At 71.1% G+C, this 57,671-nt stretch carries 49 protein-coding genes and 2 tRNA genes (2 of these 51 running past the window's edge); 30 read left to right on the top strand and 21 right to left on the bottom strand.

What is annotated here, in order from left to right; all coding sequences use genetic code 11:
* From FHX44_RS12580 to FHX44_RS12540, 9 genes are all read left to right on the top strand, one after another.
* Window positions 1-1,557: the 3' portion of an ATP-binding cassette domain-containing protein gene (locus FHX44_RS12580; RefSeq protein ID WP_147255969.1), read on the top strand. Its footprint begins 846 nt before the window's first position; 1,557 of the gene's 2,403 nt are visible here — the last part of the coding sequence; its start codon lies beyond the left edge, outside the window; its stop codon occupies window positions 1,555-1,557.
* Between the two features lie 364 nt (window positions 1,558-1,921).
* Complete coding sequence (locus tag FHX44_RS12575) at window positions 1,922-2,977, top strand: tryptophanase (protein WP_147255968.1); 1,056 nt, start codon at window positions 1,922-1,924, stop codon at window positions 2,975-2,977.
* Window positions 2,978-3,372: 395 nt separating this feature from the next.
* Window positions 3,373-4,362, top strand: a complete 990-nt coding sequence (locus FHX44_RS12570) for an ABC transporter substrate-binding protein (RefSeq protein WP_147255967.1) — start codon at window positions 3,373-3,375, stop codon at window positions 4,360-4,362.
* 14 nt (window positions 4,363-4,376) lie between these two features.
* Window positions 4,377-5,198 carry a histidine racemase CntK family protein gene (locus tag FHX44_RS12565; RefSeq protein WP_147255966.1) on the top strand — a complete coding sequence of 274 codons (822 nt, stop codon included), beginning with the start codon at window positions 4,377-4,379 and terminating at the stop codon, window positions 5,196-5,198.
* Entirely contained in the window at window positions 5,191-6,009 is an 819-nt protein-coding gene (locus FHX44_RS12560; RefSeq protein WP_147255965.1) for a class I SAM-dependent methyltransferase, read from the top strand. Before FHX44_RS12565 ends, FHX44_RS12560 begins: the two co-directional genes overlap by 8 nt.
* A 31-nt stretch (window positions 6,010-6,040) precedes the next feature.
* Window positions 6,041-7,339 (top strand): opine metallophore biosynthesis dehydrogenase, encoded by a 1,299-nt coding sequence (locus FHX44_RS12555; RefSeq protein WP_147255964.1) that lies wholly within the window; start codon window positions 6,041-6,043, stop codon window positions 7,337-7,339.
* Window positions 7,336-8,616 (top strand): MFS transporter, encoded by a 1,281-nt coding sequence (locus FHX44_RS12550; protein WP_147255963.1) that lies wholly within the window; start codon window positions 7,336-7,338, stop codon window positions 8,614-8,616. The genes FHX44_RS12555 and FHX44_RS12550 overlap by 4 nt, the downstream gene beginning before the upstream one ends.
* A 29-nt stretch (window positions 8,617-8,645) precedes the next feature.
* Window positions 8,646-9,758 carry a FecCD family ABC transporter permease gene (locus tag FHX44_RS12545; RefSeq protein WP_147255962.1) on the top strand — a complete coding sequence of 371 codons (1,113 nt, stop codon included), beginning with the start codon at window positions 8,646-8,648 and terminating at the stop codon, window positions 9,756-9,758.
* A 27-nt stretch (window positions 9,759-9,785) separates the two neighbouring features.
* On the top strand, window positions 9,786-10,565 hold the full coding sequence (locus tag FHX44_RS12540; protein WP_147255961.1) for an ABC transporter ATP-binding protein: 780 nt from the start codon (window positions 9,786-9,788) through the stop codon (window positions 10,563-10,565).
* 70 nt (window positions 10,566-10,635) lie between these two features.
* On the opposite strand, the gene FHX44_RS12535 is transcribed toward FHX44_RS12540, so the two are convergent.
* Together FHX44_RS12535 and FHX44_RS12530 are read right to left on the bottom strand one after the other, a co-directional pair.
* Window positions 10,636-12,549 (bottom strand): S9 family peptidase, encoded by a 1,914-nt coding sequence (locus FHX44_RS12535; RefSeq protein ID WP_147255960.1) that lies wholly within the window; start codon window positions 12,547-12,549, stop codon window positions 10,636-10,638.
* Between the two features lie 289 nt (window positions 12,550-12,838).
* Window positions 12,839-13,594, bottom strand: coding sequence for an SDR family NAD(P)-dependent oxidoreductase (locus FHX44_RS12530; RefSeq protein ID WP_147255959.1), 756 nt, complete (start codon window positions 13,592-13,594; stop codon window positions 12,839-12,841).
* A 94-nt stretch (window positions 13,595-13,688) separates the two neighbouring features.
* On the opposite strand from FHX44_RS12530, the gene FHX44_RS12525 reads away from it, so the two are divergent.
* The 5 genes from FHX44_RS12525 to FHX44_RS12505 all read left to right on the top strand — a co-directional run bounded on the left by FHX44_RS12525 (window position 13,689) and on the right by FHX44_RS12505 (window position 24,288).
* Window positions 13,689-14,297 (top strand): TetR/AcrR family transcriptional regulator, encoded by a 609-nt coding sequence (locus tag FHX44_RS12525; protein ID WP_147255958.1) that lies wholly within the window; start codon window positions 13,689-13,691, stop codon window positions 14,295-14,297.
* A 2,172-nt stretch (window positions 14,298-16,469) separates the two neighbouring features.
* Window positions 16,470-17,588, top strand: a complete 1,119-nt coding sequence (locus tag FHX44_RS12520) for a pentapeptide repeat-containing protein (protein WP_147255957.1) — start codon at window positions 16,470-16,472, stop codon at window positions 17,586-17,588.
* Window positions 17,589-18,517: 929 nt separating this feature from the next.
* Window positions 18,518-21,532, top strand: a complete 3,015-nt coding sequence (locus tag FHX44_RS12515; RefSeq protein WP_147255956.1) for a hypothetical protein — start codon at window positions 18,518-18,520, stop codon at window positions 21,530-21,532.
* Between the two features lie 9 nt (window positions 21,533-21,541).
* A complete protein-coding gene (locus FHX44_RS12510; protein ID WP_147255955.1) occupies window positions 21,542-23,830 on the top strand; it encodes a gluzincin family metallopeptidase in 2,289 nt (762 codons plus the stop codon).
* Window positions 23,827-24,288, top strand: coding sequence for a SixA phosphatase family protein (locus FHX44_RS12505; RefSeq protein ID WP_147255954.1), 462 nt, complete (start codon window positions 23,827-23,829; stop codon window positions 24,286-24,288). Before FHX44_RS12510 ends, FHX44_RS12505 begins: the two co-directional genes overlap by 4 nt.
* Window positions 24,289-24,728: 440 nt before the next feature.
* Here the strand turns inward: FHX44_RS12505 and FHX44_RS12500 are convergent, their stop codons facing one another.
* Together FHX44_RS12500 and FHX44_RS12495 are read right to left on the bottom strand one after the other, a co-directional pair.
* Window positions 24,729-26,003, bottom strand: coding sequence for a GntR family transcriptional regulator (locus FHX44_RS12500; RefSeq protein ID WP_212612437.1), 1,275 nt, complete (start codon window positions 26,001-26,003; stop codon window positions 24,729-24,731).
* A gap of 313 nt (window positions 26,004-26,316) precedes the next feature.
* Window positions 26,317-26,389: transfer RNA gene (locus FHX44_RS12495), tRNA-Arg, on the bottom strand.
* A 94-nt stretch (window positions 26,390-26,483) separates the two neighbouring features.
* Between FHX44_RS12495 and FHX44_RS12490 the strand changes: the two genes are divergently transcribed.
* Entirely contained in the window at window positions 26,484-27,206 is a 723-nt protein-coding gene (locus FHX44_RS12490; protein ID WP_212612436.1) for an SIR2 family NAD-dependent protein deacylase, read from the top strand.
* 59 nt (window positions 27,207-27,265) lie between these two features.
* On the opposite strand, the gene FHX44_RS42120 is transcribed toward FHX44_RS12490, so the two are convergent.
* Window positions 27,266-27,406: a hypothetical protein gene (locus FHX44_RS42120; protein ID WP_170308886.1), complete on the bottom strand. Its 141-nt coding sequence runs from the start codon at window positions 27,404-27,406 to the stop codon at window positions 27,266-27,268.
* A gap of 26 nt (window positions 27,407-27,432) precedes the next feature.
* On the bottom strand, window positions 27,433-28,590 hold the full coding sequence (srmL, locus tag FHX44_RS12485) for a PheS-related mystery ligase SrmL (protein ID WP_246170336.1): 1,158 nt from the start codon (window positions 28,588-28,590) through the stop codon (window positions 27,433-27,435).
* Window positions 28,591-28,838: 248 nt separating this feature from the next.
* Between srmL and FHX44_RS12480 the strand changes: the two genes are divergently transcribed.
* The 4 genes from FHX44_RS12480 (at window position 28,839) to FHX44_RS12465 (ending at window position 33,464) form a co-directional block, all read left to right on the top strand.
* Window positions 28,839-29,537 (top strand): response regulator transcription factor, encoded by a 699-nt coding sequence (locus tag FHX44_RS12480; protein WP_147255953.1) that lies wholly within the window; start codon window positions 28,839-28,841, stop codon window positions 29,535-29,537.
* Window positions 29,534-30,961, top strand: coding sequence for a sensor histidine kinase (locus FHX44_RS12475; protein ID WP_147255952.1), 1,428 nt, complete (start codon window positions 29,534-29,536; stop codon window positions 30,959-30,961). Before FHX44_RS12480 ends, FHX44_RS12475 begins: the two co-directional genes overlap by 4 nt.
* Before the next feature lie 77 nt (window positions 30,962-31,038).
* Window positions 31,039-32,505 carry a S1C family serine protease gene (locus FHX44_RS12470; protein WP_147255951.1) on the top strand — a complete coding sequence of 489 codons (1,467 nt, stop codon included), beginning with the start codon at window positions 31,039-31,041 and terminating at the stop codon, window positions 32,503-32,505.
* A 470-nt stretch (window positions 32,506-32,975) separates the two neighbouring features.
* Complete coding sequence (locus FHX44_RS12465; protein ID WP_425469184.1) at window positions 32,976-33,464, top strand: MogA/MoaB family molybdenum cofactor biosynthesis protein; 489 nt, start codon at window positions 32,976-32,978, stop codon at window positions 33,462-33,464.
* Between the two features lie 3 nt (window positions 33,465-33,467).
* On the opposite strand, the gene FHX44_RS12460 is transcribed toward FHX44_RS12465, so the two are convergent.
* Window positions 33,468-33,761, bottom strand: a complete 294-nt coding sequence (locus tag FHX44_RS12460; protein WP_147255949.1) for a hypothetical protein — start codon at window positions 33,759-33,761, stop codon at window positions 33,468-33,470.
* On the opposite strand from FHX44_RS12460, the gene FHX44_RS12455 reads away from it, so the two are divergent.
* Window positions 33,760-33,954, top strand: a complete 195-nt coding sequence (locus tag FHX44_RS12455; protein ID WP_147255948.1) for a hypothetical protein — start codon at window positions 33,760-33,762, stop codon at window positions 33,952-33,954. The two genes, FHX44_RS12460 and FHX44_RS12455, sit on opposite strands and share 2 nt — an antisense overlap.
* On the opposite strand, the gene mscL is transcribed toward FHX44_RS12455, so the two are convergent.
* From mscL to FHX44_RS12435, 4 genes are all read right to left on the bottom strand, one after another.
* Window positions 33,945-34,358, bottom strand: a complete 414-nt coding sequence (mscL, locus tag FHX44_RS12450) for a large conductance mechanosensitive channel protein MscL (protein WP_147255947.1) — start codon at window positions 34,356-34,358, stop codon at window positions 33,945-33,947. The genes FHX44_RS12455 and mscL overlap by 10 nt on opposite strands.
* Before the next feature lies 1 nt (window position 34,359).
* Window positions 34,360-35,001: an SAF domain-containing protein gene (locus FHX44_RS12445; protein WP_246170335.1), complete on the bottom strand. Its 642-nt coding sequence runs from the start codon at window positions 34,999-35,001 to the stop codon at window positions 34,360-34,362.
* 81 nt (window positions 35,002-35,082) lie between these two features.
* Window positions 35,083-35,430: an FmdB family zinc ribbon protein gene (locus tag FHX44_RS12440; RefSeq protein WP_147255946.1), complete on the bottom strand. Its 348-nt coding sequence runs from the start codon at window positions 35,428-35,430 to the stop codon at window positions 35,083-35,085.
* A gap of 65 nt (window positions 35,431-35,495) precedes the next feature.
* On the bottom strand, window positions 35,496-36,101 hold the full coding sequence (locus tag FHX44_RS12435) for a 5-formyltetrahydrofolate cyclo-ligase (protein WP_147255945.1): 606 nt from the start codon (window positions 36,099-36,101) through the stop codon (window positions 35,496-35,498).
* A 128-nt stretch (window positions 36,102-36,229) separates the two neighbouring features.
* Between FHX44_RS12435 and FHX44_RS12430 the strand changes: the two genes are divergently transcribed.
* The 5 genes from FHX44_RS12430 (at window position 36,230) to FHX44_RS12410 (ending at window position 40,266) form a co-directional block, all read left to right on the top strand.
* On the top strand, window positions 36,230-37,129 hold the full coding sequence (locus FHX44_RS12430) for a UTP--glucose-1-phosphate uridylyltransferase (RefSeq protein ID WP_147255944.1): 900 nt from the start codon (window positions 36,230-36,232) through the stop codon (window positions 37,127-37,129).
* A gap of 5 nt (window positions 37,130-37,134) precedes the next feature.
* Entirely contained in the window at window positions 37,135-38,361 is a 1,227-nt protein-coding gene (gene glp / locus FHX44_RS12425; protein ID WP_147255943.1) for a molybdotransferase-like divisome protein Glp, read from the top strand.
* 9 nt (window positions 38,362-38,370) lie between these two features.
* The gene (locus FHX44_RS12420; protein WP_147255942.1) at window positions 38,371-39,051 is read left to right on the top strand and encodes a GNAT family N-acetyltransferase; all 681 of its coding nucleotides are present in this window, start codon (window positions 38,371-38,373) and stop codon (window positions 39,049-39,051) included.
* A gap of 139 nt (window positions 39,052-39,190) precedes the next feature.
* Window positions 39,191-40,150, top strand: coding sequence for a gephyrin-like molybdotransferase receptor GlpR (locus FHX44_RS12415; RefSeq protein ID WP_147255941.1), 960 nt, complete (start codon window positions 39,191-39,193; stop codon window positions 40,148-40,150).
* Window positions 40,151-40,193: 43 nt separating this feature from the next.
* Window positions 40,194-40,266, top strand: a tRNA-Ala gene (locus FHX44_RS12410).
* A 599-nt stretch (window positions 40,267-40,865) separates the two neighbouring features.
* Here the strand turns inward: FHX44_RS12410 and FHX44_RS12405 are convergent.
* Window positions 40,866-42,599: an FAD-dependent monooxygenase gene (locus FHX44_RS12405; RefSeq protein WP_170308885.1), complete on the bottom strand. Its 1,734-nt coding sequence runs from the start codon at window positions 42,597-42,599 to the stop codon at window positions 40,866-40,868.
* Entirely contained in the window at window positions 42,566-43,228 is a 663-nt protein-coding gene (locus FHX44_RS12400; protein WP_147255939.1) for a DUF2306 domain-containing protein, read from the bottom strand. Before FHX44_RS12400 ends, FHX44_RS12405 begins: the two co-directional genes overlap by 34 nt.
* 123 nt (window positions 43,229-43,351) lie before the next feature.
* On the opposite strand from FHX44_RS12400, the gene FHX44_RS12395 reads away from it, so the two are divergent.
* A complete protein-coding gene (locus tag FHX44_RS12395; protein ID WP_147255938.1) occupies window positions 43,352-44,257 on the top strand; it encodes a LysR family transcriptional regulator in 906 nt (301 codons plus the stop codon).
* Window positions 44,258-44,457: 200 nt separating this feature from the next.
* On the opposite strand, the gene FHX44_RS12390 is transcribed toward FHX44_RS12395, so the two are convergent.
* Window positions 44,458-45,384 carry an AraC-like ligand-binding domain-containing protein gene (locus FHX44_RS12390; protein ID WP_147255937.1) on the bottom strand — a complete coding sequence of 309 codons (927 nt, stop codon included), beginning with the start codon at window positions 45,382-45,384 and terminating at the stop codon, window positions 44,458-44,460.
* Window positions 45,385-45,545: 161 nt separating this feature from the next.
* On the opposite strand from FHX44_RS12390, the gene FHX44_RS12385 reads away from it, so the two are divergent.
* Window positions 45,546-47,663, top strand: coding sequence for a molybdopterin-containing oxidoreductase family protein (locus FHX44_RS12385; protein WP_147255936.1), 2,118 nt, complete (start codon window positions 45,546-45,548; stop codon window positions 47,661-47,663).
* A 115-nt stretch (window positions 47,664-47,778) separates the two neighbouring features.
* On the opposite strand, the gene FHX44_RS12380 is transcribed toward FHX44_RS12385, so the two are convergent.
* The 7 genes from FHX44_RS12380 to FHX44_RS43215 form a co-directional block, all read right to left on the bottom strand.
* A complete protein-coding gene (locus FHX44_RS12380; RefSeq protein WP_147255935.1) occupies window positions 47,779-48,666 on the bottom strand; it encodes an NAD-dependent epimerase/dehydratase family protein in 888 nt (295 codons plus the stop codon).
* Window positions 48,666-50,183: a class I adenylate-forming enzyme family protein gene (locus FHX44_RS12375; protein ID WP_147255934.1), complete on the bottom strand. Its 1,518-nt coding sequence runs from the start codon at window positions 50,181-50,183 to the stop codon at window positions 48,666-48,668. Before FHX44_RS12375 ends, FHX44_RS12380 begins: the two co-directional genes overlap by 1 nt.
* Complete coding sequence (locus tag FHX44_RS12370) at window positions 50,173-51,330, bottom strand: cytochrome P450 (protein ID WP_147255933.1); 1,158 nt, start codon at window positions 51,328-51,330, stop codon at window positions 50,173-50,175. The genes FHX44_RS12375 and FHX44_RS12370 overlap by 11 nt, the downstream gene beginning before the upstream one ends.
* Window positions 51,327-52,073, bottom strand: a complete 747-nt coding sequence (locus FHX44_RS12365; protein WP_147255932.1) for a glycosyltransferase family 2 protein — start codon at window positions 52,071-52,073, stop codon at window positions 51,327-51,329. The genes FHX44_RS12370 and FHX44_RS12365 overlap by 4 nt, the downstream gene beginning before the upstream one ends.
* The gene (locus tag FHX44_RS12360; RefSeq protein WP_147255931.1) at window positions 52,070-53,065 is read right to left on the bottom strand and encodes a 3-oxoacyl-ACP synthase III family protein; all 996 of its coding nucleotides are present in this window, start codon (window positions 53,063-53,065) and stop codon (window positions 52,070-52,072) included. Before FHX44_RS12360 ends, FHX44_RS12365 begins: the two co-directional genes overlap by 4 nt.
* The gene (locus FHX44_RS12355; RefSeq protein ID WP_212612435.1) at window positions 53,066-54,247 is read right to left on the bottom strand and encodes a cytochrome P450; all 1,182 of its coding nucleotides are present in this window, start codon (window positions 54,245-54,247) and stop codon (window positions 53,066-53,068) included. It abuts the gene before it with no gap.
* A 68-nt stretch (window positions 54,248-54,315) separates the two neighbouring features.
* Window positions 54,316-54,843, bottom strand: coding sequence for a MarR family winged helix-turn-helix transcriptional regulator (locus FHX44_RS43215; RefSeq protein WP_246170334.1), 528 nt, complete (start codon window positions 54,841-54,843; stop codon window positions 54,316-54,318).
* Between the two features lie 298 nt (window positions 54,844-55,141).
* Here FHX44_RS43215 and FHX44_RS12345 point away from each other — a divergent pair, with 298 nt between their 5' ends.
* The 3 genes in view from FHX44_RS12345 to FHX44_RS12335 are tightly spaced (at most 2 nt apart) and all read left to right on the top strand, a layout consistent with a single transcriptional unit that may run on beyond the window.
* Window positions 55,142-56,113, top strand: a complete 972-nt coding sequence (locus FHX44_RS12345) for a 2-dehydropantoate 2-reductase N-terminal domain-containing protein (protein WP_147255930.1) — start codon at window positions 55,142-55,144, stop codon at window positions 56,111-56,113.
* A gap of 2 nt (window positions 56,114-56,115) precedes the next feature.
* Window positions 56,116-57,387, top strand: coding sequence for a glycosyltransferase (locus tag FHX44_RS12340; RefSeq protein WP_147255929.1), 1,272 nt, complete (start codon window positions 56,116-56,118; stop codon window positions 57,385-57,387).
* A protein-coding gene (locus FHX44_RS12335; protein WP_147255927.1) for a right-handed parallel beta-helix repeat-containing protein crosses the window boundary here: on the top strand, window positions 57,384-57,671 show its 5' end (the start). It continues 1,671 nt past the right edge of the window; the window shows 288 of its 1,959 coding nt (coding positions 1-288); it begins with the start codon at window positions 57,384-57,386; its stop codon lies beyond the right edge, outside the window. Before FHX44_RS12340 ends, FHX44_RS12335 begins: the two co-directional genes overlap by 4 nt.

Genomic DNA, 57,671 nt, shown 5'->3' with positions numbered 1-57,671 from the left:
CTGCAGCCCCACATCCGCGCGTTCGTCGAGCGGATCGCCACGTTCACCACCTGTCCCGACTGCGACGGCACCCGGCTCAACGATGCGGCCCGCTCGTCGAAGATCAAGGGGATCAGCATCGCCGACGCCTGCGCGATGGAGATCCGCGACCTCGCCGGATGGGTGCGCGGGCTGGACGAGCCGTCGGCGGCGCCGCTGCTCGGGGCGCTGGGGGAGACGCTCGACTCGTTCGTCGACATCGGGCTGGGCTACCTCTCGCTCGAACGCCCGTCCGGCACGCTGTCGGGTGGCGAGGCGCAGCGCGTCAAGATGATCCGCCACCTCGGATCCGCGCTCACCGACGTCACCTACGTGTTCGACGAGCCCACGATCGGCCTGCACCCCCACGACATCGGGAGACTCCGCGAGCTCCTGCTGCAGCTGCGGGACAAGGGCAACACGGTGCTCGTCGTCGAGCACAAGCCGGAGGCGATCGCGATCGCCGACCACGTCGTCGACCTCGGGCCCGCCGCCGGCGCTGCGGGTGGTGAGGTGGTCTTCGAGGGCACCCTCGACGGGCTGCGGGCCAGCGGCACGATCACCGGCCGGCACCTGGACGACCGCGCCGCCCTGAAGCCGTCGGTGCGGAAGCCGTCCGGCGCGCTGGAGGTGCGCGGCGCCGGCACCCACAACCTGCAGAACGTGGATGTGGACATCCCGCTCGGCGTGCTCGTCGTCGTCACCGGTGTGGCCGGATCGGGCAAGAGCTCGCTGATCCACGGCTCGGTGTCCGGCCGCGACGGTGTGGTGACGGTCGACCAGGGCGCGATCCGCGGCTCGCGCCGGAGCAACCCGGCGACGTACACCGGCCTGCTCGACCCGATCCGCAAGGCGTTCGCGAAGGCCAACGGCGTGAAGCCGGCCCTGTTCAGCGCCAACTCCGAGGGCGCCTGCCCCGCCTGCAACGGCGCGGGTGTGATCTACACCGAGCTGGGGTTCATGGAAACCGTCTCCACGATCTGCGAGGAGTGCGAGGGGAAGCGGTTCCAGGCGTCGGTGCTCGAGTACAAGCTCGGCGGCGGTGAGAACGGCAAGGACATCAGCGAGGTGCTCGCGATGCCGGTGACCGAGGCCGAGGCGTTCTTCGGTGCGGGCGAGGCGCGCACCCCCGCCGCGCACGCCGTCCTCGAGCGGCTTGCCGACGTCGGCCTCGGCTACCTCAACCTCGGCCAGCCGCTCACCACCCTGTCCGGCGGCGAGCGGCAGCGGCTCAAGCTGGCCACCCACATGGCGGAGAAGGGCGGCGTCTACGTCCTCGACGAGCCGACAACCGGCCTGCACCTCGCCGACGTCGAGCACCTGCTGGGCCTGCTCGACCGGCTCGTCGACTCCGGCAAGTCGGTGATCGTCATCGAGCACCACCAGGCGGTCATGGCGCACGCGGACTGGATCATCGACCTCGGTCCCGGTGCCGGGCACGACGGTGGCCGGGTCGTGTTCGAAGGCACCCCCGCCGACCTCGTCACCGCCCGCTCCACCCTCACCGGCGAGCACCTCGCGGCGTACGTGGGCGGCTGAGGCCAACGCTCGAGCTCCGTCACGGCGGTGGCGGGCCGCCCCGCGTTCCGCGCACGATCATGTCGATGCCGTGGGGCGCCGCCGCCGGTCGGGCGCGTCGATGATCGGACTCCGGCAGCACGGTGGAACCGGCCTGGAAGCAGCACGTGAGACCGTCCATGCCGACGCCAGCGCTCGTGCTGGTGGTCGGAGGCGCCGCCCGTCGCCGGCCACCGCCGACGAGCCGCTCCAAATCCTCCAGGGAGCCACTCGCAGGCGATGGCCGAGGCGGTGCTCACCATCAGGACCGCGAGGGCAGCTTGCCGGTTGACTGGCCGAGCAGGCCACGCACGCGGGTCGGCCGCCGGGCCGGACGACCGCTTCGATGTCGCCGACGAGCGACGGCCCGGCTCGACCGTCGACCTGCGCGCGCACCTTCGACGTCGTGATCAAGGAGAACGGCGAACGTTGGGTGCGGCGGCGCGGCATCCTCGGCGATCCCTCCGGAGAGTCTCGGGGCTCGTTACGACGAGGGTGGGGACGGCGACGTGCCGGGCCTGCGGGCCCGATCGCCTGCGACCCGCACCGCGGCCTCCATGGGCCGCGGCGACGCCCGACCGTTCGGAGGCGCTGTCCGTGGGCGGACCTGCTCGCCGGACCCGATGGCCACCGGGTGAAGGCCGTTGTCATGACGGTGACCAACAACGGTGGGGGCGGCCAGCCGGTCTCGCTGGAGAACCTGCGCCGGGTCCGGGCGGTGTGCGACGAGCACGACCTCCCGTTCCTGCTGGATGCGTCCCGGTTCGCGGAGAACTCCTGGCTGATCCGGCAGCGGGAGCCGGAGCACCGGCACCGGGAACCGATCGACATCGCACGGGCCATGTTCGACCTGGCCGACATCTTCTGGGCCAGCCTCAAGAAGGACGGGCTGGCCAACATCGGCGGCGTCATCGGCGTGCGGGAGAACGCCGACCTCGCCCGGCGGTTCCGCCAGGAGGTGATCCTGAACGAGGGGTTCTCCACCTACGGCGGCCTCGCCGGGCGCGACCTGGAGGCGCTGGCCCAGGGGCTGACCGAGGTCACCGACTCCCGGTACCTGGCGGATCGCGCAGACACGGCGCGCTGGTTCGCCGAGACCTTGCACAAGGCCGGAGTGCCGGTGGTCCAGCCGGCCGGCTGCCATGCGGTGTACGTCCGGGCCGGCGAGATCCTCCCGCACGTTCCCGCGGACCGGTTCCCGGGCCACGCGTGGTCGTGTGCCCTCTACCTGGAGGGCGGCATCCGGGCCGTGGAGTTCGGCAGCCTCCTGCTCGGTTCGGGTGGTGGGTCAGTGCCACACGAGCTGTGCGGCTGGCACTGCCGCGCCGGGTCTACATCCGATCCCACCTGGAGTTGCTGGTGGAGACCGCGGTCGAGGTGGGCCGGATGGCCGACGAACTGACGGGCTACCGGATCGTGGGGGACTCGCCGGCACTGCGCCACTTCACCGCTGTGCTGGAGCCGGTTCCACGGGTCGAGGACGGACTCGCGGATCGGTCCGGATGACCTGATCGGACAGGCCTAGACCTCGGCCCGTCGTCGCGCAGGTCGTGGGCGGCCGCAGGGCGCTCCACAACTTGTTGACAATGGTTTTCGTTCCACCTACGTTCGTGGAAGGTTTCAACTCGATGCTGGCGACGTAGCGAGAGCTTCCCATGAGCGTCGGCACGCGGCAGCCAGGCCGATGCGTGGAGCGCCCGCGTCGGTGCCGGGCGGAACGAGACCTTCCCTGATCGGTACGGGCCTCGGGGTCGGCCCGGGCCGTCTACGCGTGGACGAGAGTGGAGAGCTGGTCTGATGGGGCGTTTCCGGTCCGGTGTCGCTGTTGTGGTGGGAGTGGTGCTGGTCGCCGGGTGCGGGGCCGGCCCGGAGCGCGGCACCGGTTCGATCGTGGTGGACAGCTGCGGGCGGGAGGTCGTCTTCGACACGTCGCCGGAGCGGGTGCTGGCGATCGGATCTGAGGCGCCGGGACTGTTGGTCGCAGCGGGAGCGGGTGCTGCGGTGACGCACTACGCCGGGACTCTGGAGGCGCCCTTCGGTGCCGAGGTGCGCCCCGTGGTGGAGCGGGCGGAGCGGGTTCTGGAGGACTCGCACGACCTGTCGTTCGAGACGATCGTCGGCACGGGAGCGGACGTCGCGATCGGTACGGACATCTCGTCGGCGACCGACATCAACGCGCTCGCCGACCGGCTCGCCCAGGCCGGGGTGCAGCTGTTGACGGTGAGCGGTTACTGCGCGGTGAACGCCGCCTCGGTGGAGGGGCTGTCCGAGTTCGAGTTGATCTACCGCGACATCGAGGCCTACGGACGGCTCTTCGGGACCGAGCAGGTCGCGGCGAAGGCGATCGAGGGTCTGCGGGAGCGGGTCGCAGCGGTCGAGGAGCGGACGGCGGGCCGGTCCGGACGGAGCGCGATCCCGCTGTACGTGACCGCGGATGGTCCGCTCGGGGCCTATGGGGGTCAGGCGCTGGTGTCGGAGCAGATGCGGGTGCTGGGGCTGGCCAACGTGTTCGACGACGTGCAGAAGCGCTACTTCGAGCCGAACTCGGAGGAGATCGTGAGCTCGGCTCCGGATCTGGTGTTCGCGATGTACGTCCCGACCGGGTCTTCTGCGCTCGAGTCGGAGAGCGACGTGGTGGCGGAGTTGCGTGGTCGGCCGGAGCTGGCCGGCCTCGGCGCCATGGCCGATGACCGGGCGTTGCTGCCGCTGAACTACTTCTACACCTCGGCGAGCCCGCTCGCCGTGGACGGGCTCGAGTTGCTGGCCGACCAGATCGCCGGTGCGTGACCGGGGGAAGGTCGGTGAGCACCAGGGAGATCGACTTCGTCAAGGTGAGCCCGACGCAGAACATGACCCTGCTGGTCAGGTCGGAGCATCCGGTCGAGGAGTACCGGGGCATCGCGACGGCGATCATGTCGGCCGGGCACGTGCACGCCGAGCAGGTCGGGTTCGTCCGGAAGCCGACGTCGCCCGGCGCGGACGCCGGCCTGCGCATGGCCGCCGGCGAGTTCTGCGGCAACGCCTGCATGGCGCTCGCCGCCGTGAGCGCGTCCGAGGAGGGCATGGGCGCCACCGGCCCGACGGATGTCCTACTGGAGTCGTCGGGGGCGGAGGACGTCGTCAGGTGCCGGGTCGAGCGCCGGCATCCGGACTACTTCTGCGAGCTCGCGGTGCCGCTACCGCGACGGGTGCAGCCGTGGACGGCCGATGCCGGGTCGGCGCTCGTCCTGTACGAGGACGCGCTGCACGTCGTCATCGAGGCCGATCGGGTCGACCAGGAGACCAGGGACCGGGCGCAGGCGACGGCGCTGCGGCTGGGGGAGTCCTGGAGCGTTCCGCTGATCGGGGTCATGGTGTACGAGTCGCGCCGCAAGAGGCTGACCCCGCTCGTGCACATCCCGTCCCTCGACTGCATGGTGTGGGAGCGGAGCTGCGGTTCCGGTACGGGGTCGCTCGGGGCGTACCTGGCGCTGAAGCAGCGGGGCCCCATCGCGACGGACGTGACCCAGCCCGGCGGGACGATGCGCGTGACGGCGAACTGCGAGCACGGCAGGTTGGCCGAGCTCACGGTCGCCGGATCGGTCCGGATCGTGGCCGAGGGGAAGGCGTACGTCCATGCGTGACGCGTCCCGGGCTCCGCAGGGCGAGGGGCGGGAACTGCTCCTGGCGTTGACCGACTACCGACGGCGGTTCAGCGCGCTCGCGCAGGGCTACGACGGATCGACCCGCCGTGCCGCGGAGCTCGAGCAGCTCATGGGCGAGTACTCGGCCTTCGTGACCGACGAGCACAACCAGGGTCCGTTCACCGCTCTCGAACGAGAGGGGTCTGCCGACTTCGCCGACCTGGTGGCCGGTCTGCGTACGGAGTCCGCACGCTGCGCCGCCGTCATGGAGAAGTACCGCGCGCTCGACCTGCTGGACGGTCGCGCCCGGTCGGCCGGCTACTTCGACAACGTCGAGTCCTGCATCGAGCAGGAGTTCGGTGCCTTCGAGCTCACCTCGGCGTCCAAGGTGCTGCTCGTCGGCTCCGGGTCGTTCCCGATGACGCCGCTCCACCTCGCTGAGCGCATCGGGGCCGGCGTGGTCGGTGTCGACATCGACGTGGAGGCCGTCGAGCTCGGACGGCGGGTCGTGCAGCGCCTGGGGGGCGGCCTCGACATCACGCTGGAGCACGTCCCCGTGGAGGCACTCCCGTTCACGGGCGAGGCGACCCACGTCATCTTCAGCTCGACCGTCGAGGCGAAGTACGACCTGCTGGATCTGCTGCACGCCCTGACCCGCGACGAGGTCGTCGTGGCGATGAGGTTCGGCGATCGCTTGAAGTCGCTCTTCAACTTCCCGATGCAGCAGGTCGATCAGCGGAAGTGGCGGCTGGTCGAGACGATCCGCCGCCCGGAGCAGGTGTTCGACATCGCCCTCTACGTGAAGGCGTGAACGGTTTGCAGGCTCATCGACAAGGTGGCAGATGAACGATTTCGGGCGAGTCCTGATCGCCGGAACCGGACCGACGTCCGTGCAGTCGGCCGTCCTGATGAAGAACCGTCTGGGGCGCGCGGTCGGCATCGCGGGGAGGGAGTCCCACCGTTCGGAGACGTTCTTCTCGGCGCTGGCGCAGAGCGGCGGCATCCTCCGGGTGGACGTCCAGAACAGCACGCACCGCGAGCTGGCCGGGGAATGCGGGGTCGACGAGGTCTTCCGGTGCTACGAGAGCGTCACCGGGGAATGGCGCACCCTCGTCCTGACGGTCACCGCCGACGCGTACGTCGCGGTGCTGGACCGGCTGGATCGCCGCGTCCTGCAGCACCTCGGATGCGTCGTCCTGGTCTCGCCCACCTTCGGCTCCAACAGCCTCGTGCGGAACTACCTGCGGAGGCGGGGGGCGAACGCCGAGGTGGTCAGCTTCTCCAGCTACCTGGGCGACACGCGCTGGTGGGACGGATCTCCGTCCCACCACGTGTTGACCGCCGGGGTCAAGAGGAGGTTGTACCTGGGTTCGAGTCACGGCCGATCGGGCGGTGTCGACGGGCTGTGCGGGCTGCACGAGCGGCTCGGCATCGCGGTGGACGTCATGGACCGCCCGGTTGAGGCGGAGAGCAGGAACATCTCGTTGTACGTCCACCCGCCGCTGTTCATGAACGAACTGTCGTTGAACGCGGTGTTCCTCGAGTCCGAGCCCACCAAGTACGTCTACAAGCTGTTCCCCGAAGGTCCGATCACGCCGTTGTTGATCCGCGACATGGTCGCGCTGTGGAAGGAGCTGACCGCCCTCGTCGTGAAGATGGGGGGCACGGGGGTCAACCTGCTCCGGTTCATGGTCGAGGACAGCTATCCCGTGCGCCCGGAGAGCGTGCGCCCGGAGGACATCGACCGATTCGAACAGCTACCCGTGATCCACCAGGAGTACCTGGTGTACGTGCGGTACGCCTCGCTGCTGGTCGACCCGTTCTCCGAGCCGGATGAGAACGGGCGGTACTTCGACTTCTCGGCGATCCCCATCCGCCCGGTCTTCGTCGACAGCGCGGGGCGGTGGGACGTCCCGAGGATGCCGAAGGAGGACTACTACCGCACGAAGATCATCCAAGGCGTGGCGCGCCACCTGGGATCGCCGTGCCCGACGATCGACAAGCTCCTGACCAGCTACGAGGAGAAGGTCACGGCCGCGACCCGGGCGCGCGCAGGCGAGCGGTTCTCCGACGCCTTCCTGGTGCAGGACTTCGAGGACGACCTGAGCATGATCCGCACGGAGATTGCGGGAGCGCAATGAACGACCATCGGGAACCGGGCGAGGGCACGCAGCGCGACCACGCCGTCCGCACCACCGAGAACACGACCCCGACGACGAGGACCGGGGCGCCGGCCGAGCCGCTGCCCAGCGACCGGCGGATCGCGGGCGCGATCTGGCCGGCGCTGCTCGCCTCCGTGGTGGGCCTCCTGCCGTTCACGGTGTTCAGCACCTTCCTGGTGTCGATCGCCGACGCCACCGGCGAGGGCGACGCGGCCGTCGGCGCGCTGCGCGGTCTGGGTGGCGTCGGCGCCGTGCTGGTGGGCATCGCGGTGGCGCCGCTGATCGGGCGGATCGCGCCGGGCCGGGTGGCCGCCGGGGCGCTGGTGTTGCTCGCGGCGGCGTCCGTCGTCGGAACGCTGGCCTGGATCCCCGCCCTGGCCGCGTTCTGCCTCCTGATCGGCGTGTCGAACTCGGCGCTCTACCCGGCTCTGTCCACGGCGGCCGCGGATCGGTTCGGGACCGGCCCGGCCGCCGGCCGGGCCGCGACGCTGGTGATGACGACCCAGACGCTGGCCGCGACGCTGGCCGCGCCGCTGATCGCGTTCCCCGCGCTGTGGTGGGGCTGGCAGGGAGACCTGATCGCGATCGCGGTGGTGGCGTTGCTGCTGACGCCGGTTCTGCTCCGCTACGGCCGCGAGGCCCACGTCACCGGCGAGAAGCGCCCCGGGTACTTCGCAGCCTTCCGCATGCTGGCCGCGGTGCCGGGTGCGCGCCCGCTGCTCCTGGTGGCGTTCGGGCGAACCGGCGCCTTCATGGGTCACCTGGCGTTCCTGGCCCCGTTCTACACCGACGAGTTCGGCCTGGCGCCCGGAGCGTTCGCATTCGTGTGGACCCTCAGCGGGGGGTCGTTCTTCATCGGCCACCTGGTCGCAGGCCGGCTGGTGAACACCACGGAATCCGACGAGCGGGCGCACCGCGCGATGCGCATCAGCCTGCTGACGGCGCTGGTCGCACTGTTCGCCGTGTACATGGCGCCGGTGCTGTGGGTGACGCTGCTCGCCACCGCGGCACTGTCGGCGAGCCACGCGGTGATCGCGGCGGCGGTGGTGACCCTGCTGGTGCGCCGTTGCGGCGCGGTGCGGGGGACGGCCCTGAGCCTCAACTCCTCCGGCATGAGCCTGGCCCTGTTCCTCGGCGCGGCGGTCGGGGGCGCGGCGCTGGCAGCAGGGGGCTACCTGGGCGCCGCCACCGTCTTCGGGCTGTTCACCCTGCTCGCCCTGGGTGCCGCGCTGACGCTCCGCTCCCACACCCGGTGATCACGACGCGACCCGACCGAGAGGACGACATGACGCACCCCGTCGGTGTGAAGTCGGATGCGGCCCCGCCCGCGGAGGATCCCCCCGAGATCGACGACCTCGACCACAACCGGCGGCGGCGGCACACCCGGATGTGGGTCGGGGCGCTGACCCTCGTGCTGCTGCTCTCGTTGCCGGCCGCGGTGGGTATCGGGCCGGTCGGCATCGGGCTGGACACGGTGGCCCGGATCGTGAGCCGCCCGCTGATCGGCATTCCGCATGAGGTCACCTGGACCCCGGCCCAGGACGCCATCGTCTGGCTGCTGCGCGTGCCACGCGTGCTGCTGGGTGCCGTCGTGGGAGCCGGCCTGGCGATCGCCGGGGTCGTGCTGCAGGCCATGACCCGCAACATGCTGGCCGAGCCCTACCTGCTGGGGGTGACCTCCGGGGCCTCGACGCTGGCGGCCGCGTCGATCCTCTTCGGGCTCGGCGCCGGGATCGGCACGAGCTCACTGGCCGCCAGCGCGTTCGTCGGTGCACTGCTGGCGGGGGCAGGGGTGTTCCTGCTCGCCCGCGTCGGCGGCCAGATGACCTCGACCAGGCTGGTCCTCGCCGGTGTCTCGATCGGCTACGTGCTCCACGCGATGACCTCGTTCCTGATCTTCGCCTCGGACGATCCGGACGCAGGCCGCGCCGTGCTGTTCTGGATCCTCGGCTCGCTGACGCTGGCCAGCGGCGGGTCCGCCCTGGTCACCACGGCGGTCGTGGCGGCCTCGCTGGTCCTGCTGATGGCCTGGGCGCGTCACCTGGACGCCCTGTCGATCGGTGACAACACCGCGCAGTCGCTCGGGATCTCCCCGACCCGGCTGCGCGCCCGCTCCATGATCGTGGTCGCGCTCTGCGTCGGAGCCCTCGTGGCGGCGTCCGGCGGGATCGGGTTCGTGGGCTTGATCATCCCGCACGTCGCCCGGCTGTGCGTCGGCACCGCCCACCGCCGCCTGCTTCCCGTCGCCGCTCTGCTGGGCGCGACCTTCCTCGTCTGGGCCGACGTGCTCGCGCGGATCGCACTGGTCCCGCAGGAGCTCCCGCTGGGCATCGTCACCGCGCTGGCCGGGGCGCCGCTGCTGTTCCTGCTGGTCCGCCGGCTCGACCCGACCCGCTGACCCCTACCACCCGATGGGCACCCGAAGATGATCGCCGCAACCGATGTCTCCTTCGCCTACGACGGCACACTGGTGATCGACGGCGTCGGGCTGCGCGCCGGGCCGGGCGAGGTGGTCGGGCTGATCGGGCCGAACGGTAGCGGGAAGACCACGTTCCTGCGGACCCTGTACGCGGCCCTGCGACCGCGTGCCGGTCTGGTCACCGTCGACGACGACCCGGTCGCGACGCTGAGCGGACCGGATCTCGCCCGACGGCTGGCGGTGGTCGCCCAGGAGACACCGTCGGATCTGCCGATCACCGTCGCGGACATGGTGCTGCTCGGCCGTTCCCCGCATCGCCGGGCCTTCGCCCCGTTCACCCGCGAGGACCACCGCGCAGTGGCCGCCGCCCTGAGCCGCGTGGGCGCTCGCCACCTGGCGGACCGCCGGTACGCCACGCTGTCCGGCGGGGAGAGGCAGCGGGTCCTGGTCGCGCGGACGCTGGCCCAGCAGGCCGAGCACCTGCTCCTCGACGAACCGACCAACCACCTCGACATCCGCTACCAGCACGAGATCCTGCGCCTGGTCAGCCGGCTGCCGGTCGCCACAGTGGTCGTCCTGCACGACCTCAACCTCGCCGCCCGCTACTGCGACGCACTCGTCCTGCTCGACCGCGGCCGGGTCGTCGGCACCGGATCGCCGGAGCAGGTCCTCACCGTCGAGGCGGTGCGAGCGGTGTACGGGATGCAGGTCGAGCGCGTCTACGGCGGCGGCTGCCTGCAACTGATCTTCAGCCCGATCGACGAGCCAGGACCGTGTCCGAGCTAGCGCCGCGCTGGCACCGCTCGGGGATCAGGGCTGCGAGCTGCTTCTGCAGGTTCTCGGCGTCGCTCGCAGCTCATGCCGGGGACAGGTCGGCGCGGCGGCGGCCGAGGTGTTCGGCGAAGTGCCGCTCGATCGCGCGGTAGAGCCGGATCCGGTTCTCGGGGTTGTCGAAGCCGTGGCCCTCGTCGTCGGCGACGAGGTACTCGACGGGGACTCCGCGGCTGCGCAGCGAGGCGACGATGGTGTCGGACTGTTCCCGGGGGACGCGGACGTCGGTGGCGCCCTGGGCGACCAGCAGCGGGGTGCGGATGCGGTCGACCATCGTGATGGGGGATCGGGCTCGCATGTCGGCTTCCTGGGCGGGGTCGTCGGGGTTGCCGACGTAGCGGTACCAGTTGGCGGCGAAGTGGGCCCGGCCGAACGGGGGCAGGGTGCGCAGGAAGGTCGCCAGGTCGGAGACGCCGACGTAGTCGACGGCGGCGGCGAAGTGGTCGGGGGTGAGGGTGACGCCGAGAAGTGCGGCGTAGCCGCCGTAGGAGCCGCCGTAGATGCCGATGCGGTCGGGGTCGGCGTAGCCCCGATCGACGGCCCAGGCGGTGGCGTCGATGAGGTCGTCGTGCATTCTCCCAGCGAACTCGCCGATCGCGGCGGTGACGTGCCGGCGGCCGTGGCCGAGGGAGCCGCGGAAGTTGACCTGCAGCACGGCGTAGCCCCGGTTGGCGAGGAACTGCGCGTCCGGGCTGTAGCCCCAGGCGTCGTGGTACCACGGTCCGCCGTGCACCACCAGCACCAGTGGGAGGTTCCGCGGTTCGGCCCCGAGCGGAAGGGTGAGGAAGCCGTGCAGGGGCAGCCCGTCGCGGGCGGGGAAACCGACGGGCTCCATCGGAGCCATGGTGTTCGGGTCCCGATCCGGGTAGGCGCGGAACAGCAGCCGGGCGTCGCCGGTGGTGTGGTCGTAGAACCAGGTGACGCCGGGGTCGCGGTCGTGGACGAAGGTGACGACCCAGCGTTGCCCGGACTCGTCGGAGGACAGGGTGCCGATGACGCCGTCGGACAGCTTCTGCAGCTGGGTGTGGACCTCGGCGAACTGCGGGTCGACGACCTCGATGTGCGGGCGGTCGCCGACGAACCGGGCCGCGAGCACCTCCCCGGTTCGCCGGTCGGTGTACACGGCGGGTGGCAGTACGCCGGGCAGCATGGTGCCGCTGATGTCGAGGTCGTGGCCCTCGACGGCGGCGACGACGGTCTCCTCCCCGGTCTCGTGGTCGATGCGGACCAGTCGCAGGTCGTCGCCGTCCTGGTAGGAGCCGATGAGCAGGCCCCTCCCGTCGGCGGTGACCTGCTGCGGTTGCACGCCCATCGGGTGCTCCGCGCCGCCCACGTGACGCAGGAGCCGTCGATCTCCGGTGGCGGGTTCGATCGCGCTGATCGCGACCGTGCCGTCCGCGGTGAGCGAGGTGGAGAACATCGGCCGCCCGTCCCGGTCGAGCAGGACGGTGTCGCCCGGCTCGTCCTGCTCCCGGTGCAGGGTCGTCTCGCCGGTGGCGACGTCGATCCGGAAGGTGTCGAAGAACAGCGGCCGCTGGTTCATCCACACGAGCACGGTGCCTGGGGCTGGCGCGTAGGTCTCGACGCCGATGACGCGGGAGCCGGGGTCCATCGGGGTGAGGTCGACGGCGGGTTCGCCGGGGTTGTCGAGGTCGACGCGGTGGAGGTGCCAGTCCTCGTTGCCGTCGGTGTCCTGGAGGTAGAGCATGAAGCGTGGGTCGTCGGTCCAGTGGTAGGTGGTGATCCCGCGGCGGGCGTCGTGGGTGACGCACACGGCCTCGGAGTGGTCCTGGTCGATGCCGCGCACCCAGACGTTGCGCCGTCCGTGGGCCGGTGCCAGGTAGGCGATCCCGGTGCCGTCCGGGGAGATCGTGGGAACGGCGAACTCCGGGTCGGCGAAGAACTCCTCGAGATCGACCAGGTCGGTCGTGGCGGTCATCCGTACTCCAGATCAGGTGCAGGTCAGGGGTTCTTCGGGTCAGCTCGTGTTCCGACCACGTGCCGATGGGTCTGCTGGGGCTGCGACATGCTGCCTCTCCGCGGTGGGACTCGGCCTGTGTCGAGTCCGGGGCGCTGGACCGCGGCGTTCGGATCGGCCGTTCTCCCGCTGACCCGGAACGAGCAGACACCGTGCCGTAGCGGCACAGTCAACAGCGTCGACTCTTCCGGGTGTCCGCGGCGGATCCGACGGTTCCTCCGGTGACCTGCGCGCCGGCGGGCGGACCTGGTCAGATCTGGTTCATCCCGCCGTCGACGTAGAGGTTGGCGCCGTAGACGAAGCTGCTCTGCGGCGAGGCAAGGAAGACCACGGCGGCGGCGATCTCGTCCGGGGCGGCGATCCGCTTGGCGGGCAGGCCGGCACCGATCGCCGCCTTCATCTCGTCGGCGCGCTCGCCGAAGAGATCGAACAACGGGGTGTCGGACGGGCCCGGCGAGACCACGTTGACCCGGATACCGCGACCGGCGAGCTCGTTGGCCCAGGTGCGCCCGTAGGCGCGCACCGCAGCCTTCGACGCCCCGTAGGCACCGAAGGCCTCGGCGCCGCTCTCGGCGGAGGTGGAGGCGGTGAGGATCACCGCGGCGCCGTCGTTGAGCAGTGGGAGGGCCTTCTGCACGGTGAGGAAGGTGCCCTTGACGTTGATGTCGAAGATCCGGTCGTGGGCCTCCTCGGTGAGCTCGTCCAACGTTGCGAGGTGGTTGATGCCCGCGTTGGCGAACAGCACGTCCAGGCCCTGCCCGCGCTCCCGCACCCGCTCGTACAGGCGGTCCACGTCGGCCGCGACGCTGACGTCACCGGGCACCGCGGTGGCCTTGCCGATCGCGGTGGCCTTGCCGATCGCGGCGACGGCCTTCTCCAGCTCGGCCTCGCGCCGCCCGGTGATGAAAACGTGTGCACCCTCTGCGGCGAGTCGCTCCGCAGTCGCCAGGCCGATCCCGGTGCTGCCGCCGGTCACCACCGCCGTCTTGCCGTCGAACTGTCCCATCGAGCTCTGACCTCCCCATAATTACGCATCGATCAGTACAGAACGAACGTAGCACGGCGGCCACCCGGCGTGTGGCGGGACTATGCTCGAGGTCATGACGAACACCCGGAGGGCGACGATCGGCCGGCCACGGGAGTTCGACGTGGACGAGGCCCTCGAGCGCGCGATGCGGGTGTTCTGGGAGCAGGGTTACGAGGGCGCCAGCCTCACCGACCTGACCGCGGCGATGGGCATCACCCGCACGAGCATGTACGCGGCCTTCGGCAACAAGGAGGACCTGTTCCGCAAGGCGCTGGAGCGCTACTCGGTCGGTCCGTCCGCCTACGCGACGCGAGCGCTCGAGGAACCGACCGCCCGGGCGGTGGCCACGGCCTTCCTGCACGGCTCGGTCGACACCACCACCGACCCCGGTTCGCCGTCGGGGTGCCTCGGCGTCCAGGGGGCGTTGGCCGCCGCGCCCGCGGACCGGGCCATCCGGGACTTCCTGGCCGACTGGCGCAACGCCGCCTGCTCCCGCCTGGAGGACAGGTTCCAGCGGGCCCGGGACGAGGGCGACCTGCCGCCGACGTCCGACCCCGCACTGCTCGCCCGGTTCCTCATGGCCGTGTCGTCCGGGATCGCGGTCCAGGCCGCGAGCGGCGCCGGCCGCGACGAGTTGCACCGGGTCGCCGACGCGGCGCTGCAGAACTGGCCGCCCATCTGACGAGATCCACGGTGGCAGAGGGCAGGTCGACGAGCGTGCTTGCCGACGTTCGTGCACGGTGCTGCGGCGACCTGCGCAAGTGCTGCGCAGGTCGGTGGCCCCCGCCAAGGATTCGGACCTGTGACACCCGCTTTAGGAGTGTTCTCCTCCGTATGTACATGCCACACTACCTGCTCTGATGCTTTGAGTGCGACCTCCTGAGTAGCTCCCAGCCCCATCAGACAGCGCGCTTTCGCTCCCCATATGGCTCCCCGGGGCCGGCGCCGGCTTCGCTTAGGTCGAGTGTGGTCCACAGAGCCGGAGCAGGAGGAGGACGAATTTGAGTCTTCGTCGGAGGGTTCCCTCGGCGAGGTGCTCCAGCCCGGTCCCGATCGCATACAGCGCGGGCACGCTGGTGCAGCTAGTCCGGCCGCAGGCGTGTCTGGCACCCACGCCCGTGAGCGGGCGATGGTTGCTCGTGCGGGTCACGGACAAGGCTCGTGGCTCTCGCGTGCGGGCTGCGTGATCGGGACGAGCGTCACATCGCCCCTGTGGGCACCCTAAGTCCCAAGCGCTTCAGGCCGCTGCCAGCTCAGGCCCTGCGCCTGCCGCGAACCCTGAACCCCACCGATCAAAAGGACGAACGGGCTGACGGCTGCGCTCGCCGTGCCCGAGAGCCGAGCCGGCCCCGCCTCGATGGTCGCCGTCCTGGGTCCCCGGTCGGCCCGACGGAAGAGGATCTCGGCAACGTGCAATAGGCCGATTGGACTCGCCCCACCTCACGCGACCTCGACGCCAGTAACACCGGCATGGGAACGCCGGCGACGGAGGAGGCGACTTGGTACCCGACGGGCGGGCCCGGGAGAACCAGGCTCGGCCACAAGCGGGGGTCTTCCCCCCCGCGCGAACGGGGGCTTCTCACTTGTGGACGGGGGTCTGCACGATGGCCCCTGGTGGACGACACCGAGATTCTCTCCTGGTGTCCGCGGGGCTCGAGGTAGCGCTGTATCTGACGGCAGCCTCGGCGCTCCTCCTCAAGGACCCCTGCCGCGAGCGAGGTGGCCGCAATGGACCGATCAATGACCGCGCTTCTGAAGACTCAGAGTCACCGTCGCCTGGGCGATCAAAGGATTCGTCTAGAGCCGCCGCAGCATGTGCTCCGAATGCCTCGACGCACCCGACCAGCTCGAGGTCCGGTTCCGCAAGCCGCTGCTGCATGCGGCTGCTACCTCGAGGCCGGCCACGATGTGTGCTCGAGGGCCACTCAGAACTGGTTGATCGACGTATCCGACCCGGATGCGCACCTGGTTCCGGTCGGTTTCTGCAAGCGCGTGATCCTGACCTTGTTGCCTCCACCCTGGGCACTGATTGACAGCGCGGCGGCGACCACTATGAATGAGGATTTGATCCAGGGTCACGATGTGCCGCGCGCCGATTGGGCGGCGAAATGGCGGTTCCGGCACATGAAACCAGAGCTAACCTGTGCGAGGGCCCGCCCGACATGGCCTGGATGCGTGGCCGCGAGTTGGCCCCCGCGCTGGCACGCGACCACTGCGCAATTGAAGGTCAGGGCTTCGCGCAGGTCACGCAATACGTCACGGCCCTCGAAGGAAAGGGCCGCTGCGCGTGCAGACACACGAGGTCGCAAGACTGCCCGCCTGGACTCCAGTCTTATGAGACGTCGGTGCATCGGACAGTAACGAGGCAGACATGATAAATAGATGGCGAAAGCGCCTCTCCGTCTTCTGGCGAGGGGTGGCCATACTTTGCTTTTTCATCTTAGCAATGGCTGCTTCGGCGCAGAGCGCTGCGGCTGACGAACAACAGTCTGACGCGTGCCGTGCGGCCGCCTTGTCTACCTGGACAGAACAAGAGCTGTGGGTTTGGGACAAGCTGTGCCAACGGCAAGACGCCGACCTTTCTATGAATGCCGCCTTCGGTACTGCCCCCTCGGTAGATGAAAGCGAGGGCTGGCCCGCGTCAAGAACACTGCGTTCGACGTTTATTCAAACGATCTTGACGGCACCTAAGTACTCCGATTTGATAAAAGATAGGCCAATTGCTATTTCTGGCGCGCGATACACGAGCGAGATAGAGCTCCGTAATTCTAAGATCTCGGCAAGTGTGCGACTCACGAATTCCCGCTTTGAGGCGCCATTATTCCTGTCGCACTCGACCATCGCGGGGGCCCTCGTGCTCATCGACTCCTCCTTTGGCGAACTAGTGGACCTCGAGAACACCTCAATCGGAGCCAACCTCGTCCTTTCTGGCTCGCATTTTAGGTCAGAGGTCAGGATGCTAGGCGCAGAGCTGAAGGGAACTCTCGCCATTGTCGGTGCCAGATCTGACGATGGCGCCACAGTATCTCTAGGTCGGGCGGAGGTAAGCGATGCCGTTTCACTAGACAGGAGTGAATTCGGCGGCGCGGTCGACATCACTGAGGCTGTGCTAAAGAATTCCCTGCTCGCCACGAAGGCGACCTTCCGAGACGTAGTTCATCTCAACTCGGCACAGATCGGCGGCGATGTTAACCTGACAGGCGCCCAGATTTACCAAGACGTCCACATGTCCCGAGTTCGGGTAGATGGAGCGCTGATCCTTGCCGGGCCGCAGCCGGCTACGTGGTTCGGAGAGGATCGGACTCTATACCTCCGGGGCACCACAGTGAAGGGGGTGGACGACAGCAAGGACGCATGGCCGCCACGAATTTTCATGTCAGATTTCATGTTTGACGGACTGCGCACCACTGGCGCTGGCTCAGACGGGTTAATTTCTCGCAGCAGTGACTGGTACATCCGTTGGCTAAGGAGTGATCCCGGATTCTGTCGAATGGCTTACGCGCAGCTCGAAAGCAGCCTCAGGGCGGCTGGGAGGTCCTCCGAAGCTAACGCGGTTGGAATGGATCGAATGGCGAGGGAGTACTCGGAGAGAGGCGTTGTCTATCCTGCTAGATGGCTACTTTCTCCCGTTCACCGATTCACCGTGGGCTACGGGTACCACCCGGAATGGGTCGTCCTGTGGATTGTGTGCGTAATCGGCGTCGGTGCTATTGCTGCACGCTATCTTCCGTCGAATGCGATGAGAAGAGCCCGTGCGAGGTCGAAGATTATCTTCAGCACCCATCGGTTGATTCCGCTGATCAGCTTTGGTCAGGCATATGCGAACGTCGACGTCACCAGCGATCGAGTGAAGCCGTGGGTCCGACGGTATTTCTACTTGCATTCAATTCTGGGATATGTACTTGCTGCGGTTCTCGTTACTGCCGTAGCGGGCCTTACGGGTCCTCCGATGGCCGGGATCGGCGCTGAGTAACGCTACAGTATAGCTTTGCTTCGTCTGCCAACTTCGCGTGAGAGACGAAGTCGATCGAAAGAAGAATGGCGATGAGTAAACTTCGACAACTCGCGATAGCGGCGGCCGTACTTTGTGGCGCAGCGCTCGTTCCGGCCCATCTGGCCGCCCCGGTACATGACACGCCTTCCTTATCTTCCGTGTTCTACGCAGCAGAAGCGGAATGGATGTTCCACTCAAACCATCCGGACTACCCTTCGTGTGCCGCCACAGCCGCAACACAAGGTCGCAACTGGCGATGTGTCAAAAACGAGGCAGGGACGTACGACCTGCTCCTCTGGTCCTGACTGCCCCGCGCGAGGTTCGGGCACGGCGCCAGAACGTATCCGCGCTTGGCCGATGGGACGGTAGCACGGGTTGAGATCACGATAGGTGCCCTGGGCGGCTCAGGACGGCCCGGCGTCGGGGACATGTGGCGGGATCGATCGCCCGCGCAGATCTTCGAAGCGATGGGTGGCCACCACGGCGGCGAGACGATCGAGCGGTGTGAGCCTGCGACCTTTCTCAGGATCGCAATAAAGGGGTCGCCGGCGTGCTGGTGGGCGAGGTGGCGATCATGCCGAGCATGGCGAGCCTGCCGTTCCGTCGATTGATCGAGGACCCGTTCGATCTGCTCGTTCGCCCGACAAGTCGAGCTCTACAGAGCCCGCCTAGTCTCTGGTTATGACGTGCGTCGTAGTGCTGGGCCATTCGGGTGAAAGCCCGCCTCAGCTGTAACGGGAGCACAGTCACCGCGAGTACGCCTGGGCGCACTTAGCGCTATGGGGATGGGTCGATGAGGGCACGCGTTGCGCCGCGAGCGCTGGTCGCCGCGCGCATGCGCGACAAGTCGGACCGGCCTTCAAGTACCGGCATGCGGTTCGCGTGGGTGACCTCAGCTGGGAGGACTGATGCAGGAGCAGTTCGATGCGGGACTGAAGGCGCATGTCATTCGTGATCAGGACAACCGACTGCGGGCGATTCGTCACTCACAGGAGTACTGGGAGTCAGACGAGGGGAGTCCGCTGGCTGCCGCGATTGCGTATTTGCGCGCGATGGCGTCCGCGTACGAGGTGCCAGGCGGAGAGTTGGACAACCTGCCGGTGCGGGCGACCCACCTCGACCCGAGGACGCAGGGCATCGAGTACCGCCTTGCCGAGGAGCGCACGAGCTTTGATTCGACGACGTTCAGCTTCGCCCAGACGGTGCTCAACACGCCCGTCTGGGCAGCTGGCCTGAAAGTGACCGTCAAACAGGGACCGAACCGGGTGGTCCGTTCCGTCAACACCGCCCACGCCGGCATCGAGGTGGAGATGCCTCCCGAGGAGTCAGTCGAGCGATACAGGCGGCTTTTCCAGAGGACCGAAATCCTGCGTGCGCGGCGCGCGGCTGGAGACGAACTGAGCGAGGATGCGGAGGACGAGGGCCGCGATCTGCTGATCGACCTGACCGACGCCGAGTGGCCGAGCGAACGCGCCGCCGTGGCCAGGCGCCAGACTCGCCTTATCTTCGGTCAGTTCTGGGTATACCAGTACGACGAGCTGGCCCGTGTGCCGTCGTCGAATTCGATCCCTGAGCGGTTCAACCGCGACGTTGGCCGCGAGTCGGGTGAGACAGGGGAGGTTCCTGACGACCGCGGGCCGCTGCTCCTGCCCCTTCCGCCGGTCGACGAGCGGATTCAGGATGGCGCGTACTACTTGGTCGCCGAGATTACGTTCGAGATGCCGGTGGGGGATCGCGAGCAGCTCACCTGGCGCATGCTCGTCGAGGTTCAGACGAACTCGGTGCTATACCTGCGCGCACTGGTGAGTGAAGTCGACGGCCAGCTCTTCCTTCAGGATCCACCGACGAAGACCGGCAACTCCGCGCTGAACGCCGCGTCCAACAACGCAACCCTCAACCCGCATCGCGACACCGTCCTCCTGCAGAATCTCAACGCGCCATCCGGCGGGACCCAATCGCTTTCAGGCACGTTCGGCCGTCTCCAGGAGGTCGAGGGTGATATGGTCGCTGCTCCGGCGTCCCCCACTGGCACAGACTTCCTCTATGACGTGCGAACCAATAACTTCGCCGCCGTCAGCGCCTACTTCCACGTAGACCGGATCTTCCGTGAGATCGCGGGTCTCGGCTGGACCATCGCTGGAGGGTCCGGCTATTTCAGCAACACGAGTTTTCCCGTCTCGATCGACCACCGCTGCTTCTCAGGGAACGTCATCAACGCTCACTGCGTCGGTGACGGATTGGGCGGGATCGGGCATGTCGGCTACGGGATCATGGACTTGACCGACACAGGCAACGTGCTCGGGCGCGCCTGCGACCCCCGCGTTCACTGGCATGAGCTGTGCGGTCACGGGATTCTGTACGAGGCGGTCGGAACTGCCAACTTCGGCTTTGCGCACAGCGCAGGTGACTCCCTCTCGGGCATCTACTTTGATCCCGACTCGAATCTGCGAGGGGTCGACGGCACCCCGCTGGGCAAGCCCGGCGACCTGCGATTCACCTACGTGCCCTGGCATCCGACGCTCAACCGCCGCTTTGATCGCGACGTGGCCGCGGGCTGGGCATGGGGTGGCGCGCAGGACGACGCCGGATACGGCTCGGAGGAGATTCTCGCTACGACGCTGTTCCGCGTATACCGGTCGATCGGCGGCGACTCCGCGGACGTCGGCCGGCGCCGGTTCGCCTCACGCATGATGCTGTATCTGATCCTGAGGGCGGTGCAGAACCTCACGCCGGCCAGCAACCCGAGCTACGCGCGTGACTTCTGCGCCGAACTCATGGCGACTGACCAGCTCAATTGGACCTCGGAAGGCATCTTCGGCGGCGCCTACAACAAGGTCTTCCGCTGGTCGTTCGAGAAGCAGGGCGAGTTCCAGAGTCCACTGATCACGAACGGAGGCCCCGGCGATGGGACGATCGTCGCGCCCGGCCAGCCGCCCGACCAGGACGTCTACATTGACGACGGCCGCGTAGGTGAGTACCAGTACCAGCCGGTCCACTGGCACACGACGACAATCTGGAACCGGCGCAGTGCAGACGGCATGACAACGCACGAGGAGCCAGCCCTCGGAGAGACCAACTACGCCTACGTAAAGGTCAAGAACCGAGGTACCCAGACCGCAACGAACGTGATCGTCCGTGGTTTCCACACCAGGCCCGGCGCCGGCCTGCTCTGGCCGGGCGACTTCGAGACGTTCTCCACCGCGCAGATCGCCGTCGGCACCATTGCGGGCAACAATACCCAGGAGGAGGTTGTCGGCCCCTTCGAGTGGACGCCGAACATCAACGCTTACGGGCACGACTGCATGCTCATGGTCGTCTCCGCCGACGGCGACGCATCCAACGTCGACAACTTCACCGTCGGCGAGGTGATCCCGGAGTGGCGCCTGGTCCCGAACGACAACAACGTAGGTCAGCGCAACGTCCAACCCGTGGCGGGTGGTGGCGGCGGCGAGGGCCTACTGCAGAGCCTGGACGGCGTCAGCGTCTGGGTCGGAAACCCCAACCCCCGACGCGCGCTGATGACGCTGCACGCGGAGCTTCCGCAGCTGCTCGCGTCAGCGGGCTGGCGCCTCTCCTTCGAAGGCCTCGACGATGACCGCTTCATCCTCAGGCCCGGCGCCCGGCGCGAGGTCGTGCTGCGGCTCAAGGCCGGCCAGGACTTCACCAAGGATGCCGTCGCCGCGGCCGGAATCTGCGAAATCCGCGTCACCGTCCGCGGCGATGGCGACCTGCTCGGTGGCATGACCTACCGGCTCGACCCCGAGCTCACCCGCCCCTACAACGCACGTCCCGGCGCCAAACGCGACTGCAGGCGTCCGGCAAAGGAGCTGCTCGACTGCCTCGGCATCCACGACCAGGACCTCAAGGACGTCAAGGTCAAGGAAGTCATTGTCGGGTTCAAGATGCGCGACGACGACTGCTGATCGCAGGACATGTCCGCGCCCAACTACGAGCTTGCGCCGCCACCCACCCCGGTCGACGGCCTGCTCGCCGTGCCGATCCACATCCAGGACGTGCAGGCGACCGTGAGCTTCGACGGCGCGGCCTCCATCGGTCGCGCCGACGTCACCCTCACCTACGAAATCGGCCCCACGACCGGCTCCCCGCTACTTGACCTGCGGCAAACGATCGGCCAGGTCTGGGTCGACGGGACGCCCACCGATCCGAGCGACCTGGCGGCGCGCAACGTGGGCGCTGGCTCGTTCTCGACGGTCCGCGTCCTGGACGCCGTCCAGGACGCCGGGTCCGTGCACACCCTCCGCGTCGCGTACCAGCTCGGCCCACCGGACTCCGAGCTTGGCGGGTCCTACCCGCCCGTCCTCGCATGGTCACCCGGCCCGCGGCTGCGCTGGACGTTCGGCATGTCCGACCTCAACGCCGGGCGCTATCTTGAGGCGTGGCTACCGTCGAACCTCATCTGGGATCGATTCCCTATCCGTCTCGACGTCGAAGTCACCGGGACACTGGCGGCACACTCCATCATCACCAACGGCATGGTCACCGCGCTCGGCGCAAACCACTGGTCGGTGCAATTCCCGGACCACTTCGCCCCGCTCTCGCATCTCCTCGAGATTCGCGCAAGTAACACGGTGGAGTCGGTGACCGGTTCGGTGACGCTTCCGCTGACCGGCCAGGTCGCGATCGAGGCGTGGAAGTTAACCGGCGACCCGGAGAATCTCGCTGCACGGATCGCAGACGCCGCCGGGTTCTTGATCGCGAACGAAACCGACTATGGTCCGTACCTCGACGATCGGTTCGTCTTTTTCTTCCACGGCGCTGGCGGTGGCATGGAGTACGCAGGCGCCACGACGACCTCAGTGCCCGCGCTCGGCCACGAGACCTTCCACAGCTGGTTCGCGCGCGGCGTCACGCCCGCGTCCCAGGCCGACGCATGGTGGGACGAAGCCTTCACTACGTTTCACGATGCCGGTGCCGACGACACCGAACCATTCGACTTCCTCGACGCGCCGGTCGAGCTCTGCTCACGTCTGCCCTTCCAACGGCGCACGCCCGGAAACGCCTACGCGGACGGTAGCCGCTTCTTCCGCGGTGTCGCTGCCACCGTGGGCGTCGCGACGCTGCGCGCCGTGATGCGCAGCGTGTACGAGCGGCATCGCGGCGGCCCGCTGTCAACAGCTGCTCTCGAGGAAGATCTTGTCGCCCGCACAGGCGCAGCCAGCCTGGTCGACGCGTTCCACCGCTTCGTCTATGGCTTCGCTGACCCATCGCCCGTCCCGCGCCTATGGCTGCGCGACGCTCCCGGCCACACTGGCGCCGACGTGTGGGGCGGGGAATTCTGGAACTCGCCCGATTTGTGGATCCGGCACGCCGACGACGGCGGCACGGCCCACCAGTCGCCGGAGTCCGGCCAGGACAACTGGTTCCATGCCCGGGTGCGCAACGACGCCGCGGGCGCGGCCTGCCGACACTTCGTAGTCACCTTCGCGGTCAAGCAGTTCGCAGGCACGCAGTTCGCCTATCCGGGAGACTTCCTGCCGGCCATCGCCGCGAGCGCAGCCTTCGACCTCGCGCCCGGCGAGGAGCGCGTCGTCGCCGCCCGCTGGCCATGGGAGCACGTTCCACCCTCCGGCACGCACCTGTGCCTGCTCGCTGCGGCGATTGCGCGCAGCGACCATCCGGCAGTTGGGACGCACGTCTGGGAACAGGCCAACCTCGCCCAAAAGAACCTCACGGTGGTCGATCTAGCGCCTGGCGAGTTCCTTATCGTGCCCGTGATGATCGGCAACCTCCGCGGGAACGCGCAGCCAGCTCTTGAGGTGTTGCAGACCGAGGACGCGCCGCTTGCCGACGTCGCGCTCGTGCATCGGGTCAGGGGCTTCTTCGTGCGGCCGGAAGGCCTGCGGCCGCTCGCCGTCCCGGCGGTTCGACCGCGCGAGCGCCGCCTCATGGACTGCGGCGGCGCGGAGCCGATTGCGGAGGAATACGTGGGTGGGGTGCTGCGCTCGACCCAGCCGCAGCGCGTTGCCCGCCGTTTCCCCGGCGCGGTAGAGCTCCCGCTGAAGGCTAAGCCCCGTATCCGGGTGCCCGTCGCGCTGCCCGCGGACGCGCCGACGACGGTCGGTTTGAAGATCACCGCGCCCTCAGATGCGCATCCGGGCGCCTCCTTCATGGTTCATCTCGTTCAACACGACGGCACACGCCTCGTCGGCGGCGTGGCGGTCGAAGTCCACACACCGGGCGCGCACCGGGAGGCCACATGAGGCCGATGGCCCGGCTCTCGCGCTGGTGCTTCCTGTTGGGTCGATGCACGCCCGCGGTGATCCTCATTCGTCATGCGGACGTTGCCGGGGGAGGAGCCGACCCCGCGCTGAGCGCGGCGGGATCCGCGCGGGCACTGGAGCTGCGCCACGTGTTCCACGACGCCGGGCTCGACTCGATCTACATCACGCGATGGCAGCGGACACAGCAGACGGCCGCGCCCCTGGCCGCAGACCTCGGCGTTACTCCGGTGCAAATCGATTCGGCCGTCGACGTCATCACTGCGATCCGCGCCCGTCCGCCGTCCTCCGCTGCCTTAGTCGTCGGCCACACCAACACGGTCCCCGACATCATCGCGGGACTCGGCGGTCCGACGGGCGTGACGATCGGCGCCACAGAGTTCGACCGTCTGTTCGTATTGTTGCGCGGACGCCTGATCCAGCTGCATTACGGCCCCTGACGCTTCCCCAGTCTGCAGGCTGAGCGCGAGCAGTACATATGCACTTGACAGCGCGAGCGCAACCGGAGACAGCGGATCTGATCGTCGAACCCGGGTTCCGCAGCTGGGTGATGGCCTGGACACGGAACCTGGGGTGTGATCTGCGGGAACGGGTGAGCATCGCTGGACAGGCGTGTGTCCAGGCGGTGGTGTTCGTGCTGGTCAGGACGTTGCGGGTAGCCCGAGCTCGATGATCTTCTTCGGTGGGTCGATGCCCAGCTTGCCCAGGATGGCGCGCTGGTCGGTGGTGAGTTCGGTGCGCTGGCGGAAGGTGCCCGGCGGGGCCTTCGAAGGTGCAGCCGCGGAGGGTCTTAGTGACCATCACGGCACTCCGCGAGCCACGAAACACCAGGTCCCAGGCCTGCAGGCCGAACCTGACCCAGGAGGTGGCACGAGTCAGGTCAGAATGCCGCTGATTGAGGCGGAGCGGCTACGACCGCTCGCTTTCCGCGGCTGGCCGCAACGAGTCCCTCCGCCTTCAGCAGTGCGACGGCGCGGTTCGCGGTGCCGGCAGCGACCTTGTAGCGCTCCCGAAGAGTGTCGATGGTCGGCAAGGGGTCGCCTGCCGTAAGCGCGCCGCAGGCAATCGCCGCTCGGAGGTCAGCGGCGATCCTCTGGGACGGGCTATCCCGAGCCAGCAGTTCCGGTCGCCTGGTGGAGCCGGGACCGCCGTCGCTGCTGATCGGCGGGATGGCATGCGGACGCCCGGCGCCTTCATCGCCCGTTGGTCGGCCTCCGCCACCCACGCCGTGTATGCGCGAAGCGTGGTTGAGCCTCCGCCGCCGTGCCCGAGGCGGCCAGCAACCGTCCGGACGTCGACGCCGGCCGCGATCAGCTCGGTCGCCGAATAGTGGCGGAGCTGGTGCAAGTTCGAACCGGGCACACATGCGGGCATAGCGGTTGGAGACCGAGGACGGCCGAAGCCACGTGCTGTGGTCGACGGCTGGCGAGAACAGCCGGCCGTCGGGGGCAAGCGTGATGCCGACGGCGGCGGCGTCCTGCTCGCATTGCTGCCGGTAGGCCCGGAACAGGGAGACCGTGTTGTCGTCGAGCGCGATGCGGCGTTGCTGGTGGGTTTTGGTGTCCTTCTCCCAGGTGAGAGTGTTCTTCTGGGCGATGCTGGTCCGGATCGTCAGAACGGCGCGATCGAGGTCGAGCCGGTCCCGACGCATCGCGCACAGCTCCCCACGTCGCGCGCCGGTCGTCATGGCGAGCCACAGCAGGCAGCCCCACATGACCTCCGGGAACGCGGCGTTGAGAATCGCGGTCGCCTGTTCGGCAGTCGGTGAGTCAGGGTCGGATCTAGGCCCGCGGGGAGGTTCTGCCTGGTCCAGCGGGTTGACCGTGATCCAGCGCCAGCGGACGGCCCGGGCGAGGGCGCCGGACAAGCAGAAGTGCACCTTGCGGATCGTCGATGTGGCCAGCGGCTGGCAGACGTGGGGTCTGCAGGCGGGCGAGCAGTTGTGCGGGCCGTCGGCGGCATGGCCGACGTGTGGCCGGCCGTCGCAGTGCGCCCGGCAACGGCGCAGGATCGCTTGGTGGGCGTCGAGCGTCTCGCCGTCGAGCTTCGCCACCGGAAGATGCCCCAGGAGTGGGCGGATGTGGATGCGGATCGTCTGCTCGTACCTCTCGAGCGTCGTCTCCTCGACGTCGAGGAGTTCGAGGTAGCGGTCCATGAGCTGGTGACCGTGGCCTTCGTGCGCGGGTTGTGCTGCTCGTTGACCTGGTTGACGAGGCGCCGGCGGACCTTCTCCGCTTCGGCGTATGCCTTCGGTCCGGCGGGCACTGACTCCGTGAGGTAGTGCCGGCGCCCGGTGAGGGCGTCGACGCCGGCGTACACACGGACCCGCAGGGAGCCGCTGGCCCTGGCCTCGATCTCGCCGCGCTGGCGGCTCGGCCTGTGCGCCATGGGAGCGAAGCAAGCACTCTCGCTCCCCGGATAGCTCCCCGTCGGGAAATATGATCAGCGGCCCGAGCTGCTGACCTGCGTGCCCCCGGCAGGATTCGAACCTGCGACACCCGCTTTAGGAGAGCGGTGCTCTATCCCCTGAGCTACGAGGGCTTGCAGGCCGATCCTAGCCGCGACCGGTCGCACCGCCCGGCCCGGGCGCCGGGGCCGGGCAGATGTAAGGATCGGCGGGTCGGAGGGAGCCGCCGTGGACGTCAGCAGCCTCGTCGAGGTCGCCCCGCGGGAGCAGTTCGCGCGGATATGCGCTCTCACCGGTGCCGGGATCAGCGTGGCGGCCGGGCTCGGGACTTTCCGCGGGCCGGACGGGCTCTGGACGCTCTCGCCCGAGATCGAGCGGGCCATGCACGCCCACCTGTTGCCCGGCAACGTCGACGCGCTGTGGGACGTCTGGGGCGGCATGTGGAACACGGCCGCCGCGGCCGGGCCGACGCAGGCGCATCGGGCGCTCGCGGCCGCCGGTGCCTCGGTGATCACGCAGAACGTCGACGGGCTGCACCAGGCCGCGGGCTCGGTCGGGGTCGTCGAGCTGCACGGGTCGGCCGGTCGGGCCCGCTGCCTGGACGAGGACTTCTGCGGCTGGAGCGGCCCGGCCGACGAGGCGCAGCGGGTCGAGCCTCCGCGGTGCGGGCGCTGCACCGAGCCGGCGCGCCCGGCCGTCGTCCTGTTCGGGGAGATGCTCGACCCGGAGGCGCTCGGGGCGGCGCGGCGGCTGGTATCGGCGTGCGACCTCTTCCTCGCGGTCGGTACGTCGGGGCGGGTGGCGCCCGCGTCCTGGCTGGCGCCGACGGCCCGGGCGGCCGGCGCGTTCTGCGTGAACGTCGACCTGCACCCGGACGGGCCGGTCGATCCGGCGTTCCACGCCCGCGTCGTCGGGGACGCGCAGGACGTGCTGGCGGAGTGGGCGGCGTAGCCCATCCCGAGCCGCACAGCAGCGCAGCGAGGGCAGCGCTGGTGTACTGCTCGGACCGATCACGATGCTGTTGAGGCGCCCAGCAGTACTTCAGCGCGATCTCGGCTGTGGGCGGTGTCGAGGCCGTGTCGCGCGTCGCCGAGCACCTGCTCGCACACCTGCGCCTCGCTCTCCGGCGAGAACACGTCGAATTCGTCCATGTGGACACGGTGCGCGTGCTCCGGGTTCACGTCGACGAACGTTGCCGTTCCGGCAAAGCGGCCCATTCGTGGCGCGGGCCCTCGTGCAGGGCGGCGTAGACGCGGTCGCGCACAGCGTTGGCCTCGGCGTCGGTGAGCGTCCGGTCCAACGGCCGCAGGACCAGCCGCAACAGCAGGTTGTCCTGGCCCGGCTCCGTGCCCAGGCGATCACGGGCGGGCCCGGGTAGCTGCTCGTGGGGTGTGCGGGCCAGCAGCGTCAGGCTCTCCAGCAGCTCGGCGTCGGGGCCCAGTGCGCCGCGGGCGCGGTCGCCGAGCAGCTCCGCGTCGACGCCGGCCGCCGCGACGATCGAGAGATCGCGCCGGACGGCCGGCAGCATCGAGACCGGGCGCCACGGCGAGAGGTCCAGCATCTGCTCCGCGATCCGCGGGTCGGTGGCCCGGAGCAGCCGGATGTCCGGCACCCCCTTGCGCAGCATGACGGCGCGGTCGAGCCCCATGCCGAGGGCGAGCCCGCGCCAACGTCGCGGGTCCAGCCCGGCCGTCGCGAGCACGTGCGGCGCGGCCAGCCCGCACTCGGCCAGCTCGACCCAGCCGTCCCCGATGCGGACGTCCACCTGCCGGCCCTGCTCGGTGTACGGGTGCCGAGCAGGCACGGTGCGCCGATCGGCTCCGGGCAGGACCGCCTCGACGAGCGTGTCGAGCATGTCGTCCAGGTCGACTGCGTCGATGCCGCCCTGGGTGATGCGCCACAGGTCGACCTGGTGCGGCTCGCCGACGTGCAGGCGGTCGATAACGTCGCGCCGGTACACGAGGCCGGGCAGCACGAGCAGCAGGTCGGTGGGCGGGTCGGGCTCCGTGGCGAGAGCGCGAAGCGCGGGCGGCACGCCGGCTGTGGTGTGGCTGCGCAGCATGACGGTGTCGCCGAGGTAGCGCGAGTAGCGGGCCTCCCGGGTGATCGCGGCTGCCGGGTAGCCGAGCCGGTCGTAGTTGTCCTCGACGCTCACGCAGGGAGACGGGCGCAGCACGCGCACGGCGCTGCCCCACCGGGCTGCGAGCGCCTCGACGGCGGCGTCGAGCAGCAGCCCGACGGCGTGCGTCCCTTGGGCGGGGTCGGTCAGGTCGCGCAGCGCGAGGGCGGCCGCGACGTGGTCGGGGGAGAGGGTGGCGGGCATGGCGATCCTCACGGGTGGTGACGGTGGGGAGGGGCTTACCCCCGGCCGCCACGGCGCGCGGATCAGGCGTATGCGTCGATGCCCGCGCGGCCGCACCGCGGCCGGGGGCAGGGAAATCGCCGCTCGCTCGCCATGTGGAGACGGTAGCGCGGGCGCGCCGAGGAGCGCCCGTGAATTCGCTGGTCACCCGGGCGGGGAACGTTGGCAGCGCCACAGTCAGCTCTCAGGCGCGTCTCAGATCGCGCGTTCACACTGACCGCATGCGCATTCTCGTCGTCGACGACGACCGGTCCGTCCGGGAGTCGCTGCGTCGCTCACTGGCCTTCAACGGCTACCAGGTCGAGCTCGCGAGCGACGGGCAGGCAGCACTCGACGCCGTGCTCGCGCAGCGCCCCGACGCGATGGTCCTCGACGTGATGATGCCGCGCCTCGACGGGCTCGAGGTGTGCCGGCGGATGCGCGCGGCGGGCGACGAGCTGCCGATCCTCGTGCTCACGGCCCGCGACGCCGTCTCCGATCGGGTGGCCGGCCTCGACGCGGGGGCCGACGACTACCTGCCCAAGCCGTTCGCCCTCGAGGAGCTGCTCGCCCGGCTGCGGGCACTGCTGCGCAGGCGCACCCCGGACGACATCGCCGCGTCCGCGGGGCAGAGCAAGCCGCTGGAGTTCGCCGACCTCTCGCTGGACCCCGACACCCGCGACGTGCGCCGTGGTGACCGCCCGATCAGCCTCACCCGCACCGAGTTCACGCTGCTGGAACTGCTCCTCGCGAACCCGCGCCGGGTGCTCACCCGAGGCCAGATCCTGGAGCAGGTCTGGGGTTACGACTTCCCGACCACCGGCAACGCGCTGGAGGTCTACATCGGATACCTGCGGCGCAAGACCGAGGCAGGCGGTGAGCCGCGGCTGATCCACACCGTGCGCGGCGTCGGGTACGTCCTGCGGGACACGCCGCCGTGACCTGGCCTGCCGCGCCCCAGCGGCAGGGGAGGCCTCCCCGGCTGGAGGCCTTCGACCAGCTCTCGCTGCGCACCCGGGTCGGGGTGCTCGCGGCGCTCGTCGCGGCGCTCGCGGTGGTGCTGGTGTCGGCGGCGGCCTTCGTCACCGTGCGCGTCAACATCATGCAGACGCTCGACGCCAACCTGCTGCAGCGCGCGACCGCCGCCGCTCAGAGCGAGCTGGGCGAACCCCAGGTGCTCGCCACCATTCCCACCGAGGTGCTCGGCGCGGGCGACATCCGGCTGGCGTTGCTGCTCGCGAACGGCCAGGCGATCTCCGCGGAGGGAGCGGCGTCGGCGCCACCGCTGGGCGATGACGAGCTGGCGGTCGCCAAGGGTGAGGAGGAGTCCTCCGCCCGCACCGCGACCGAGGAGGGCGTGTCGTACCGGGTCGTGGCGGTCCAGGCCGGGTCGGGGCAGGGGCTGGTGATCGCCCAGCGGCTCGACCCCACGCAGCAGGTGCTCACGAAGCTCGGCGTGGCGATGCCGGTCGTCGGAGGGCTCGGGGTGATCGTCGCCGCGATCGCGGGCGTGGCCGTCGCGCGCGCCGGGCTTCGGCCGGTCGACCGGCTCACCGCCGCGACGGAACGCGTCACGGCCACCGGGGACCTGCGTCCGATCCCCGTGGAGGGATCGGACGAGCTCGCACGGCTGACCGCGAGCTTCAACGAGATGCTCGGTGCGCTCGCGGCGTCCCAGGAGCAGCAACGGCGGCTCGTCGCGGACGCCGGGCACGAGCTGCGCACCCCGTTGACCTCGATGCGCACCAACCTGGAGCTGCTCGCCGCCGCCAGCAGGCCAGGGGCGCCGAGCCTGCCCGATGCCGAACGCGCGGAGATCCTCGACGACGTCCAGGCCCAGGTCGCCGAGCTGTCCACCCTCGTCGGCGACCTCGTCGAGCTGGCCCGCGAGGACGCCCCGATGGTCGTGCACGAGCCGCTCGAGCTCACCGAGGTCGTGCTCCGGTCGCTCGAACGGGCCCGACGGCGCGCCGGCGACGTCGAGTTCGACCCGGTGCTCGTGCCGTGGACGCTCGCCGGTGACGCCACCGCGCTCGAACGTGCCGTGCTGAACCTGCTCGACAACGCGGCGAAGTGGAGCCCGCCCGGAGGGCGGGTGCGGGTGCAGATGCGGCCGGTGGACGAGTGGTCGATCGTGTTGGAGGTGGCCGACGCGGGGCCCGGGATCGCCGAGGAGGACCTGCCGTTCGTCTTCGAGCGCTTCTACCGCGCCGCGACGTCACGCACGATGCCCGGGTCGGGGCTCGGGCTCGCGATCGTCCGGCAGGTCGCGGTGCGGCACGGCGGCGCCGTGTGGGCGGGCCGGGCTCCGGAGGGCGGGGCACTGCTCGCGATGCGGCTGCCGGGGCGCAGGCTGTTCGCCTGACCCGAAAGATCGGTGCACCCGACGGGTCGTCGCTAGGCTGGGGGCCGCACGTCCCCTGACGCGAATTCGGTGATGGCATGGCGAACCACCCCTCCGACCACAACGGGGCCGCGGGAGGGCCGGACGAGGGGGTGCCGCGCAGCCCCGGCGATCAGGCGCACCATGCCGACCACCCGGGGTGGGGCGCCGAGCGTCGGGCACCGGACGGCTTCTCCCCGGCCGCCGCGACGGCGGAGATGCCCGCGCCCGGCGGGTGGCAGGGCCGGACGAACGGCCTGCCCGAGCACGGCGCGTACGCCACGGCGGGCACGTGGTCGGGCGGCTGGCCGGCCTACGACAGCCAAACGGGCCAACCCGTCCAGAGCTCCTGGTACGCGGCGCCTCCCGCGCAGCCACCTGCCCCCGCAGGCCCGTATCCCCCTCCGCAGAACCCCGCGTACGGCGCGCCTCCCGGTGCGTACTACCCCGAACCGCCCCGGAAGGCGGGAACGTCGCGCCGCGGCACGCTGATCGCGCTCGCGCTGGCGGCGATGCTGCTGTCCGGCGTGATCGGTGGGGTCCTCGGCAACTCGCTCGCCGGTAGCGGCCGAGGTGGCTCGACCGGCGTGCTCGGCCTGCCCCTGCCGTCGATCGACGAGGCCTCCGCGCCGACCACCCCGGTCGAGGCGGTCGCGGCCCGCGTGCTGCCGAGCGTCGTGCAGCTGCGCGTCGACGGCCCCACCGCGTCCGGCGAGGGCTCGGCGATGGTCCTGAGCCCGGACGGGCTACTCCTCACCAACAACCACGTCGTGGAGGAGGCCGCCCAGACCGGCACCGTCACCGCCGTGTTCCAGGACGGCACCACGGCCCCCGCCCAGATCGTGGGCCGCGACCCCAGCTCCGACCTCGCGGTGATCCGGGCGCAGAACATGACCGGGCTCGTGCCGGTCGAGCTGGGCAACTCCGACTCGGTTCGGGTCGGGCAGCAGGTCGTGGCCTTCGGGGCACCCCTCGGCCTGGGCGGCACCGTCACCACGGGCATCATCAGCGCCGTCGACCGGGCCGTGAACGTCGGTGAGGAGACCGGCGCCAACACCCCCACCGTGCTCAACGCCCTCCAGACCGATGCCGCGATCAACCCGGGCAACTCCGGAGGGCCGCTGGTGGACATGGACGGCCGGGTCGTCGGCATCAACTCCGCGATCGCCACCACCGGGGCCCAGGGCGGGTCGATCGGCGTCGGCTTCTCGATCCCGATCAACCAGGCCCGGCGGGTCGCGGAGGAGCTCGAACGCACGGGCCGTGCCTCCCGCGCCGTCCTCGGCGTCACGGTCACCGACGACCCTCGGCAGGCCGGCGCGATCATCAAGGGCGTCACGCCCGGTGGAGCGGCCGAGCAGGCCGGCATCCGCGAGGGCGACATCGTGCTGCGCTTCGGCGACCAGCGCATCTCCACCGGCACCGACCTGCAGGCCGCCGTGGGATCGCGGGCGCCCGGCGAGGTGGTCGAGGTGCAGCTCGCCGACCGGACGGTGCAGGCCACGCTCACAGCCGCCCCGAACTAGCCGCCCCGGCGCACAACTCGTCCGAGCGGAGCGGCGACCTCATCCTGCTCGAACGTCGGACTCGCCGTGCGGAGATGTCGGACTCGCCGCGGAGACGTCGGACTCGCCGTGCGCGGACGTCGGACTCGCCGTGCGCAAATGTCGGACTCGCCGGGTCGGGATGTCGGACTCGCGCATCTGCCGGCGAGTCTGGCGTTTCGGCGGGCGAGTCTTGCGTTTTGGCGCGGCGAGTCGGGCGTTCGTGACGCGGGAGGGGTGGGTTTTCGCACCACCAGGTGGATCGACGTGGCCTGCTGTTGACGCGAATGGTGACGCTCTGGTCTCGTTCTGTGGTCCCGGTTGTGGTGCCCCACGCCGGGCGCCCGTCGCGTCGGCGCCGGTCCCCCTCCCAGCGCCGGCGCGACCTGGCGTTCGCCGGACCCGGGTGACCGTGCCCCCGGAGGCACCCCGCTAAGTTGAGCGCCATGGAGATGGCGCCGCCCCAGATCGGTCGAGCCCTCGTGGTGGTCGTGGACGACCGGGTGAGCCACGGCGAACACGAGGACTCCATCGGGCCGCTGGTCACAGAGCTGCTCGAGGAGGCGCGCCTCGTCGTCGACGGCGTCGTGGTGGTGCCGGGCGACCCGGTCGCGATCCGCAACGCCCTCAACACCGCCGTGATCGGCGGGGTCGACCTCGTCGTGACGGTCGGGGGCACCGGGGTCTCGCCGCGTGATGTCACGGCCGATGCCACCGCAGGCGTTCTCGACCGGCCGATCCCCGGCATCGCGGAGGCCATCCGCGCCTCCGGCCTCGCCGCGGGTGCGATGGACGCCGGGCTGTCGCGGGGGCTCGTCGGTGTCTCGGGCAGCACGCTCGTGGTGAACCTCGCCCAGTCCCGCGCCGCCGTGCGCGACGGCATGGCCACGCTCACCCCGCTCGTCTCGCACGTGATCTCGGAGCTGTCCGGCCTCGACTAGCGGCTAGTTCTGGTTCTTCTGCTCGTCCGGCTCGACGATCACCACGGTGGGCGCGTCCGTGGGACGCGGACGGTCCAGTGACGCCCCGACCTTGGCGGTGACATCCTCGATCTTGTCGTGGAAGCGTCCGCCCGTGACGCGGTCCACGCGGGTCGCGGCGACGTCGGTGGCCTTCACGGCGAGGTCGGCCGCCCGGTCGAGGTAGCCGGGCGCCTTCTCGCGGGCCACCTCCGACAGCTCACCCGCCTTGAGCAGCGCGGTGTCGGTGATTTCCTTGGCCTTGTCCGTGAGTCCCATGCCGTCCATCGTGGCACCGGTGCAGGATGGTGGCGTGGACGAGCTGCCCGAACCGGTGCGTCGCCGGCTCGACGAGGTGTTCGGCGAGGTGCTGCCCAGCACCACCTCCGACGAGCGCGACGAGCGCCCGGACCCGCGCGCGGGCGACGACGAGCTCATGGCGAACCGCCCGCCGCACCACGATCAGGACTGACGCTCTTCCGCCCGATCATGCTGGGCGCGCAGCAGGTCGCGGATCTCTGTGAGCAGCTCGACGTCGGTGGGCTCGGCCGGGCCGGCCTCCTCGCCGCGCTTGCGCCGCTCCTTGAGGTGGTTGAGCGGGAGCACGATCAGGAAGTAGACGACCGCGGCGACGATGAGGAAGTTGAGCGTCGCCGAGATCACCGAGGCGACGTCGATGTACGTGCTCTCCTTGCCGGGCACGATCTGGATGCCGAACCCGGGGCTCTCCGGCGGCGTGATCGCGTTGATGAGCGGCTGCAGGATGCGCTGGGTGAACGACGTGACGATGCTGCCGAACGCCGCACCGATAACGACGGCGACGGCGAGGTCGACGACGTTTCCTCGCAGGATGAAGTCCTTGAATCCCTTGATCACGCTAGCGAAGCGTAACGGCGACCTGTTCGGTGAGGGACGCGGCCGCCACCCGCGCCGCGACCCCGGACGGCATCGCGACCAGCACCAACCGCCCGGAGGACGGCGACTCGGGCGGGAGGACGGCGAGCACGGCGGCGGCCGCGGCGAGCACGACGGGCTCGTCACTCTCCGCGCCCACCGTGACGACGTCGACCGTGCCGCCCGGGACGAGCAGCCCGGCGGCCCCGGCGTCGGCCAGCCGGACGGGCACGGCGGCCGAACCGGGCGGGGCTCCGAGGGCGGCGGTGGGACCCGCGAGGCGGATGTCGGTGATCGGCTCACCGGCCCGCGCGGCCCCGACGAGGACGCGCCCCTCGGCGACTGCGGGATCCGGGAGCGCGCCGCCCGGCACGAGCTCGGTGGGCCAACGGCGCACTGCGAGGTCTGCCGGGCGGAGGGTGGCCCCGGCTGCGACGTCGACGGCGGCGACGACCACCGGCACGCCGCCGGCATCGGGGCCCGGCGCGAGGGCCAGCACCAGCGCGAACGCTGCGAGCACCCCGGCGGCGGCCCGGCGGAGCAGCGCGATCCGGCGCCACCCCGGACCCATGACGAGCGCCCCGAGCCGGGAGAGCGGCCGGGGCGCGAGCCGGGAGTCGGTCATGGGACCGACGCTAGGGCGGCGGTGCCGTCAGCGGGGCGGCTGCGCCGAACCTGTGGACAACTCGATGGCGAGGTGGATGAGTCAGGACGCGGCCGCGGCGGGCGTGGCCGACGACGAGCTGGACGACGAGCTCTCCTTCGAGCCACCCGAGGACGAGCCACCCGAGGACGAGCCGGAGTCGGACTTGCCCGAGTCGGACTTGCCGGAGTCGCTCTTGGCCGAGTCGCTGTTGGCGGCCACGCCACCGCCGCCGGAGCGGCTGTCGGTGCGGTAGAAGCCGCTGCCCTTGAACACGATCCCGACCGAGGAGAAGACCTTGCGCAGGTTGCCCGAGCAGGCCGGGCACTCGGTCAGCGACGCGTCGGTGAAGGACTGCACTGCCTCGAACCGGTGGTCGCAGGCGGTGCAGGCGTACTGGTAGGTCGGCACGTGTCCCTCCGGAGGCACACACGATCGAGCTGGCACTCGAACAGTTTGAGTGCCAGCATAACCCGTCAGGGCCTGCGGTTGTTCCCCAGCGTGACGAGGCCCGCGCCGGCGAGCAGGGCGGCCGTCATCAGGTGGTCGTGCGGCTCGGCGGGCAGCCGTTCCACCAACTCCTCGTCGTTCAGCACGATGACGACCGGCACGTCCGGCGCCGCGAGCGGCAGGGTGCGGTCGTAGTGACCGGCGCCCCGGCCGAGCCGTACCCCGCTCCGGTCGGCGGCGAGCCCCGGCACCAGCACCAGCTGCGCGCGGCCGATGGCGTCCGGCCCGAGGCGTGGTCCGGTGGGTTCGCGCAGCCCGAGCGGGCCCGCGGCCAGGGAGTGGGGCCCGGTGTAGACGGCCCAGTCGAGCGGCCCCGGTTCCGGCGCCACGACGGGCAGCAGGACCTCGTGCCCCGCGCGGTGCAGCGCGGCCACGAGTTCGGGGGACCCGGGCTCCGAGCCGACCGGGAGGTAGGCACACACCGGGCCACCGGTGGTGGCGGCCAATTCCACGGCCGCGGTCGCGAGAGCCGACGCCCGCGCCGCGCGCTCGGCGGCCGGGAGGGCCTTCCGAGCAGCCACGAGAGCGGCACGCCAGTGTGTCTTCTCGGCGAGAACGGCGCGTCCCGTCACACATCGACCCTACCTACGCCATTAGGCTCGCCCACCATGAGCGAGCGTGAGCGAGCGAATCAAAGGCACAGCGCCCGCGCGCTGCGTTGCTCTCCTCTGGGCCGCCCGAGCGTCAGCGAGGGCGAGCGATGAGCGAAGCCGTGCCTGGGAAGAGCCCGTTCCGTTCCGCGGTGGTTCCGGCCGCAGGCCTGGGCACGCGTTTTCTGCCGACCACCAAGGCCGTGCCGAAGGAACTCCTTCCGGTCATCGACACCCCGGGAATCGAGCTCGTGGCCGCCGAGGCCGCGGAGGCGGGTGCCGAGCAGCTGCTGATCGTCAGCTCGCCCGGCAAGGACGCCGTTGCCGCGTACTTCGCTGATTCCTCGGAGCTGGAGAAGGAGCTCGCATCGAGGGGCAAGGACGCGCTGGTCGCGAAGGTGCGCCGCGCTCACGAGCTGATCGGGGTGCGCACCGTCACCCAGGACGAGCCACGGGGTCTCGGCCACGCCGTGGGGTGCGCGCGCGAGGCGATCGGTCCCGACGAGCAGGCCTTCGCCGTGCTGCTGCCCGACGACCTCGTGCTGCCCACCGGCGTTCTCGGCAAGATGGCGCAGGTCCGCGAGCGCTACGGCGGCAGCGTGCTGTGCGCCTTCGACGTCCCGCGCGAGGAGATCGCGGCCTACGGCGTCTTCGAGGTCGAGGACACCGGCGACGAGGACGTCAAGCGGGTGCACGGCATGGTCGAGAAGCCCGCGCCGGAGGAGGCCCCGTCCACGTTCGCCGCGGCCGGGCGCTACCTGCTCGACCGGGCCGTCTTCGAGGCGATCGACCGGATCGAGCCGGGCGCGGGCGGCGAGCTGCAGCTCACCGACGCCATCGCGCTGCTGATCAGGGAGGGGCACCCCGTGCACGTGGTCGTGCACCGGGGCGGCCGCCACGACCTCGGCAACCCCTCCGGCTACGTGCGCGCGTACGTCGACTTCGCACTCGACGACCCGGAGATCGGCCCCGACCTGCGTGCCTGGCTGGCCGCCCGCCTGGAGGGCTGACGCGGTTGCGCACGGTCGACGAGCAGCTCGAGAGGATCCTCAGCGCGGCGGTCCGCCCCGCGCCGGTGCGGGTTGCGATCTCGGATGCGCACGGGCTGCGCTGCGCCGAGGAGGTCGTCTCCGCACGGCCGCTTCCCGGTTTCGACCAGGCGGCCATCGACGGCTACGCGGTCCGCAGCGTCGACCTCGCGGGCGCATCGTTGGCCGAGCCCGCGTCCGTGCCCGTCGTCGGGGAGATCCCGGCGGGCTCCCGCCAGCCGCTGCGGTTGCAGCCCGGGCAGGCGGTGCGCGTCGCGGCGGGGGCGCCGTTGCCGACGCTCGCCGACGCCGTCGTCCCGGTCGCGAACACCGACGCCGGCACCGCGCGCCTCGAGGTGCACCAGGGCGTGCCCTCGGCCGCGTTCGTGCGGCGGATCGGTGAGGACGTGCAGCCCGGTGACATCGCCGTGCGCCGCGACACCGTGATCGGGGCGGCCCAGGTGGCCATGCTGGCCGCGGCAGGCCGGGACAAGGTGCTCGTGCACCCGAAGCCAAGGGTCTCGGTGATCTCGGTCGGCGACGAGCTCGTGGAGCTGTCCCGCACCCCGGGCGCGGGACAGATCGTCGACGTCTGCTCGCACGCCCTCACGGCGGCCGCCCGGGAGGCGGGCGCCGATACGGCGAGGGCCGGGCTCGTCCGCGGCGACGCACGCGAGGTGTGCGCGGCGCTGCAGGACCGGCTCCCGTTCAGCGACGTGATCGTGGTCTGCGGTGCGGTCGGGGGCACCGCCGGCGCCGAGATCCAGTCGGCACTCGCCGCGCTCGGCGACATCGACACCACCCGCGTCGCCATGCACCCCGGCTCCACCCAGGCGTTCGGGCGGCTCGGACCCGACGCCGTGCCGACCTTCCTCTTCCCCTCGTACCCGGCCACCGCGCTGCTGCTGTTCGAGGTGATGGTGCGGCCGCTCGTGCGCCTCGCCCTCGGCCGCACCGACCCGTACCGCCGCATGATCGCAGCGAGGCTCACCTCGCCCGTGACCTCGATGAAGGGCCGGCGCGGCTACCTGCGCGGCAGGTTGCTGCGCGAGCAGGCCACCGGCGACTACCTCGTGCAGCCGCTCGGCACGTCCGGCACGCACCTGCTGTCCTCGATCGGCGAGGCCAACGGGCTGATCATCCTCCCCGACGACCTCACCGAGGCCACGGTGGACGAGCAGGTCACCGTGGCGTTCCTGCCCGCTCCCCACTGAGGGACGCCGGTGGCGCACGCGTACCCGGGGCGAACGTCCGCCCGCCATCCCGGGTGGCCCGCCCGGCTCGGACCGCTGCGCGTCCGCGCAGGCGTGGTCGCGGTGCGGCCGGTCCGACTGCGGGACGGCGGGGCGTGGTCCGCGATCCGGATCCGCGACGAGCAGTACCTCGCTCCGTGGGAACCGACCATGCCCGGCAGCTGGGCGGAACGGCACGCGCCGGGCGAGTGGCCCGCCCGCTGGCTGCAGCTGAGGGCCGCCGGGCGGCGGGGCACGGCCCTCCCGTTCGCCGTGACGCTGGACGACCGCTTCGTCGGCCACGTCATGGTGGGCAACGTCGTGCGCGAGCCGCTGCTGTCGGCGTACGTCGGTTACTGGGTGGACTCGGCGGTCGCAGGCGGTGGCGTGATCACCGCAGCTGTCGCGCTCGTCGTGGACCACTGTTTCAGCCGGGTCGGCCTGCACCGCGTGGAGGCCACGGTTCGCCCGGAGAACGCCGCAAGCTTGCGCGTCCTGGAGAAGCTCGGGTTCCGCGAGGAAGGCCTCTTCCGCCGCTACCTCGACGTCGACGGCGCCTGGCGCGACCACGCGTGCTTCGCGCTCACCGCCGACGAGCTCCGCCCCGGTGGTCTCACCGGTCGGCTGCTGGCCGCGGGCCGGGCAGAACGGGTCCACACCGCACCGGCGTAGGGGTGAACCTCAACCCGTCGGCGCGTCGCTGCCGGTCTCACCCGGTGGGGCTCACTACCGTGGGCGCGCGGGAGCGATCTTGGCCGGGGAAAACCGGATCGCCCCGGACTGCGCCGCGGGGGAGGGGTAGGAGGCAGCCGTGCCGAGCTCGATGATCTTCGCGAGCCTCGTCGTGCTCTGGCTGCTGATCCTCGTCCCAGCCGTCGCGCGGCGCCGGCAGGAAGTGGCACGACCGAGCGTCGCCGCCCTGTCGGGGCGGGTGCTCGACCGGCCGCGCCGGGTTCCGGGGCAGGCCACGGGCCGCGAGCGGGAGGTGGACGGGATGGACGAGGAGACGACCCGGGGCGAGGACCACGTCGACGGCGACCAGACCGACGATCTGTTCACCCACACGGTCGACGAGCGTGAGGATCGTCGCTGGGAGCGTCCGCCGCCGCGCTACCGCCCCGGCCGCGGCGGGTTCGACCCCGAGGCGGCCGCGCTCGCCGCCCGCAGACGCTACGCGTTCCGCCAGCGCGTCGTGCTCACCATGCTGATCATGGCGCTCGTCACCGGCGTGATCGCCGCGTTCGCCCTCTCCGGGCTGTGGTGGGTGCACGCCGCCGTCGACATCGCGCTCGTCGCCTACCTCGTCTACCTGCGCCGCCAGGTCCGTCTCGAGGAGGCCATCCGCGAACGGCGCGCCGCGCGGATGGCAGGCACCCGCCGTCCGTCCGCCGCCGAGGACCCGGAGCTCGACGCCTGGGCTCGCCGCGGCCGCGAGCTCACCCGCCGCGACGAGGGCTACGAAGCCGCCGAGGACGACGCCGAACGGTACGACGACGAGTACGACGACCGGGATGACCAGGACGGCGACGGCGACGGCGACGTCGACGAGGAGCCCGAGCGCCTCGTCGGCGCCGGTGCGCCGCTCCGCGAGCGCGACGCCCGGGAGGACGAGCCCGCGGACCCCGAGCCCGCGCTCCCGCGCCTGCGCCCGGCGCCGCCGCCCGCCCTCCCCGCCGGCACCGCCCTCGTGGAGGCCGACGAGGACGACCCCGAGCTCCACGACCTCGACGGCCCGGCCCGGCCGGGATACCGGCGTGCAGCCGGGGAATGACCGCCTGCTAAGGTCGTTCCCGTCCGGCCCACGGTCGGACAACGGGGCTGTGGCGCAGTTGGTAGCGCGACTCGTTCGCATCGAGTAGGTCAGGGGTTCGATTCCCCTCAGCTCCACCCTCTGGCGACGCGTGCTCGCGGAGAGCGCTCGCCTCCTCGGGTGTCGCGTTCCTTCTGGGGGCCAAGCCCCCAGACCCCCGGCCGGGGGCGCGCCCCCGGAACCCCCATCGGCTGTGGCTGAGTGGGATGCCAGCGCTCGCCCCCATCTGCTGTGTGGCGTTCCTACTGGGGTCAGCCTCCGGGCCCCGGCCGGGGGCAGGCCCGCGGTGCCCTCATCGGCTGTGGCTGAGTTGGGATGCCGGCGCTCGGCCCCATCTCGTGGGTCGCGTTCGTCTGGGGCCAGCCTCCAGACTCCGGGCGGGGGGAGGCCCGCGGTGCCCTCATCGGCTGTGGCTGAGTTGGGATGCCGGCGCTCGGCCCCATCTCGTGGGTCGCGTTCGTCTGGGGTCAGCCTCCAGACTCCGGGCGGGGGGAGGCCCGCGGTGCCCTCATCGGCTGTGGCTGAGTTGGGATGCCGGCGCTCGGCCCCATCTCGTGGGTCGCGTTCGTCTGGGGTCAGCCTCCAGACTCCGGGCGGGGGGGAGGCCCGCGGTGCCCTCATCGGCTGTGGCTGAGTTGGGATGCCGGCGCTCGACCCCCATCTCCTGATCGGAGCGTCAACGCTGGATGCGCTGCATACGAGGCATGAGGATGTCGAGCGCGCGTTCGGCGGCGCCTGCGAGGGCATCGGGAGCTGCCAGCTCGATTCGTACCGCGATATAGCAGTCGGGGCGGACGAGGTACAACCGGTCGCGGGGACCGGTGTACGCCCTGACGAGGGCGCCGGTGGAATCGCTGATCACGTCGACTCCGCGCGGGACCTGTGTCGTCGTGCCGGGGCGGGTGAGCAGGTGGCGACGGACGCCGGTGGGGGTGGGGACCCGCGCGAGGCGCTGCGCAAGATCGTGGCCGGCACCGCCTTCGGCGGGCGCGACGAGCAGGCTGACCGCGCCGCCGAGTGCCTTGCGCAGTGTCGTTCGTCCTGAGGAGCCGGACACCTGGCAGAACCCGTCCGGGGCCGGCACCCCGGCGCGCGTGGGGTCTTCGGGACGGGCGGAGCGCGGGCTGCCGTCGACTTCGAGGTCGAGCGTGAGTGGGGACGCCGTGTACGGATGGGGCTCGTACAGCTTGCCGCTGTCGATCCGGTCGGACCGGGTGGGGTCGGCCGCCGCGGCCTCGAGCACGGCGTCCCGGCGGGCCTTCCCCTCGGCATCGGCCGGAGTCATGAACCTCATCGTCTCGCCGGTGACCTGGATGTGATGGTCGGCTGCCCTGATCCGTTCGAGCTCGTAGGTGTCGAGCAGGGCCGGATCGACCTGCCCGGTGAGGACGAACCCGAGTTTCCAGGCGAGGTTCTCGGCGTCCTCCAGGCCGCTGTTCATGCCCCGAGCTCCGAACGGGGAAACGACGTGCGCCGAGTCACCTGCGAGGAATACGCGGCCCTCGCGGAATCGCCTGGCGCGGCGTTGCTGAAAGGTGTAGGTGTTGGCCCGCAGCACGGCGAACGGCCTGTCACCGATGACGTTGCGCACCCGTTCTCCCAGGCGTTCCGGCCGCAGCACGGCGCCCTCGTCCACATCGGCATCGATCTGCCAGTCGATCCTCCACGTGCGCTTGCCCATGCAATGCATGAGCACGATGCCGCCCGGAGAGAAGGGCGGGTCGAACCACAGGCGCCGTTCGACGGCGAGGGGGAGGTCGACCTCGAAGTCCGCCACGAGGAATCGGCCCTCGGCAGGCCATCCGTCGAAGGGGATCCGCAACGCCTCGCGGGTGGTGCTGCCGATGCCGTCCGCACCCACGAGGTACGCACCCGTATAGCGTTCCTGCCCGGCTGGACCCTCGGCCTCGACGATCACCGAAGCGGCGCCCTGCCGGAGCCCGACGACCGTGCGGCCGTGTCGGAACTCGACTAGCCCGCTCCGCGCCGTCTCGGCGTGCAGCAGCTCCTCGATGCGGAACTGCGGGAAGTTCACGAAGGCCGGGTAGACCTCCTCGCCGCGGGCGGGCCAGCGCAGTCGGAGGATTTCCTGGTCGCGGTAGTAGGTGCGGCCGAGCGACCAGCTCGCGCCCCCGTCGAGGATCTCGTTCACGATCCCGAGCCGGTCGAACAGCGCGAGGATGTCCCGCTGCACGGTGATGGCCCGCGACTGGCCGCAGTGCGTGCTGGTGTTGCGTTCCAGCACGACGCTGCGCGCGCCCTGCCGGGCCAGCAGCAGGGCAGTGGCCATGCCGACCGGCCCACCCCCGGAAATGATCACGGGGAACTCGGTCGTGTTCTGTTGAGCGGTCACGGTCCCTCCGGGCCCCACGTCTCTTATCCGGCCGGGTGTGGGGTGTTGCGGATCCACAATTCGGCGACGGCGGCGTGTACCGGGAAGGCGAGCCAGAACGCCACGTCGAAGCCGTCCTGGAACTCGAACAGTCCGGTCGACTCGAACAGAGCGAGCCAGATGCGGATGGTGCCGACGCCGACCCCCATCGCGAACGCGCGGATCATCCAGCGACGGTGGTTGACCACGTCGTCGCGGCGGATCGCCCGGAAGGCCAGCAGCAGGCAGACGAGGAACCACGAACCGAAGACGTAGCTGGCGATGGCCTGGCTGGTGCCGCCGAACGGCATCACGTACCCGAGCGCGATGGCGAACGCCCCGCTGATCAGGCCGGCGGTGAGCAGCACCCGGCCGAGCCTGCGGTGGAAGGTGTAGTGACGGCTGCGGATCCGGTACGCGAGCTGCACCGGCGCGCCGAGCAGGTACACGATTCCAGGCGCGATGTGCACGTACGCCAGCCACGGATGCCGGACGTAACGCCGGTCGTACTCCTCCTCCGGAACCGTGCCGTCGAGCAGGTGCGGCACGTCCACGAGGAGCCGCATCACGGCGAACGCGAGAACGATGAGGATCAGGACGACGATCGCACCTTGCAAGACCCTCAGGCCAGGGCGGGCGGGCGTGGTGGAGGCGGTGGGTGGTGTCATCGGCGTTCCTCCGGTTCCCGCGGGCCCGCGTCGCGGTCAACGATCGCCGCGCCGGTGGTGGCGAACAACGGCGGAGTGCGCAACGATCGTTAACGGAAAGGTTCACGAACGAGTGGAGCCCCGGTGGAGCAGCGGGAGATCGAGATCTTCCTGATGCTCGCCGACGAGCTGCATTTCGGCCGGGCGGCAGAACGCCTGCACGTGTCCACCGCAAGGGTCAGCCAGACGATCAAGAAGCTGGAACGGCGCATCGGCGCGCCCCTGTTCGAGCGCACCAGCCGTCGAGTGGAGCTGACGCCGATCGGTCGCGTCCTCAGCGACGAGTTGCGGCCCGCCTACCAGCAGATCCACGACGCCATCGACCGGGCGACGGCGGCGGCCTGCGGTGGCTGCGAGAGACTGCGGGTCGGGTTCATCGGCGCAGCCACAGGCAAGTTCGTCCTCGAGGTGGCCGAGGTTTTTCGGGCCGAGCACCCCAACTGCGAGGTGCAGTTCCACGAGAAGCAGTTCGGTGCGGGCCTCGGTCCACTCCGGGGCGGCGAATTCGACATGCTGCTCGCCGCGGTGCCCGTCTTCGGCGCCCGTGAAGCGGACCTCACCTGCGGCAGCGTCCTGTTCGAAGGGGACCGCATGCTCGCCGTGTCGGCCCGGCACCCGTTCGCCCGTCGACCGTCGGTGTCATTCGCCGACCTCGCCGCCACCAAGGTTCTTCGCACGACGCAGGCGGTCCCCGACTACTGGGACCACGCGCTCGTCCCCCAGCACACACCCGAGGGTCGGCCCGTCGAGCGGGGGCCGTCGTTCGCCACGGCCCAGGAGATGCTCGCCCTCGTCGGCGCCGGCTTCGGTGCCTATCCGGTGCCGATCCAGGCCACGAGCTACCACGCCCGCCCCGACGTCGCCTACGTGCCCATTCACGACGCCCCGCCCTACCAATGGCGACTCGTCTGGCTGTCCGCCGCCGAGACCGCCAATGTCCGGGCCTTCGACCAGGCCGCCGCCACCCTGGCCGAGGCTCGCAGGACATGATGCCGTCTTCCGTGGGCCAGCCCCTGAGCCCGGCCGGGTGCGCGCCCACGGAGGCCCGCCGCCGGGGCCTCTGATCGCATCGGCGGGTCCTCTCTCCGCCGGACTGAGCTCTGCGGGACGAAGAGCCGTGCGAGTGAGCGGGAGATACCACCAGGAGGCGTGATCGGTGCGAGCCGGCGCTCCCGACCTCGGATGAAGCGCTATTCGCGGTTCCGGCGGCGGTATGCACTCGGCGTGGAGCCGTAGGCACTCCGGAACGCGCGGCTGAACGTCGGCAGATCGGTGAAGCCCCAGCGCCGTGAAATCCCCGTGATCGACGTCGTGGAGCGTGGGTCGAGGAGCTCGCGACGGCACCGTTCGAGGCGGTGGGCGCGGACCCGCTGGGTAACGGTCGTGCCCTGCTGGGAGTAGAGCCGGTGCAGGTGGCGGGTAGACACGAAGTGCGCGCGGGCGATCGTGTCGGGGCCGAGGCCGGGATCGGCGATGTGCGCGGCGATGTAGGCGTCGATCTTCCGCATCAGATCGGTGGTCGGGGCGTCGGGCGGATCGGGGTGCAGCCGCTCGGTCGCCACCGTGGTGACCAGCTCGGCGACCTCGTCGGCGAGCCGGGTGCCACCGGCCCTGCTCAGCACGGGCGGCGCTGCGACGAGATCGTGCAGCATGCGGCCGACGATGGCCCCCAGACCGCTGCCACCGCCCAGGGTGCGCGCCGTCAACTGCCGCGAGGCGGCCTGGTCGAGACTCACGGTGGCCCGTGGCCAGGTGTAGACGTAGAGCTGCCAGTCGTGGCGGAAGCCCCAGAAGAACGGGCGGTCGGTCTCGTAGATGGCGAAGTCGCCGGGGCGCAGTACCGCCTCCCGGCCGTCCTGGCACAGCACGGCCTCACCCCGGGTCACCATGCCGACCTGCAGGTAGGTGTCCCCGTCGCGCGCGAGCCCCGGCGTGCGCAGGCAGCCCTGCGGGGTGGAGTCGACCGATGCGACCCTCAGGTGACCCAGCGGCGTGCTGCGCACCGCGCCGACGAAGTGCACGGCCGGGTCCGCGTCGATGTCGAGGGCGACGAAGTGCTCCCGGATGAGGTCGCGCCACACGGGCAGGCGCTCGGCGCGGCCAGTGGCAGATCCCATGGGCGGCTCGCAGCGGGCATCGGCGAATCGGTGAACCGACGCTAGGGAGCGTTGCCGGCAGCGTCAACACTCGGTCCGGCGGGTGGGGATGGTCGCTCACCGTCAAGAGACTCGTCACCCAGCGACAAGGCGGGATCGGCGCGACGCCCAACAATGCGCCGATGACCACCACCGATCCCGTAGTCGTGCGCGCGGCGTGCCCCCATGACTGCCCGGACACGTGCGCGATGCTGGTGACGGTCTCGGACGGGCGCGCGGTCGAGCTGCGCGGCGACCCCGACCACCCGTTCACGCGTGGCGGGTTGTGCGTGAAGGTCAACAACTACATCGACAAGGTGTACAGCCCGGACCGGTTGCTGTACCCCATGCGGCGCACCGGGCCCAAGGGCAGCGGGCGGTTCGGGCGCATCTCGTGGGACGAGGCCCTCGACGAGATCGTGTCCCGGTTCCGGTCGGCGATCGCGGAACACGGGCCGGAATCGATCATGCCGGTGAGCTACCTCGGCACGGAGGGCGTGCTCAACGGGCTGAACGTCGGCGACCCGTTCTTCAACAAGCTCGGCGCGACGATCAGCGAGCGCACCTATTGCGACTCGGGCTCGTGCACGGCCTACGCGATGACGATCGGCGCCACCGCGGGCGTCGACCCGGAGAGCCTGGTCCACTCCCGTTACATCATCATCTGGGCCTGCAACATGGTGTCGACCAACCTGCACCTGTGGCCGGTGGTCGCCGAGGCGCAGCGGCGCGGGGCCAAGGTCGTCGTGATCGATCCGGTGCGGCACAGGACGGCGAAGCGCGCCGACTGGTACATCCCGATCCGGCCGGGCACCGACGGGGCACTCGCGCTCGCGATGATGAACGTGATCATCACAGAGGGCCTCACCGACGAGGCGTACGTCCGCGACCACACGGTGGGCTACGCCGAGCTCGTGGAGCGGGTGCGGCAGTACACGCCGGAGTGGGCGGCGGGCGAGACCGGGATCCCGGCCGAGGACATCCGCACGCTCGCCCGCGAGTACGCCGGCACGCAGCCGTCGATGATCCGGATCGGCGTGGCGATCGAGCGGCACGCAGGCGGCGGCCAGACCGTACGTGCGATCGCGTGCCTGCCCGCGTTGGTGGGGGCGTGGCGGCGGGTGGGCGGCGGCCTGCTGCAGCTGCCGCTGTGGGCGTTCCCGGTGAACTTCGGCGCCCTGATGCACCCCGAGCTGTTGACGCCAGGCACCCGCGTGGTCAACCAGTTCCTCCTCGGCCGGGCGCTCACCGGCGAGATGGCGCTCGACCCGCCGATCACAGCGCTCATGGTCTACAACTCCAACCCCATGGTGGTCTGTCCCGAGCAGGGGAAGCTGGCCGCCGGGCTCGCCCGTGAGGACCTGTTCACGGTGGTCAGCGACCACTTCCTGACCGACACGGCGCGCTACGCCGACATCGTGCTGCCCGCGACCACCCAGCTGGAGCAGCACGACATCATGTTCAGCTGGGGCCACTTCTACCTCTCGCTGAACACCCCGGCCGTCGCGCCGCTCGGCGAGGCCGTGTCCAACACGGAGCTCTTCCGGCGCCTCGCCGCCGGCATGGGCTTCACCGAGGAGTGCTTCACCCGAACCGACGAGGAGATGCTCGCCGAGTCGTTCGACTGGTCGGCCCCGGCGCTGGAGGGCATCACCCTCGAGTCGTTGCGCAGGACGGGATGGGCCCGGCTGAACCTGCCATCGGCCGACGAGTACGCCCCGCACGCGAACGGAGGCTTCCCCACACCGTCCGGGAAGACCGAGTTCGCCTCGTCGGTGGCGGCGGAGGCGGGCAACTTCGTGCTCCCGCTGTTCCGGCAGGGCTCGAACGAGTTCCAGGCCGGCGGCGTCGTCGACCCGCTCCCGCACTACGTCCCGCCGCGGGAGACGGCCGACTCCGCGTACCGGCTCAACCTGATCTCCCCCAAGTCGCACGCGTACCTGAACTCGAGCGCGGGCGACCAGCCCGCACAGCGGCGCGTGCAGGGCGAGCAGGCCGTGACGATCCACCCGCAGGATGCCGCCGAACGCGGGATCGCCGACGGGCAGTACGTGCGGGTGTTCAACGACCGGGGTCAGTTCGTCGCACTGGCCAGGGTTTCGGACGAGATCGCCACCGGCGTGGTGATGTCCCCGATGGGGGCGTGGGCGAAGAACGCCAAGGACGGGTCCACCGTGAACGCGGTCAACCCGTTCGCCTTCGCCGACCTCGGCAACGCGCCGACGTTCTCCGACACGCGGGTCGAGGTCGAGGCGGTCTGACGGCTGCGTGCTCGTTCGCTGGACTCGCCGTGCCCGTTCGTCGGACTCGCGCTGGTTGTCGGTGAGTCGGTGAGTCCGACGTATCCGTGCGGCGGGTCGGGTGGTCCGGCGGGCGTCACCACTCGGCGGCGCCTTCGAAGGACGTCGGGCCGGGGTCGAGGCCGAGCCGGGTGCGGGCGGCCGTGAGGTCGAGGGTGCGCTCGTACCCGAGGTGGCTCACGGCGTAGCGGGTCAGCCGCGGAGGCCCGGGCCTGCGGGCCAGCCGGGCGGCGTACTCGGTGACGGCGGCGAGCGCCCATGCCGCGCGGACCGGCACGTAGCGGATCTCGACGTCGAGGCCGCGCTCGGCCAGCACCGCCGACACCGCATCGCCGAGCACGACGGGCTCGGCGTCGCCGATGTTGTAGACCCCGGCCGGGGCGGCCCGATCGCAGGCGCGCAGCACGGCGTCGACGAGCGTGCCGACGGCGGTGAGCGTGTGCCGGGTGCGTGCGTCCCCGGGGAGCACGAGCGTGCGGCCGCGGATCGCGCCGAGCAGGCGGGGCAGCAGGGTCGGGTCGCCGGGCCCGTAGACGGCGTGCGGGCGCAGTACGACCGTGTCGGGCCGCCCGGCGAGCAGGCGTTCGGCCGCGGCCTTCGACGCCCCGTATTCCGTGAGGTAGCGGGCGACGGGCGCGGCCGGCTCCGGCGCATTCACCGTGGGGACGAACGGGTCGTAGACGCTGGCCGTCGAGACGTGCACGAACCGCGCGCCCGGGAACGACGCGAGCGCGTTGCGGGTGCCGTCGACGTTCGCCCGCCGGATCGGGGCGGCCGGGCCCCAGTCGATGACGGCCGCGGCGGCGTGCACGACGGCGTCGACCGGCGGTGGATCGGCCAGCGGTCCCTTCGTGATGTCCCAGCGGGCGCGGCCGTAGCCGTGCACGGTCCAGCCGTGCGCGGCCGCGGCCCGGGCCACGGCGCCCCCGACGAACCCGGTCGCTCCGGTCACGGCGATCCGCATCAGGCGAACATGGCGCGTACGGCGGCGCGGTCCGGCTTGCGGGTGCGCCCCGCCACCGGGAGGGCGTCGAGCACGACGACCTCGTCCGGCAGCGCGGCGGTGTCGATCAGGGACGGCAGCGCGGCGCGGACCCGGTCGGCCAGGTCGCGCCCGGCGTCGGGGGCAGGGACGATCGCGAGCACCACCCGCTCGTCGCCGATGTCGTCCGCGACGCCGACCATCAGCGCCGCGGCGACCCCGGGCAGCGCGGCGACCGCGGGCTCGTAGAGGCCGGGGTAGATGTTGGTGGAGCCCCGGATGATCATGTCCTTGGCGCGGCCGACGAGCACGATCCGGCCGCCGGACAGGCGGGCGAGGTCCCCTGTGGCGTGCTCGGTCGGATCCGGGCGGCCGAGGTAGCCGCGGGCCATGTTCGGGCCGGCGACGTGCAGCTCGCCGCGGTCGTCCACCCGCACCGCCACACCGGGCAACGGGGCGCCGATCAGGTCGCCCGGCCCGGCGTACGCGAGCTTCTCCTGCGCCGTCGCGACCGCGACCGGCAGGATCTCGGTCATCCCGTAGACGGCGAGGAACTCCACCCCTGGCAGCAGGGCCGTCGCCCGCCGCAGCAGCGGCGGCAGCACCGGGGCGGCCCCGAGCAGCACCTGCCGCAGCGACGCCGGGAGCGCCACCTCACCACGCTCCACGGCGTCCAGCACCCCGGCCAGGTCGGCCGGCACGAGGAACGCGTGCGTGGCGCCGGACATGCCGCGGGCGAGTTCGGCCGGGCGCGCGGCCGGGGCGAACCCGTACGGCGGCATCGTCCAGTGCGCCCCGGCGACCAGCGCGGGGAGACCCAGCAACAGCTGGTCGGTGTGCACGCGGGTGCCGGGCGCGAGAGCGCACCGGGTGGCGAGCACGCCGAGGGCGGCGCCGAGCGAGGCGCGGGTGTGGACCACGACCTTCGGCGCGGCCGTCGTCCCCGCGGTCGGCACGATCGCTGCGTCCTGATCGGGAGCGGATGGGATCGGGTCGGGCCGTGCGACCGGGCGGGTCAGGTCGCGCAGCGGGAGAGCGCCGCGCGGCACGCCCGGCAGCCACCGACCCGCGCGGACGTGCCGGACGGGGAGCGCGCCGAAGTCCGGCAGCAGCACGCCGCGGCGGCGGGCGAGCGAGCGCAGCGGTCCCGGCGCGCTCGCGGCGTAGAGCACCGACTCGGCCGCCGCCCAGCGGGGCTCGACCAGCGCGACCCTGGCCGCGAACAGCTCCCCGCCGGCGCCGGGGTCGACGAACACGACCGTGCCCCCGGCGGCGACCGTGCCGAGCGCGAGCACGACGGCGTCCGGCGACGGGCGCACGGAGAACAGCAGCCGCTCGCCCGGCCCGAAGCCGGCCGCCCGCAGCCGGTGCGCCACGGCGCGGACCCGGGCGCCGAGCTGCGCGTGGGTCAGCGTCGCGTCGCGCGGCCCGCTCAGCGCGGGTGCGGGGCCGTGCTCGTCGGTCGCGGCGAGGATCTGCTGCAGGAGGTCATGCCGCATCGAGCACCAGCTCTCGGTAGGCCGGAACGAGCACACCACGGGCGGCCCGGCGCCGGACGATCCGCCACGGCCGATCGCGGTGGGCGGCGAGAACGGCGTCCAGCACCGTGTGGATCTCGGCCATCGCGAGCGGCATGCCGAGGCAGAAGTGCGGCCCGGCGCCGAACCACAGCCGGCGCAGGTGCGGCGGGTGCGGGCGGTCCGGGTCGAACCCGCCGAGCGCGCGGGCCGCGGACACCGTCGAGATCACGACGCGCTCGCCCGGCCGCACGGCGAGGGTCCCGATCCGGGCTGGTGCGGAAACGCTGCGCAGCATCACCGGCGAGGGCACGGTGACGCGCAGGGCCTCGCCGATCACGTCGTCCGCGCGGGACGGTTCGACGGCCAGTCGGTCCAGCCAGCCGGTGTCGAACAGGAGCGCGACGAGGCGGGGTACGAACGACACCAGCGTCTCGGTGCCCGTCAGCACGAACGCCGCCACCGCCCCGCGTGACTCGTCCTCGGAGAGGCCGAGCGAGCGCATCCGCCCGGGCACGGTCACCGGATCGCCCGCGCGGTAGGCGACATCGGCCGGTTCGGTCAGCTCGGCCAGGGCGGCGCGGGCCCTGGCGACCTGTGACGGCGTGAGCCGCGGGCGGGCGAGCCGCACCTGCCCGGTCACCGCGGTGGCTGCGGCGAAGGCGGGGGCCGCCGCGAGGTCCGGGTCGAGGCCGACGAGCTCGGCGATCACGGCGCCGGCGAGCTGCCTGGTCAGCGCGACGACGTCGAGCGGCCGCCCGATCGTGAGCGATGCCGACGACCGGGCGACCAGGTCCGCCACGGCGCGCGGCGTGAACAGGTCCGCGAGCCTGCGCCGCAGCTCGGCGTGCTCGGCGCCCTCCATGTTGAGCAGCACCGACGGCCCGACGACCGGCGTCCACAGATCGGCAGGCGATCCGGGGCCGGTCTTGGTGAACGCCGCGGTGTCGGTGAGCACCGCGCGGGCGAGCGTCGCGTCGCTGACCACGACCCCGACACGCGGGACCCGCACCACCGGCCCGACCAGTGCGAGCGCCCGGACCAGCGGGTACGCGAGCGGGTGGGCCGCGAGCTGGACGCGCCGCTCCCAGTTCCCACCGTCCCCGCCGGCTTCCGTCCCCCGGGTCATCGGATGTCCACGTGCTCGGGCCAGTACCGGTGGTCGGCGTACCAGGCGAGCGTCCTGACCAGACCCCATGCCCGGACGCGGCGGCTCGACCCGAACACCACCACGTCGGACCGGCGGCCGTAGCGGGTGGTGAGCCTGCGGACGGCGTTGACCAGCGCGCGGTCCTCGTGCAGGTCCTGGATCCGGGTGCGGGGGAACCCGCCGGCCCGCACGTACAGCGCGGCGGAGATCGCCATGTTGCAGCCCGGCGTCATCACGTAGGGGCCGAGGTGGGCGGGGTCGCGGTTGCCGGGGCGCACGGTGCCGAACGCCGTGGCGACGCCGACCGCGCCAACCAGCACGGCCCGCTTCCACGCCGGCACCCCCTCGTCGGTCCGGGGGCGCAGCCGCCCGGCGATCAGGTCCAGGCCGTCGGCGTGGGCAGCGCGGATGCGGGCCGTCCAGTCCGGTGCGGGCAGGCAGTCGGCGTCGGTGCGGGCCAGCAGCGTGGCTCCACGTGCGATGGCGTGCCGCATCCCGGTATCGGCGGCGGCGCCGGTGCCGCGCTCGGGCTCGTCCACGATCTCCAGCTGCAGCCCGAGCGCCGCCGCCGTGTCGCGCACGACCGCGGCCGTGCCGTCGGTGGAGGCGTTGTCGACGACCACGAGGTGGAAGTCCCGGTCGTGCTGCGCGGCGAGGGCGCGCAGGGTGGCGGGGATGCCGCACGCCTCGTCGAAGGCCGGGATGATCACCGCGAGGCTCACAGCCGCACCACCACGACGCCCATGCTCACTCCGCCGGCCAGGCCGACCAGCGCCACCAGGTCGCCGGGGCCGCAGCGGCCCAGTTCCAGCGCGGTGGCCAGCTGCAGGGGGAGGCTCGCCGAGGCGGCGTTGCCGTGCTCGGGCAACGTCACGACGAGCTTCTCGGCCGGCACCCCGGCCCGCTCGGCGAACACCTCCAGGTACGGCAACGACACCTGGTGCACGCACACCACCGCGAAGTCGTCCCAGCGCAGGCCGAGCTCCGCGAGCGTCTCGTCGAGCACGCCGGTGCCGAGGCCGAGGAAGGCGTCCTTGAGCCGCGCGCCGTCCATCTCGAAGTAGGTCCGCTCGGGGTCGCGCGGGTGCCGCGAGCCGCCTGCTGGCAACGTGCCGACGTCCCAGTGCCGCGAGTCCGCGGTGAACGCCGCGCCGAGCACGCCGGTGCCAGGCGGCGCGCCGGTCGTCAACAGCAGCGCGGCACCGGCGTCGCCGAGCGTGTAGCCGGGGAAGGCGCGCAGGTACTCGCCGAGGGACCCGACGTTCCAGCGCACGGCCCGCGACGGCGCCTCACCGCAGGCGACGAGCACGGTGCGGTAGCGGCCCGTCGCGATGAGGGCGTCGGCCACCTCGATGCCGTTGAGCACGCTGTTGCAGGCGTTCTTGACGTCCATCACGGGGCAGCCCAGCTCGAGCCCCGCCGCGACGATGTGCGCCGTGGCCGGCTCGACCATGTCCTGGCTCGCCGACGCGAACACCAGCAGGTCGATCTCCTCCGCGGCCGTCCCCGTCTCGGCGAGCAGCTTGCGCGCGGCGGCGACGGCGAGGTCGGACGCCTGCTCGCGGCCGGCCATCACGTGCCGGGACCGGATGCCCGTCAGCCGGTGCAGCAACCCGGCGGGCGGGACGTACGGCCCGATCCGCGCCTCCACCTCGGCGCTGGTCAGGCAGTGCTCCGGCAGGTGCACGGCAACCCCGGCCAACCGCGTTCCCATCTACGGCCTCCCGGTCAGCGTGATCTGCAACGACTCGTACCGGGGGATGAGCACCCGGCGCGCGGGCCTGCGGTGCACGACCCGCCACGGCCGGCCGGCGCGGAGCAGCGCCCGCAGCAACGCGGCCATCTCGGCCTTCGCCAGTGCGGCGCCGAGGCACAGGTGCCTGCCGCCGCCGAACCACAGCTGCCGGGTCTCGGGCACGTAGGCGCGGTTCGGGTCGAATCCGCCCGCCGCGTTGTTGGCCGCGTAGGTCAGCAGCATGACCTGCTCGCCCGCCTTCAGCAGGTGCCTCCCGATCTCGACGTCCGCGCTGACGTGCCGGCCGATGACCGGCGCCGGCGTGACGACGCGCAGCACCTCGCGCACCACGTCGTCGATCCGGTCCGGATCGGCGAGCAGCGCGTCGACGAGGCGGTGGTCGTGCAGCAGCGCGACGGCCCGGGTCATCGCGGTGGCGGCGGTCTCGGTGCCGGCCACGAGCAGCAGGCCGGCCAGACCCCGGGTCACCTCCACGCCCAGGCCCAGCTCGCGGCAGCGGCCCAGCAGGGTGCCCGGTGGCGCGTCGCGGTAGCCGGCGGGGACGCCGGCCGTCATCCGCTCCACGATCCCCCTGGCCTCCGCCACCGCGTGCGGGGCGAGCACGGTGGAGGCCGCGGTGTGGAGCGCCACGGCGGCCAGCCGCTCGCCCTCGGCGAAGATCGCGCGGAACTCGTCGTCGGGACGGTCCCGCGGCAGGCCCAGCAGGGTGGCGAGCATCCGGCCGACGAGCACGCGGGAGGTGTCCGCGACGTCCACGGTCCCGCCCACGCGCAGCCGCGCGGTCAGCGCGTCGAGCGGCGCGTCGAACGCCTCGGCGACGAGGTCCGCCGAGGTCTTGGTGGTGAACAGGTCGCGGGCCTTCGTCCGCAGCCGGAGGTGACCGGGCCCGTCGAAGAGCTCGGTGACGTAGTCGCCGAGCACCTGTGCCCACAGGTGGCCGACCCCGCCCTCGCCGAGCAGCGTGAAGTGCCGGTGCTCGTTGAGGATCTCCCGACAGAGCATCGGGTCCCGGATGATCCAGCCCAGCCGGGGGATCCGGGCGATCGGGGGCGCGAAGCGGGCGGCGTGCAGCAGCAGGGCCAGGCTGGGGCGGCTGGCCCACAGCAGGCCGGCCTCGTGGCGCCGCGCGGTGATCGTCACGGCGCTGACGCTAGCGGCGCCGACGGCAGGCCGGCCTCCGTAGAACTACCGTCCGGCCAGGAACGTGGTCAGCAGACGGTGTCCGGGCAGAAGCCACCGATCTCCGGCTTGAAGCCCGATGGGCGGTCCGGGCCGTCCGGGTTGACGGCCCGGAGGATGCGGTGGCCGATCTCGCGGAGCTGCCGTACCTGTGCCTTGGTCAACGGATCGAAGACCAGCCGACGGATTTCTCCCGAGTGCGCCTCGAAGGAGCCGACGAACTGCTCCCAGCCGTCCCCGGTGAGGATGGCGAGGGTGCAGCGGCCGTCGGTGGGGTCCGGTGCGCGGCGTACCCAGCCGCGCTTCTCCAGCCGGGAGATCACCTGGGACAGTCGTGACAGCGAGCCGTTGGTGAGCACCGCGAGCTCGCTCATCCGCACGGAGTGGCCTTCGTGCAGGGCCAGCGCCATGAGGGCCCAGTACTCGAAGTGGTTCATCCCGGCATCGCGCTGCAGCTGGTCGTTGAGCGCCGCCGGCAGCTTGATCAGCACGCCGACGAGTGTGAGCCAGGTTGGTAGCTCCTCCTCGGTCAGCCAGGTCTGCTCGGTGGTCTCCACCTGGCGGAGTCTAGCCAGATTTACTTCACGGTTGAAGTGACTGACCGCACACCCAACTTGTTGTCTTGATCGCGTAACCGCTAGCTTTGCTTCAGCGTTGAAGCTACATGGTTGAAGTAACGGCGCGGGGGTCCGGTCTCGTCGGGGCGATCGGGTAGACCGTCGCCGCCCGACCCGGCCATGCCTGCGGCCCAACGGAGAGCCGCCCAGCCAGTTGTCGCTGACTGAAGCTTCATGTCCGTTCCATCCTCGTCCGGCTCCCCGGTGGGCCGGCTCCAAGCATGTGAGAGGTATCCCCGTGGAGTCTTCGCGGATCTTCATCGTCGGTTCGGGCGTGGTCGGCGCGGCCACGGGCGAGGGTTTCCTCGCCGCCGGCCACAAGGTGACCTTCATCGACATCTCGGCCCCGCGGGTGGCCGAGCTGGCTGCGCGTGGACTGGACGTCCGCACCGAGATCGACCTGTCCGGCGAGCCCGAGTCGCTGATCTTCCTGACCCTGCCGACGCCGAACGACGGGCACCGCTACGACCTGTCGGCGTTCAGCGCCGGCACCGCATCGGTCGGCAAGGCCCTCGCCGGTTCCCCCGTGCGCCACACCGTCGTCGTGCGCTCCACCGTTCCCCCGGGCACCACCGAGGGCCTGGTCAAGACCACCCTGGAGGAGAACTCCGGGATGGTCGCCAACGAGGGCTTCGGGCTGGCCTCCAACCCCGAGTTCCTGCGCGCGGTCTCGGCCGCCGAGGACTTCGCCAACCCCTGGATGACCATCATCGCCAGCCGCGACCCGCAGAACGTCGAGCGGCTGCGGGAGCTGCTGTCCCCCTTCGGTGGCGAGCTGCGCACCTTCTCCGACCCGGCCGAGGCCGAGTTCATCAAGTGCGCGCACAACATCTTCAACGCCACCAAGATCAGCTTCTGGAACGAGATGTGGCTGGTCGCCCAGAAGCTGGGCCTGGACCTCGACCCGATCGCCGCCACCGTGGCCCGCTCGGCCGAGGGCTCGATCAACCCCGAGTACGGCATCCGCGGTGGTGCCCCCTACGGCGGGGTCTGCCTGCCCAAGGACACCCAGGGCTTCCTCGGCTTCGCCGACACCGTCGGGGTGGACATGCCGCTGCTGTCCGCCGTGGTGGAGGTCAACGACCGGCTGGCCGAGATCGTCGACCACGAGATCGACACGGCCGACATCGCGGAGCGGGCCGCCGACCACGCCCAGCTGCGGGCCGCTGCCCACGGTGACAAGGAGCTGCAGGAAGCGCAGAGCGAGTAGGCATGAACCTGCCGCTGGTCTACTACGTGCTCGGCACTCCGCTGGGAGTGCTCGGGCTGATCCGGTGGGGGGCCTGGCTGATCCGCCGGATCCCCGCCGTGACGTACACGCCGATCGCCGGCGACCACCCCGCATCGCTGGCGATCGTCGTGCCGGTGTACCAGGAGGACCCCGAGATCCTGGCCACCGCGATCGAGTCGTGGCTCGCCAACCGCGTCGACCAGATCGTCCTCGTGGTGGACGTCTCCGACACCATCTGCCAGGACGTCGCCGCCCGCTACCCCGTCGAGGTGATCATCACCGACGTCCCGGGAAAGCGAGACGCGCTCCGGCGCGGCTGGCGGGCGGCCCGCACCGAGCTCGTCGCCCTGGTGGACTCCGACACCATCTGGGCCCCCGACGTCGCGGACGAGGTGCGCAAGCCGTTCGCCGACCCGCGCATCGGCGGGGTCGGCACCCGGCAGTCGGTCTACGGCAGCAGCGGGTTCCTGGCGCGGATCACCGACATGTTCCTCGACCACCGCTACTTCGACGAGAACGCCGCCCAGTCCCGGCTCGGCCGGGCCGTGTCCTGCCTGTCGGGGCGGACCGCGGTGTACCGCCGCCGCATCCTCCTCGACATCGAGGAGGAGTTCATGGCCGAGACGTTCTGGGGCGTTCCCTGCCTGTCCGGCGACGACAAGCGGCTCACGACCCTCACCCTGGAGCGGGGCCACCTCACCTACATGCAGCGCACCGCAGAGGTGTTGTCCACCTTCCCCACCGGGTGGAGGGTGTTCTTCCGCCAGCGGCTGCGTTGGGCCCGCAACACCTGGCGCTCCGACCTGCGGGCCCTGTCGAAGCCGTGGGTGTGGCGCCACCCGTTCCTCGCCTACACGATGGTCGACAAGGGGCTGTCCGGCTTCACGCTGCTGCTCGGCCCGGGCTTCTTCGTCTACTCCCTCCTCCAGGGAAACTGGATCTTCTGCGTGGTGCTGGTGGCGTGGTGGCAGCTCAGCCGCGCCGCCAAGCTCCTTCCCCACATCCGCAGGCGCCCCTCGTCCCTCTTCTTCGTGCTCGGCTACGTCGCGGTCTCGTGGGTGATGGCCTTCATCAAGATCTACGCACTGGTCACCATCCGCACCCAGCGATGGGGCACCCGCCAGGTCGCGGTCGAGAACGGCGAGGTCGTCCGCACCGGGAGCGACCCGGTCGCCGCCGTACCGATCCCCGCGCCGCCCGGCGCGCTCGAACTGCCCGTGCCGGCCACGGAGCGAGAAAGGATTCCGGCATGACCGCCAGGAAGGGCCGACGCGGGAGGGGCGTGCTCGCTCTGGCGCTGGCCGTGGGGGTCAGCCTCGTGTCCGGGGCTGCGACGGTGTGGCAGCTGGCCGCGCCTGCCGGAACGGCCGCGCAGGCCGTGCACTCCGCGGCGCTCCCGGCCGAGGGAGATCCCGGCACGGAGGACCCCGAGATGGAGGCGGCCGTCGACGAGGTGCCCCCGCAGTCGCCGCCTGCGCCGACGACGACCGCGCAGGTCCGCGGCCCGGCGGCCTGGGCGTCGCGGGGCCGCCCGAGC

The sequence above is a fragment of the Pseudonocardia hierapolitana genome, assembly GCF_007994075.1.
Lineage (GTDB): Bacteria > Actinomycetota > Actinomycetes > Mycobacteriales > Pseudonocardiaceae > Pseudonocardia > Pseudonocardia hierapolitana.
Note: the sequence above shows the minus strand (reverse complement) of the source record. Positions and strands in the feature narration are given on the sequence as shown.

Coding starts and splice junctions, on each gene's coding strand:
- FHX44_RS12400 (WP_147255939.1), bottom strand. CDS start 43,228: ATGACACCACCCACCGCCTCCACCACGCCCGCCCGCCCTGGCCTGAGG.
- FHX44_RS42120 (WP_170308886.1), bottom strand. CDS start 27,406: ATGGACGAATTCGACGTGTTCTCGCCGGAGAGCGAGGCGCAGGTGTGC.
- FHX44_RS12505 (WP_147255954.1), top strand. CDS start 23,827: ATGAGGCCGATGGCCCGGCTCTCGCGCTGGTGCTTCCTGTTGGGTCGA.
- FHX44_RS12455 (WP_147255948.1), top strand. CDS start 33,760: ATGCCGTCCATCGTGGCACCGGTGCAGGATGGTGGCGTGGACGAGCTG.
- FHX44_RS12500 (WP_212612437.1), bottom strand. CDS start 26,003: ATGGACCGCTACCTCGAACTCCTCGACGTCGAGGAGACGACGCTCGAG.
- FHX44_RS12560 (WP_147255965.1), top strand. CDS start 5,191: ATGCGTGACGCGTCCCGGGCTCCGCAGGGCGAGGGGCGGGAACTGCTC.
- FHX44_RS12550 (WP_147255963.1), top strand. CDS start 7,336: ATGAACGACCATCGGGAACCGGGCGAGGGCACGCAGCGCGACCACGCC.
- FHX44_RS12480 (WP_147255953.1), top strand. CDS start 28,839: ATGCGCATTCTCGTCGTCGACGACGACCGGTCCGTCCGGGAGTCGCTG.
- FHX44_RS12370 (WP_147255933.1), bottom strand. CDS start 51,330: ATGACCCGGGGGACGGAAGCCGGCGGGGACGGTGGGAACTGGGAGCGG.
- FHX44_RS12460 (WP_147255949.1), bottom strand. CDS start 33,761: ATGGGACTCACGGACAAGGCCAAGGAAATCACCGACACCGCGCTGCTC.
- FHX44_RS12465 (WP_425469184.1), top strand. CDS start 32,976: ATGGCGCCGCCCCAGATCGGTCGAGCCCTCGTGGTGGTCGTGGACGAC.
- FHX44_RS12360 (WP_147255931.1), bottom strand. CDS start 53,065: ATGGGAACGCGGTTGGCCGGGGTTGCCGTGCACCTGCCGGAGCACTGC.
- FHX44_RS12575 (WP_147255968.1), top strand. CDS start 1,922: ATGTCGCCGACGAGCGACGGCCCGGCTCGACCGTCGACCTGCGCGCGC.
- FHX44_RS12515 (WP_147255956.1), top strand. CDS start 18,518: ATGCAGGAGCAGTTCGATGCGGGACTGAAGGCGCATGTCATTCGTGAT.
- FHX44_RS12570 (WP_147255967.1), top strand. CDS start 3,373: ATGGGGCGTTTCCGGTCCGGTGTCGCTGTTGTGGTGGGAGTGGTGCTG.
- FHX44_RS12525 (WP_147255958.1), top strand. CDS start 13,689: ATGACGAACACCCGGAGGGCGACGATCGGCCGGCCACGGGAGTTCGAC.
- FHX44_RS12470 (WP_147255951.1), top strand. CDS start 31,039: ATGGCGAACCACCCCTCCGACCACAACGGGGCCGCGGGAGGGCCGGAC.
- FHX44_RS12510 (WP_147255955.1), top strand. CDS start 21,542: ATGTCCGCGCCCAACTACGAGCTTGCGCCGCCACCCACCCCGGTCGAC.
- FHX44_RS12545 (WP_147255962.1), top strand. CDS start 8,646: ATGACGCACCCCGTCGGTGTGAAGTCGGATGCGGCCCCGCCCGCGGAG.
- FHX44_RS12380 (WP_147255935.1), bottom strand. CDS start 48,666: ATGCGGATCGCCGTGACCGGAGCGACCGGGTTCGTCGGGGGCGCCGTG.
- FHX44_RS12530 (WP_147255959.1), bottom strand. CDS start 13,594: ATGGGACAGTTCGACGGCAAGACGGCGGTGGTGACCGGCGGCAGCACC.
- FHX44_RS12340 (WP_147255929.1), top strand. CDS start 56,116: ATGAACCTGCCGCTGGTCTACTACGTGCTCGGCACTCCGCTGGGAGTG.
- FHX44_RS12430 (WP_147255944.1), top strand. CDS start 36,230: ATGAGCGAAGCCGTGCCTGGGAAGAGCCCGTTCCGTTCCGCGGTGGTT.
- FHX44_RS12375 (WP_147255934.1), bottom strand. CDS start 50,183: ATGCGGCATGACCTCCTGCAGCAGATCCTCGCCGCGACCGACGAGCAC.
- FHX44_RS12390 (WP_147255937.1), bottom strand. CDS start 45,384: ATGGGATCTGCCACTGGCCGCGCCGAGCGCCTGCCCGTGTGGCGCGAC.
- FHX44_RS12555 (WP_147255964.1), top strand. CDS start 6,041: ATGAACGATTTCGGGCGAGTCCTGATCGCCGGAACCGGACCGACGTCC.
- FHX44_RS12445 (WP_246170335.1), bottom strand. CDS start 35,001: ATGACCGACTCCCGGCTCGCGCCCCGGCCGCTCTCCCGGCTCGGGGCG.
- FHX44_RS12385 (WP_147255936.1), top strand. CDS start 45,546: ATGACCACCACCGATCCCGTAGTCGTGCGCGCGGCGTGCCCCCATGAC.
- FHX44_RS12535 (WP_147255960.1), bottom strand. CDS start 12,549: ATGACCGCCACGACCGACCTGGTCGATCTCGAGGAGTTCTTCGCCGAC.
- FHX44_RS12540 (WP_147255961.1), top strand. CDS start 9,786: ATGATCGCCGCAACCGATGTCTCCTTCGCCTACGACGGCACACTGGTG.